Here is a 57,671-nt window from a genome sequence, read left to right as displayed (position 1 = left end):
GCACTGAGTATGATGTTTATAACAGCCTGATTGTGCTGGGCAATAACAGTGAATATCGCTATGGCGATAAAAACCGTTATTACAAACATCATCTGGTGCCGTTCGGGGAATATGTGCCGATGGAAGATTTACTGCGCCCGCTGGCGCCGTTCTTTAATCTGCCGATGTCCTCCTTCAGCCGGGGCGATTATGTCCAGCCGCCGCTGACTGCCGGAAAAATCACACTGACGGCGGAGATCTGCTACGAAATCATTCTTGGCGAGCAGGTACGCCAAAACATGACTGATAAAACCGGTGTCCTGCTGACCGTCTCCAATGACGCCTGGTTCGGACGTTCTTCCGGGCCGTGGCAGCATTTCCAGATGGCGCGTATGCGGGCACTGGAACTGGGGCGTCCGTTGTTACGGGCAACCAATAACGGCATTACAGCAGTGATCGCTCCGGATGGCTCAGTGACCGCGCAACTGCCGCAGTTCACGCAGGGCACACTGAGTGCAACCATCACATCGGCTTCCGGCTTCACACCTTACTACCGCATGGGCTCATGGCCGGTCTGGGGTGCAACTGCACTGTTCCTTGTGCTCGCTTTCGCCAAACGCCGCCGGACAAACGAACGACGTCTGAGCTTCCGCTGATACGTTTCTGATAAAAAAATCCCGCAGATGAGACATCACTGCGGGATTTTTTTATCACTGCTGATTTATTTTATAAAAATCGTCACCGGCAGATTAAAGCGGGCGGCAAGCTTGCGCATGTGATCCAGAGACAATACGCGGTCACCTTTAAGGATCCGGCTGACAAAAGAACGAGAGCCGATTTCATCAGGAAAATCGGTCGTATTAAGATGATATTGATCCATTAAGGTGCGCAGAACCGCAACTGAACTGTCACTTTCATGAAGTTTATCATTGAATTGGCGGAATTCCGGAGCATTGTCTTCATACTCATCAATTTTAGTACACAGTATATCAAGCAGCGAATTGTCAGGATCATGCTCAACAAGGTGCTCCACCAGCTTTACCGCATCTTCATAATCTTTTCGTGAGTGGCTGCCGCCAAGTAACGGGACAATATTGATTAAGTTATTTGCTGCCTGAATAGCATCAATGATAATCATTCTTTTGTTCTCCGGTAATACGCGACTAACTTGTCGTACTCTGCGTGAGCAGAAATGTGCTTAATAAATATTTTTTCGCGCTCAAAATCCGCAAAAAATATCATTCTCAGTGAGTTACCGCCAATATCAATCACCCACCATTTTTTTCTGTACTTCATTCGGTCAAGGCACGGAAATACCTTTTTCAGATCGTCCGGCGTACTATAAGAGCCTGCTTTAATGTTTTATAGATATCTGTTAACGCCTGAGCATGGTCAGGAAACCGGCTTGACGCAAGGACAAAAGGCTCTCTCGATATCACGTGCATCATTTATCTCTTATTTTTGTTTCCTGTTTGGCAACAGTATAGCAGCAAGGTTGAATGTTGCCAAACAGGAAATAAAAATCCCGCAGATGAAACATCACTGCGGGATTTTTTATTTAACAGCTAACACAAATTACAGATATTCTGCCCGCCACAGGCGGAGCAGTAAGCCTGGCTTGCTTGTCCAGCCGCTGGTATAACTGACCATCTCACCCTTATCATAAATCACAAAGGTCGGGGTGACATTCACGCCCCATTGCTGTGAGATTTTACCGTCAGGGTCATTTATCACAGGGAAATCATAGCCTTTTACCGCCATTCCCTTTGCCAGACGGCCATCATCACCCGAGCGGATAGCCACCGATACCACATTGTAACCGGACGCCGACAGCTCACTGACGGACGGCGATGTCAGTTTGCAGATCCCGCACCATGATGCCCAAAAATAGACCAGAAGCGGTTTTTCTGCACTCAGCTGTGCGATTGACACCTGAGTGCCGTCTGTCAGAGTCAGCGTCCCGATGGCCTGTAAGTCCGGGGTATCCGGCTTGCGCCAGTAATCCATCGCCTGTGACGCAATAAATAAAAGTACCGCCAGCAGGAGAAATTCCTTTCCCCATCTGCGCAGTAATTTCATTATTTAACCTTAGCCAGTTCTTCTTTAATGACCGCATCTAACTGCGCATCATCAACCGCGCCCGGCAGCATCACATCGCCAATCAGTGTCGCCGGTGTTCCCTGCACGCCGAGCTGCTCTGCCAGCATCATATTCATACGCATGGTATTCATGCTGTTTTCTGTGATTTTTACATCACTCACGTTGGCGGTTTTCATTGCTTTGTCGATATCATCCTGTGTCAGTGCGGTTTTTTTCTGCATAAAGCGATTATGCAACTGAACAAAGGCTTCCGGTTTGGTTTCCCAGACAGAGAGTGCTGCACGGCTTGAGTTCAGCGAGCTTTCACCTTTAAACGGCAGCAGTTTAAATACCACTGCAATATCCGGGTTATTTTTAACAGCAGCTTCTAACTGCGGATCAAAACGTTTGCAATACGGGCAGTTATAGTCAGTAAAAGAGACAATCGTCAGTTTTGGTGTTTTTGAGCCGATGCGCGGCGTGTATTTATCATTAAACAACGCGTCTGCATTCGCTTTTACCGCATCCTTAACTTGTGCGCTCTGCTTTTCATTCTGTTTTTGCTGTAATGCAGCAATCGCTTCTTCCAGAATTTCAGGATTTTTAACCAGCGTATCACGAACCAATTCACGCACCTGCGCTTCCTGGCCGGCTGTTAACGCCGCGGCGTTTGCTGTGGCGGTAAAAAAGAGCGAGCCGATAATTAAAGCTGCGAGTGTTTTTTTCATGGTTCAATTCCTTGTGACTGATTTAATAAGTGTAAGAGGGTTTCTCTGTCGAGTAATGGTGACAATATTTCGCCGCCGGGTAAAGCAGGACCATAAATCTGATTGAACGGTACAGCCAGATGTCCGCGTTTTTCCAGAAATGCCGTGATCTCCGGAGACGGTTTTGTCCAGTCACCGCGCAGTGCGACAACATCCGGTTTGCTCAATTCATTCTGAACATCTTCACGCAGTAATACATTGTATTTATTGGCTTTGCAGGTCACGCACCATTCGGCGGTGACATCCACAAACACCCGTTTTCCCTGAGCTCGCGCCGTCGTAATAGCTTCTTCGGTTAATGGCTGCCAGTCAACATTGTCTCTGACCAGGCTGTCCTGCGGCGTATCAGTGATATTGATACCCGCCCAGATCCCCCCGGTTACCAGCAGAGCCACCAGCGCCGCCGATCCCCGCTTCAGACCGGCACGGCGGAACGCCAGCAGGACTAACACCAGCAATACCACCGCCACTATCACGGCAGCCGTCAGTGTACCGATGTGCGGAATAAGCAGGCTTATCAGCCACAAAGTGGTGATAAACATCATGCCACCCAGCACCAGGCGCAACCCGTTCATCCAGCGGCCCGGTTTCGGCAGGGCTTTTGCGATCCCCGGAAACGCGGCGATCAGCAGCCACGGCAGGCTCATACCCAGCCCGAGAGCGGTGAAAATCAGCCACAACTGAGAATAAGGTGCGACCAGGGCAAATGCGACTGCCGTACCGAGGAAAGGCGCGGTGCAAGGTGTTGCCAGCAGTGTGGCAAACATGCCTTCCATAAAGTGCCCGCGCATGCCTTTTCCGCCGGCTGTTGCCAACTTCGTAGAGGCGTTACTGCTCAGGCTGATGGAGAACACGCCGAACAAATTGGCACTGAACAATAGCGTGACCAGCACCATAAAACCGAGGAACCACGGATTCTGGAACTGGATCCCCCAACCGACCGCACTTTGTGTCAGTCGCAGTACCGAAACCAGCCCCGCCAGGATCCAGAAGGACACCATAATTCCCGATGAGGAAACCAGAAATTGCGTACGGAGCACCCGGCTACCCCGGTTATCCGCATACAATACAGAGCTGAGTTTCATCGCCAGCACCGGTAACACGCATGGCATCACATTGAGGATCAGCCCGCCGAGCAGGGCAAACAACAGTAGCAGAGCAAAAGAGGTACCGCTGTCTGATACTGCACCCGGGGTATCAGTACCGGCGCCAATAGTTGTCGTCAGTGCCTGCGCGGTTGCACCGTCAGTAACCACGACAGACAGTGGCTGTCCGTTTAAATCCCCCGGGGCTTCTCCCCAGTCGTCCGTTACCTTCACAGATGCTGTCAGATTATCGCCGGACACCTTAAAGGAAGGCGCGCCAAATATGATATCTTCCGCTGCATCAAAGAAAAGCTGCGGTGACTGCCAGCCATCCGGGCGGTGCAGTGACATTGTCAGCGTGCCGCCGTTTATCCGGCTGCCTTCAATGGTGATATTACCTTCCGCCTTTGGTACCTGCTGCAGGGCAATATTATACTGCCGGTCAAAATCAGCCGGTGCAGGCTCTGTGGTATCAAGCGATACCGGATAATCTGTCAGAATACAGACATTACTGCATGTTGATAATGTCAGCGTCCCGTTAAGGTCTGACACAGGCTCAGCCGCCGTCACTTCCAGCGGAAACACCACACTGCCGCCATAGCCCTGGGTGGAAAGCCCGGCGACCTCAAAACGCTGCGGTGCAGGCCAGAACCACTGAGAACGGATATTTTCCGTCTGCCAGATCAGTTCAGGGGCAACGCCACCTTCACCGGGAGACTGCCAGTACGTCTTCCAGCCGGGTTGTAATTCAACCGCCAGCAGCAGACGCAATTTTCCGTCTTTCCATTGGTCTGATGTGACTTTCACCCGGGCATGAGTGTTTTGCGGCATATCTGTCCAGCCGGTATCAGCCGCATGCACGTTTGTTAACGTGAACAGAAACAGCACAAATGCTGTTAATACAGAACGCATAATTTTTTTATCTCCGAATAAGCGAAAAACCAACAATATGAATTGCCGGACGCTAAATCCTCAGGACACAAAAATGGAGATGCCTGCGCAGGCGCATAAGCGGGATGAGTTGCCGCCAGGAACGCGAACGGTAGCGTACAGGGGAAATATTCGCGGTAATGACGAAGAAAAGAAAGGCAAAAAAGAGAGGTTCTGCTGAGAACGGCGGTACCGTACTCAGGGACTTGGCACTGATATCACAGGTACTGCCGGATGAGACGTTTTCTGTCCCGGCGTCACTTATCAGCACTTGTGATATAACATCCGCAGACGGGCTCTGACTGACACGGGTTGCGCCAGACATCCGTTGTGTCACACACAACAAGATAAAGAATAATGTGAAAAACAGCAGCAGATAACCCTGCCTGCGTTGCTTCAGCATAGCCCGCTCCCTGATAGTTAGCGCTTATCTTACACAGCCTGCAATTTCAGACAACTTAATAACCATAACTTTACACATTTTACCGTAATCATCTCTCTTTCGCTCAGAGTTCCGGAAAATTGTCACATCAGCGGAATATCACGTCAAATCATTTATCCATATAAATAATAAACTGGCACGATAGTCAAACACACTACCAGATAAATAAAAAAACCGAAAACAACAGCATATAAGCCTGAAGATAGTGAAAATAACATAATTTAATACGAATGGTTATTTACATTGCAACTTGCATATCTTTATCAGACAGAGTGAGAGGGATATCCCGATTTAAAACAAATTCGCTTTCATTAATTAACAGTTGTGTTTTATTTTTAACAACACGGTCACATAAGCAGTACACATCGTTATACCTCTTCCCAAAAAAGGAGTTGTTTATGCGCAAGTTACTTTTGTCGGTACTTATCACCAGTGCCGCACTCGCCAGTGCCGCCGTTTCTGCCGAAGAGTTAACCGGCACACTAAAAAAAATCAATGATAACGGTGTCATTGTCGTCGGTCACCGGGAATCCTCCGTTCCCTTCTCTTATTATGATAATCAGCAAAATGTGGTCGGGTATTCTCAGGACTACTCCAATAATATTGTTGATGCGGTTAAGAAAACACTGAACAAACCGGATCTTCAGGTAAAACTGATCCCTATCACCTCACAAAACCGGATTCCGTTATTACAAAACGGTACGTTTGATTTTGAGTGCGGCTCTACCACCAACAACCTGGCCCGCCAGCAACAAGCCGCATTCTCCAACACTATTTTTGTCGTCGGTACCCGCCTGCTGACCGGTAAAGACTCCGGTATCAAAGATTTTGCCGATCTCGCCGGTAAAAACGTGGTGGTCACCTCCGGTACAACCTCTGAAATGCTGCTGAATAAGCTCAATGATGAGAAACAGATGAAAATGCGCATTATCAGCGCCAAAGATCACGGGGATGCTTTCCGTACCCTGGAGTCCGGCCGTGCTGTTGCGTTTATGATGGATGATGCTCTGCTCGCCGGTGAGCGTGCCAAAGCGAAAAAATCAGATAACTGGGTGATTGTCGGCACACCGCAGTCCGAAGAAGCTTACGGCTGTATGCTGCGTAAAGATGATCCGCAGTTCAAGGCACTGATCGACAAAACCGTCGCTGATGCCCAGACCTCAGGTAAAGCTGAAAAATCCTATACCCGCTGGTTCAATGAGCCGATCCCGCCTAAAAATCTTAACCTGAAATTTGAATTATCCAATGAAATGAAAGGGCTGTTCAAAGCACCGAACGATAAAGCCTTTGAATAATACGGCGTCCGCGCCGGATATGACGGGCTTGCCCCGTCCGGATTGCAGGATATAACCATACCCGACGTCATTCAGAATGCAGCCAACAAACCTGCGGTTTGAATGAATAAGGATATAAGACCGCTGCGCCCGCATGCCTTACTTGTTGCGGGCGCAGACAATAATACCGCTGTCCGCCGGATGTAAATCCATTGTCACCACAGACTATTTCTCTTGTACAGGGAGTTCGTTCTTTTAACGGGAGCCGCGCTATGTCAGCTAACTGGGATTGGGGGATTTTTTTTCAGCCCGCCCCCTTCGGCAATACCACCTACTTCGGCTGGATCCTGTCCGGTCTGAAAGTCACGGTAATGCTGTCAATTTGTGCCTGGATTATCGCCTTTCTGGTGGGATCTCTGTTCGGCATTCTGCGTACCGTACCGAACCGGTTTCTCTCTTCGCTCGGCACTGTTTATGTGGAAATTTTCCGTAATGTACCTCTGATCGTCCAGTTTTTTACCTGGTATCTGGTTATCCCGGAATTCCTGCCACCGGCTGTCCGTGACTGGTTTAAGATGGATCTCGATCCGAATATCCAGTTCTTTATTTCCTCAATGCTTTGTCTGGGGCTGTTTACCGCTGCCCGTATGACAGAACAGGTGCGCGCCGCTATTCAGTCACTGCCGCGCGGTCAGAAAGCTGCCGGTCTTGCGGTGGGACTAACACTGCCACAGACTTACCGCTATGTCCTGCTGCCGAATGCTTACCGCGTAATTATTCCGCCGATGACATCCGAAATGCTGAATCTGGTGAAAAACTCTGCTATCGCCTCCACAATCGGTCTGGTTGATATGGCAGCACAGGCAGGAAAATTACTCGATTACTCCGCCCGGGCGTATGAATCCTTTACCGCCATCACCCTCGCGTATGTCGGCATTAACATCATTATTATGGTCGCAATGCATTTACTGGAAAAACGGGTACGTCTGCCCGGGACGGGAGGTCACTGATGTACGAATTTGACTGGAGTTCCGTGATGCCGGGTATGCCGTTCCTGTTACAGGGGCTGGCTATCACCGCTAAAATAACCATCACCGCCATTGTTATCGGGATCCTCTGGGGAACCGTGCTGGCGATGATGCGTCTTTCCTCTGTAAAAGCCATCAGATGGATAGCCGCTCTCTATGTGAATGCCTTTCGTTCCGTGCCGCTGGTAATGGTGCTGCTGTGGTTTTATCTGATTGTGCCTAACTTAGTCCAAAATGTTCTTGGCATATCACCAAAAACAGATATCCGTCTGATCTCCGCTATGATAGCGTTCTCTTTGTTTGAAGCCGCCTATTATGCTGAAATTATCCGCGCGGGGATCCAAAGCGTCTCTAAAGGACAAACCTCCGCCTCACTGGCGCTGGGCATGACCAAAATGCAGACCATGCGTCTGGTTATTCTGCCCCAGGCATTCAGGGCCATGATCCCGCTGCTGCTGACCCAGGGCATTGTATTGTTCCAGGATACCTCTCTGGTGTATGTCCTCAGCCTGACGGATTTCTTCCGTACCGCCAGCAATATCGGCGAGCGCGACGGAACACAAATAGAGATGGTGCTGTTTGCCGGTGCTGTGTACTTTATTATCAGTTTTGCGGCGTCAATGCTGGTTAATTATCTCAAGAAAAGGACTGTGTCATGATCTCCCTGAAAAATGTATCCAAATGGTACGGTCAGTTCCGTGTCTTAACCGACTGCTCGACCGACGTCAAAAAAGGGGAAGTGGTTGTCGTGTGCGGTCCGTCCGGATCCGGCAAATCCACACTGATAAAAACGGTTAATGGTCTGGAGCCGGTTCAGGAAGGCGAAATCTTTGTCGACGGCACACAGGTTAATAATAAACGGACTAATCTGGCAAAACTGCGCTCAAAGGTAGGGATGGTCTTCCAGCACTTTGAGTTGTTCCCTCACCTCTCTATTATTGAAAACCTGACTCTGGCGCAGGTTAAAGTGCTGAACCGCGACAAAGCGGCGGCAAAAGAGAAAGCGCTGAAACTGCTGGAGCGCGTAGGGCTGAGCAGCCATGCGGATAAATTCCCGTCACAGCTCTCCGGCGGACAACAGCAGCGTGTGGCAATTGCCCGCGCACTCTGTATGGATCCCGTGGCGATGCTGTTTGATGAACCGACATCGGCTCTTGACCCTGAAATGATCAATGAAGTGCTGGATGTTATGGTCGAACTGGCTCATGAAGGAATGACGATGATGGTTGTCACCCACGAAATGGGATTTGCCCGTAAAGTGGCGGATCGCGTGATTTTTATGGATGAAGGCAAAATCGTCGAAGACAGTAAAAAAGAGGATTTCTTTGTCAATCCGAAATCGGATCGCGCCAAAGAGTTTCTCGCCAAAATCCTGCATTAATGTACATATACCCAACGTCATTCAAGTTGCAGGCAGGCGGTAAGTGAAACCAGACGGGGAGCATAGGTAAACTATGTGACCCGGCTGGTTTCACGCGGCCAACGAACCTGCGGTTTGAATGAATAAGGGTATAAATGTTCAGAACGGCCGGTTCAGTACCGGCCTTTTCCCCCTCTCACCGCACTTCCCCTGCTTTTTTCACCCCTTATCGAGCTTAACTGTTGTTCCCTCAGGGGCATATCGGCTATGCTAACGAGTCTGATATTAATAAAATCCTATATCCCGAGCTGAACGCTGCGGCATTATATGCAGCGCGTCCGGCAGTTACTCACCACAGGAATACCGGTGCCATGCAAGAACAATATCGTCCCGAAGACATAGAGCAACAAGTCCAGAGTCACTGGCAGGAAAAACAAACATTTAAAGTGACTGAAGATAACAGTAAAGAAAAATACTACTGTCTGTCTATGCTACCGTATCCTTCCGGACGACTACACATGGGCCACGTACGTAACTACACCCTGGGTGATGTGATGTCGCGCTACCAGCGGATGCTGGGGAAAAACGTATTACAACCAATCGGCTGGGATGCGTTTGGTCTTCCGGCTGAAGGTGCGGCGGTAAAAAATAATACCGCACCTGCTCCCTGGACTTACGCCAATATTGATTACATGAAAAACCAGTTAAAAAAACTGGGTTTTGCTTACGACTGGGATCGCGAAGTCACCACCTGTACGCCGGAATATTACCGCTGGGAACAGTGGTTCTTCACCAAACTGTTTGAAAAGGGAATGGCGTATAAAAAGACGTCTGCTGTCAACTGGTGCCCGCATGACCTGACAGTCCTTGCAAACGAACAGGTTATCGACGGCTGCTGCTGGCGCTGTGATACCCCGGTTGAGCGCAAAGAGATCCCGCAGTGGTTTATTAAAATCACCGCTTACGCGGAAGAACTGCTCAATGACCTCGATAAACTGGATGAGTGGCCGGAACAGGTCAAAACCATGCAGCGTAACTGGATTGGCCGCTCAGAAGGGGTGGAAATCACCTTTGATGTGGCTGACAGCGACGAAAAACTGAGTGTCTACACCACCCGTCCTGATACCTTTATGGGCGTGACTTACCTGGCTGTCGCCGCAGGTCACCCGCTGGCACAACAGGCTGCGCTGAATAACCCGGCCCTGAAAGATTTCATTGATGAATGCCGTAATACCAAAGTGGCTGAAGCTGAAATGGCCACGATGGAGAAAAAAGGCGTTGCAACCGGCATGTATGCTGTTCATCCGCTGTCCGGTGAAAAAGTACCTGTCTGGGTCGCCAACTTTGTTCTGATGGAATACGGTACGGGTGCGGTAATGGCGGTTCCTGCCCACGATCAGCGCGACTGGGAGTTTGCCCGTAAATACGATTTAACCCTGAAAGCGGTTATCCTCGATGATAACGGCAATGCACCTGATTTAAGTGCCGCTGCCATGACCGGTAAAAATGCCCTGTTTAATTCAGGCGAATTTGATGGTCTGGATAATACCGCCGGGTTCAATGCGGTTGCTGACAAACTGGTTGCCCTGGGTGCCGGTCAGCGCAAAGTAAACTACCGCCTGCGCGACTGGGGGGTTTCCCGTCAGCGTTACTGGGGCGCGCCAATCCCGATGGCAACACTGGAAGACGGAACGGTAGTCCCGGTTCCGGAAGACCAGCTCCCGGTTATTCTGCCGGAAGATGTGGTTATGGATGGCATTACCAGCCCGATTAAAGCTGATCCTGAGTGGGCAAAAACCACTATTAATGGTCAGCCGGCGCTGCGTGAAACCGATACCTTTGATACCTTTATGGAATCCTCCTGGTATTACGCCCGTTACTGCTGCCCGGATTACGACAAAGGTATGCTGGACCCGGCTGCGGCAAACTACTGGCTGCCGGTCGATCAGTATATCGGTGGTATTGAACACGCCATCATGCACCTGATGTATTTCCGCTTCTTCCACAAACTGATGCGCGATGCAGGTCTGGTTAATTCTGATGAACCGGCTAAGCGTCTGTTATGTCAGGGAATGGTACTGGCAGATTCATTCTACTATACCGATACCGATGGTCACCGTGTCTGGGTTTCTCCGGAAGATGCCATTCTTGAGCGTGATGATAAAAACCGGGTTATCAAAGCAACTGATAATGAAGGTCGTGAGCTGGTTTACACCGGTATGAGTAAAATGTCGAAATCGAAAAATAACGGCGTTGACCCTCAGATCATGGTCGAAAAATACGGTGCGGATACTGTCCGCCTGTTTATGATGTTTGCCGCACCACCGGAGCTGACACTGGAATGGCAGGAGTCCGGTGTGGAAGGCGCAAACCGCTTTATCCGCCGTGTCTGGCGCCTGGTGTTCGAGCACACGCAGAAAGGCAAAACCGGTACACTGGATCTGACCACGCTGACTGCAGAGCAGAAAGATCTGCGCCGCGCGCTGCATAAAACCATCGCCAAAGTCAGTGATGATGCAGGCCGCCGTCAACAGTTCAATACGGTTATCGCCGCGATTATGGAACTGATGAACAAATTGCTGCAGGCACCTCAGAAAACGGAGCAGGATCGCGCCCTGATGCAGGAAGCGCTGGATGCTATTATTCTGATGCTGTCCCCGATCATTCCGCACGCCGGTTTCACCCTGTGGAAAGCACTCGGTCATGAAACGGATGTGGATGATGCGCAGTGGCCGGTTGCCAGCGAAGACGCAATGATTGATGATACCAAACTGATTGTTATCCAGATCAACGGTAAAGTCCGCGGTCGTATCACTGTCGCTGCTGATGCGGTGCAGGATGCGGTATTAGCGCAGGCGTCGGAAGAGCAGAATGTCGTGAAATACCTCGAAGGTGTGAGTATTCGCAAAGTCATTTATGTCCCGGGTAAGTTACTGAACCTGGTTGTAGGTTAATTTAAGGAGATATCGTGCGACATCGCATTATGACGCTGTTGCTCGGGTTTGCGGTGCTGGTCACCGCAGGCTGCGGCTTCCAGCTGCGTGGTACCACGCAAATTCCGGCTGAATTACAGAAACTGCAAATCAGCACCGGTGATCCGTACGGCGCACAGACCCGTGCTATCCGCCAGCAATTACGGCTAAATAACGTGCAGATTATTGAGAGCGGTGACGCATCAATCCCTGTGCTGAAAATTGTCAGTTCTTCTGAAGGTTCGGAAGAAACCGTCTCTGTTTTCCAGGATGGTAAAGCCGCTGAAAAAGAACTGGTCTATTTCCTGAATGCCCAGGTCATTATGCCGAACGGCTCAGTGTATCCGCTGAGTGTTCGTGTAGAGCGTTCATTCTTTGATAACCCGCTGGAAGCACTGGCAAAAGATGCGGAAAAAGACATGGTGCGTGACGAAATGCGCGAGCAGGCCGCCGCCCGTCTTATCCGTAAACTTCTGGTTATTCAGCCATCTGAGCAGCAAAAGCAACATGAGAACGCTGAAGCTGCTGAGATTGTCACACCCAAGGCATGATAAAAGTTTCACCTGAGCAACTCATAACGCAGCTCCGTTCGGGGCTGCGTGAACGTTATCTCCTCTGGGGTAACGAACCCTTATTACTTCAGGAATCCCGGGATGCTATCCGCCATGCGGCGCAGGAGCAGGGATTTGATGAACACTACAGCTTCAGCATCGAGCAACATACTGACTGGGATGAAATTTTTTCTGTCTGCCGGTCACTCAGTCTGTTTGCCGGAAGGCAAACGCTGACACTGTATCTGCCGGAAAATGGCGCAAACGCCGCCATGGGCGAACAGCTTCTGAAACTCGCCGGGCTGCTGCACCCTGATTTGCTGCTTATCCTGCGCGGCTACAAACTGACCAAGGCACAGGAAAACAGCGCCTGGTTTAAAGCTATATCGCAGGATGCTGCCTATATTACCTGTATGACACCGGAACTGAGCCGCCTGCCGCAATGGGTAACCGCGCGGGCAGCACTGCTTGAGCTACAGCCGGATGAACAGGCCGTGCGCCTGCTCTGCTATTGTTATGAGGGAAACCTGCTGGCGCTCTCCCAGGCACTCTCGCGTCTGGCACTTATCTACCCGGACGGAAAACTGACACTGCCCCGCGTGGAATCAGCGGTCAATGATGCCGCGCATTTTACGCCGTATCACTGGACTGATGCTCTGCTGGCGGGAAAAAGTAAGCGTGCCTGCCATATCCTGCAACAATTACTGGCGGAAGACAGCGAACCTGTTATTTTGCTGCGCACTGTTCAGCGGGAAGTGATGCAGTTACTGACCTTACAGCGGGAAAGCCGCCACCAGCCGCTGCGTACTTTATTTGATAAGCACCGTGTCTGGCAGAACCGCAGGACACTGCTCAGTGACGCACTGGCACGGCTCTCAGCACAAACTTTGCAGGTTGCGATAACCCTGATAGCCCGTATTGAAATCCGCCTTAAACAGGACTACGGTCAGTCTGTTGGGGATGATTTCCTGACACTGACACTGCTTCTGAGTGGTAAAGCACAGACAGGACAACTCCTCTATGATGAACAACGCGGATAACAGTATTCTCGCGCTTTATGGCGGAACATTTGACCCGGTCCATCAGGCACATATCAATACCGTAAAAGCGATGGCTGCCGTTGCCGGGCTGGAGCAGGTTATTTTACTGCCGAACAATGTCCCGCCGCACCGCCCGCAGCCAAAGGCTGATGCACGTCAGCGTCTGATGATGGCAACACTGGCGGTACAGGGTGATCCGCTGTTCCGGGTGGACGATCGCGAGCTGCGCCGGGATGCACTTTCGTATACTGTCGAAACGCTGCGTCAGTACCGGGCTGAGATTGGCCCGCAACAGTCACTGGCATTTATCATCGGGCAGGATTCTTTACTCAGCATTGATACCTGGCATGAATGGGATAAGATTTTAACCTTATGTCATCTGCTGGTGTGCAAACGCCCGGGTTATTCACTGGATTTTCCGTCGGAAAGGCTGGCTGACTGGTTTGTGGAACATCTGATCACCACGCCGGAAAGCCTGCATCAGTCTCCGTGTGGCTATATTTTTCTGGCTGATACCCCGCTGTTTCCTATTTCAGCCACGAATATCCGTGAGCGGCTGAAAAATGGCGAGGATTGCCGTGATCAGCTCGCCCCCGCCGTTCAGAATTATATCCTTACCCAGGGGCTTTACCGCTGACTATATCAGCTTGCCTGTTTTGTTTTCGCAATCACAATTTCGCGGATACACACATCCTGCGGCTGGTTGTATGCAAATTCAATGCAGTCAGCTATTTTTTCCGGTGCCAGTCCTGACTGAATATCTTTTTTCCAGGTCTGGTAGTTCTGCTTAATTTCTTCATTTGTGGTGTGGCTTAATAATGGTGTTTCAACCACACCCGGTGCAATCGTAATTAAGCGGACATTGGCTGACGCCACTTCTTCACGGATATTTTCTGTAATGGCATGAACCGCAAATTTAGTTCCGCAATAAACTGAATGATTCGGGAATGTTTTTCTTCCGGCAATCGAGCTGATATTAATAATCGTGCCCTCTTCCCGTTGCACCATGTCATGCAATACAACGTTAATACCTGTCAGTACACCGGTAATATTAACATCCACCATTTGCTGCCATTCACTGAAATCCTGGTCATACGGATTATCCAGCAACATGACGCCCGCACAGTTAATTAATAAATCTGTTTTGCCATAAAGCCCTTCCGCTTCATGGATTGCTGCTTTCATTGCATTGAGATCGGTCACATCAACACGTTTGCACAGACTGTCGGGCAGATTAAAGCTCTCCAGAATTTGTTCACGGCGCGCCAATAATAATACCGGATGCCCGGCCTGACTCATGCGTTTTGCAACAGCTTCACCAATACCGGAACTTGCGCCTGTGATAACGACTAATTTTTTCATTGTATTTACCTTGTTTGTATATACCCAACGTCATTCAGAATGCAGGCAGGCGGGCTGAGTACCGCCAACGAACCTGCAATTTGAATGAATAAGGGTATAAATAAAATTTGCACAATTCTATTCCTTACGTTACACATAGCAAGTAGGCAGATTTATTTCACAAAGTTACCTCAAGGTAACCAATGGATAGCCAAATGAATAAAATTGAAGTAGTCAGCGAAATAGAAGTAACGCTCTCCGTTATCGGTGGGAAATATAAACCATTAATTTTAAATTTATTATCTGATAAAACCGTTCAGCGATTCGGTGAAATACGGACTTACATTGCCAATATTTCACAAAAAACTTTAACCAATCAATTACGTGAATTAGAAGCTGACGGATTGGTTACCCGGGAAATATTTGCCGAAGTACCGCCCCGCGTTGAATATACGATTACAGATAAAGGCCGCTCACTGATCCCCATTCTGATGCTGATGTGTGACTGGGGATATAATAATATGGGCGACCGTTACACTCTGCTCAGACCTGAGTGTGACTGACTGACCCATCTGCCGCCACAGGTTGTAACAACGCCTGATCACACAAGTAACGGACGTCGTGAAGCTGCGCATAATGCAAAAGCATCGCTTTTACTGCCTCCGGCGTATCCGTTCCCTGCCGGTAAGCCAGGATCATGTCGGTCATCTGCTGTTTTTCCTGCGTTGTCAGCAAACGCTTAAAATAGCCCTGCATGTGCATCAGTGCATTGGTCATATTGGCACGGGTCGCCGGCTGTGAAAATGCGCTCACTAATGCCTGTGTCCAGGTTTCAGCTGTGTCACACAGCGCTGCCGGTGACAAGGTTCCGGCCTGAGCCAGCAGACGCCCTGTTGTTTTATACAACGCAGGAGAATATGCCATCAGTGCATATTTATAGCGGCTGTGAAGACGGATAAGCACTGCGGCACGGACAGGCGGTTGCAACGCCCGCGCTTCATCGTCCGGCAGTGACCATTTGCCGCCGGGAACGTCCCCGTATGTCATTTGCTCCCTCCTGAGCCTGTAAAATATAATAATAGTACAGAAACGGATGATTTCTGTTTTTCTGTCAGCACCTTTACTCATATTTCTTTAATCTTTACTTCTTTGTATTCCCCCGGTTCGCTGGTATTCTTGCCGTGCCGGTGACAACATCCGGGCGAGCCTCGCAAAATCGTCCCGTGTAACGTAAAATAGTGACTATTCTCCGGCACACAGTAACCCCGTATGCAGTGCATTGTACTGCCGGTAACATTTCCGGGGGGCCGTTTTTGTTATCCATTTATCCAGAATAAGGTGAACCTTTTGCAAGGCACAGAATTACTTGAGTTTATTATAGACAAACTTGAAGACTCCAAAGCACAGGATATTATTACTATTGATGTCCGCGGCCAGTCCAGTGTCACAGATTACATGCTCATTTGCACCGGCACATCAAGCCGTCATCTGGCATCCGTGGCAGATAACCTGGTAACAGACTGCCGTCAGGCCGGTCTGATGCCACTCGGCGTGGAAGGTCAGGGTGTCTCTGACTGGATCGTCGTCGACCTCGGTGAAGTCATCGTGCATGTAATGCAGGAAGAGAGCCGCCGTATGTACGAATTAGAGAAGCTCTGGAGCTAAGTTTTGAAGTTACAGCTCATTGCCGTCGGTACTAAAATGCCCGATTGGGTCGAAACCGGATTTCAGGATTATCTTCATCGTTTTCCGAAAGATATGCCATTTGAATTAACCGAAGTCCCGGCAGGGAAACGGGGTAAGAATGCCGATATCAAACGGATACTTGAAAGAGAAGGTGAATTAATGCTGGCGGCAGTGGGTAAAGGCAACCGGATTGTCACCCTGGATATTCCCGGCGACCGCTGGGATACGCCACAGCTGGCGGGACAACTGGAGCGCTGGAAACAGGACGGGCGTAATATCAGCCTGCTTATCGGCGGGCCTGAAGGATTAGCGCCTGCCTGCAAAACTGCTGCGGAGCAGAGCTGGTCGCTCTCCCCGCTGACACTTCCTCACCCGCTCGTGCGTGTGCTGGTAGCAGAAAGTTTATACCGTGCATGGAGTATTACCGCTAACCATCCGTATCATAGGGAATAACACCGGTGCCCGGTTTTAATTCGCCAGACGGCGATAAGAAAAAACGCAAACAACGGATGGATTTCCGCGATTATTCTGCGGAATCAGCTCTGTTTATCCGCCGCGCCGTTGTGGTGTTTATCGGTATGATCGTTTTAACTGCCGTTCTGATTACTAATCTTTATAATTTACAGATAAACCGCCATGAAGATTATCAGACCCGGTCAAATGATAACCGGATAAAACTCGTGCCTATTCCGCCGAGCCGCGGCCTTATCTATGATCGCAAAGGCACACTGCTTGCCGTCAACCGCACTATTTACCAACTGGAAATTGTGCCGGAGAAAGTGACTGACCTGCCGGCAGTCCTGAATGAATTACGGGATATTGTCGATCTGACAGACGAAGATATCGCCAACTATGAAAAAGAGCGCAAACGCTCACGCCGCTTTACCTCTATTGCACTGAAAACCCCGCTGAACCAGATTGAGGTTGCACGGTTTTCGGTCAATCAGTACCGCTTTCCCGGGCTGGAAATCAAAGGTTATCAGCGCCGCTTTTATCCGTATGGTTCTGCACTGACGCATGTTATTGGTTATGTGGCAAAAATTAATGATAAAGATGTCGAACGTCTGGAAAAGGAAGGCATTTTTCCAAACTATGCTGCGACTCATGATATCGGCAAGCTGGGAATCGAACGCTATTATGAATCCGTGTTACACGGAAAAACCGGCTATGAAGAGGTGGAAGTCAACAGCCGCGGGCGGGTGATCCGTCAGTTGCATGAACAAGCACCGCAAGCCGGGAAAGATATCTATCTCACGGTTGATCTTGAGTTACAGATTTATATTGAAAAGCTGCTGACCACCAGCCGTGCTGCTGTGGTTGTCAGTGATCCGCGTAACGGTGAAATTCTCGCCCTGGTCTCTAATCCGAGCTATGACCCGAATCTGTTTGTGAACGGAATTTCCGGGCCGAATTACCGCGAGTTACTCGGTAACCCGGATCGCCCGCTTATCAACCGCACCACACAGGGCCTTTACCCGCCGGCGTCAACCGTCAAGCCGTTTATCTCTGTCGCGGCACTCAGTGAAAAAGTCATCACCCGTAATACAACTATCTTTGACCCCGGCTGGTGGCAGTTGCCCGGCTCGGAAAAGCGTTACCGCGACTGGAAACGCTATGGTCACGGCAATCTGAATGTGGTGAAAGCCATTGTAGAATCAGCGGATACATTTTTTTATCAGGTAGCGTATGACATGGGCATTGATCGCCTCTCAGCCTGGATGACCCGCTTTGGTTATGGTGAGTATTCCGGTATTGACCTGATGGAAGAGTACAACGGAGTGATGCCGACCCGTGAATGGAAAGAGCGCCGCTATAAGAAACGCTGGTATCAGGGCGATACCATTCCGGTCGGGATTGGACAGGGTTACTGGACATCCACCCCCATTCAGATGGCAAAAGCACTCAATATCCTGATTAATGACGGCGTGGTGAAAACGCCGCATCTGTTACTGGGCACCAAAGAAGGTAACGGCATGCTGCCGTATGAACAAAAAACCAGCCCTGCTATCGCTGATATTCATTCCGGGTACTGGGAACTGGCAAAATCAGGTATGTACGGTGTGGCTAATGCCCCGAACGGCACAGGGCGGAAATTTTTTGCCGGAACGCCGTATAAAGCCGCTGCAAAATCTGGGACCGCGCAGGTATTCAGTTATGAAACCTACAATGCCAGCAAACTTGCCGAGCGGCTTCGTGACCATAAACTGATGATAGCCTACGCGCCTTATGATAACCCGACGGTTGCCGTTACTATCATTCTGGAAAACGGCGGAGCCGGTCCTGCGGTGGGAACATTAATCCGCCAGATTCTGGATCACGTTCTGCTGGGGGATAACAATACTGACTTACCCGATGCGCCGCCTTCGCCGCCCGGCAGTGAAACTGAGTAATGCCCATGACTGAGAATCAACGCAAAGTATCTTTAATGACCCGCATGCACATCGACTTTCCGTTGTTTGTGCTGCTGATGATCCTGCTGGTCTACAGTGCCTTTGTCCTGTGGAGCGCCAGCGGTCTGGATCCGGAAATGATGGAGCGCCGCCTCGGACAGATTTTTACCGGTATTGTCGTCATGCTGATACTGGCGCAAATTCCGCCCCGCGTGTATGAAACCTGGGCGCCGCACCTGTATATCGTCTGTGTTGTCCTGCTGGTGTTTGTGGATGTTTTCGGGCAGATAAGTAAAGGCGCACAGCGCTGGCTGGATCTGGGGATTATCCGTTTTCAGCCGTCAGAGATTGCCAAAATTGCTGTTCCGCTGATGGTCGCACGGTTTATGAACCGTGACCAATGCCCGCCGACACTGAAAAATACCGCCATCGCCCTGCTGCTGGTGATTATCCCGACTTTACTGGTTGCCGCTCAGCCGGATCTGGGAACCTCGATTCTGGTTGCCGCGTCCGGGATTTTTGTGCTGTTTCTGGCGGGGATGAGCTGGCGGCTGATTGGTGTTGCGGTACTCCTGCTGGCGGCCTTTATTCCGCTGCTCTGGTTTTTCCTGATGCACGATTACCAGCGCGGGCGCGTGATGATGCTGCTGGATCCGGAAACTGATCCGCTCGGCGCGGGCTACCATATCATTCAGTCAAAAATCGCTATCGGCTCCGGCGGACTCGCCGGAAAAGGCTGGCTGCTGGGAACGCAATCTCAGTTGGAGTTCCTGCCGGAACGCCACACTGACTTTATTTTTGCCGTACTCGCAGAAGAGCTGGGGCTGATTGGTGTTATATTCCTGCTGGTTATTTATCTTCTGATTATTATGCGCGGGCTCGTTATTGCAGCCCGTGCACAGAACACCTTTGGCCGGGTTATGGTCGGCGGCCTGATGCTTATCTTTTTTGTGTATGTGTTTGTGAATATAGGCATGGTAAGCGGGATCCTGCCGGTGGTGGGCGTACCGCTGCCGATGATGAGTTACGGCGGTTCCGCCTTAATTGTATTAATGGCGGGATTTGGTATTGTCATGTCAATTCATACGCACCGTAAGATGTTATCAAAAAGCTTATAATGAGGTTTTTTATGCGTTTTCAATGGATTTCGGTCACTGTTATGGCCATATTGCTTGCGGGATGTCCGTCAACGCCCCCGCCGATTAAACACACAGCCCCCGCCGGTCCGGCAAAAGAAATTTTAGGCGCAGTACCGATGTTTGAACCACTGCACCCGGGAGCCAATGACGATTATGTCCGCAACGGGCAGCAATATCAGATTGTCCGTGATCCGGAAAACTTTACACAGCAAGGCTATGCGTGGATCTACGGTCAGGCGCAAAACGGGAATCCGACAGCCGGCGGCGAACGGGTTAACAGTGCGGAATTAACCGCATCACACCCGACACTCCCGATCCCAAGCTATGCCCGTGTGACCAATATGGCGAATAACCGGATGATGGTCGTACGCATTAATGATCGCGGACCGTACATGCCAGGCAAACAAGCGGGACTTTCACGCGCGGTCGCTGATCGCCTGAATCTGCTGCCGAATACCCGGATTAAAATTGATCCGATTATTGTTTCACAGGATGGCACTCTGAGCGGTCCCGGGACTGTCGGAACGGTTGTCGCCAAGCAGAGCTATGCCCTGCCGGGCCGTCCTGAGCTCGGAAAAACCAGTGCGATGGGAACACCTGTAATGGAAAGTGCGCCGGCACTACCGGCGAACAGTCGTCCGGTCATGCCGCAGCCACAGCCTGAATCAGCCCTGATACCTGCCGCCATACCTGCCTCCGCAGCGCAGGAAACAGCTGAGACACCGGCAACCACGTCTGATACCCCGTCCGCTCCTGTCACCGCGACACAGCCGGCAACTACCGCGCCTGCCGGCGCCACCGGTTACCGTATCCAGGTGGGAGCGGTGGGTGATGCTGAACGCGCGACACAGTGGCAAAAAGAACTCAGCGAAAAATTAGGGGTACCCGGCATGACAGAAGCCTTCGGTGATGTTTACCGGGTTCAGTTAGGGCCGTTCACCAGCCGCGAACGGGCAACAGAGATTCAGGGACGGTTACGTCAGCAACTGAATATGAATTCGTTTATCCTGGCGCCATAATCTGATTTTTATGCGCCCGGTGTTGTATAAAAACCAAGGGTATATACCCAACGTCATTCAAGATGCAGGAAGGCGGCAAGGGAAGACCGACGGGGAGCATACATTAGTATGTGACCCGGCTGGCTGAGTGCGGCCAACGAACCTGCAGTTTGAATGAATAAGGGTATAAAACTTACGTAAAATAACGCGCGTTCACAGCACTTTTGCTATGATAGCGTTTCTTTTCCACCGGCATCATCAATATTGTTTTAACACTCATGAAATACGCAACTACTTATTGTTACCGTGCCACCCGTCTGGCTGCTTTCGGCTTTGCACTGGCGCTTAGCGCCGCCGCTTCGGCCGCTGATATCCCGAACCAAAATACCGTCATACCCGCCGTACCGGATATTGAAGCAGAATCCTATATTCTGATGGATTACCATTCCGGCAAAATTCTTGCGCAAAAAAATGCCGATGTCCGCCGTGATCCTGCCAGTCTGACGAAAATGATGACCAGCTACGTCATCGGTCAGGCAATGCAGGCCGGGAAATTCACACCGCAAAGCATGGTGACTGTCGGGGAAAATGCCTGGGCGACCGGCAACCCTGTATTCCGTGGTTCTTCCCTGATGTTCCTAAAGCCCGGAGATCGCGTCAGCGTGGCGGATCTCACCCGTGGGATCAACCTGCAATCCGGTAATGATGCCTGTGTTGCAATGGCAGAATTTGTCTCCGGTGATCAGACTACATTTGTCAGCCAGATGAACAATTATGTCGCACAACTGGGACTGCAAAACACGCATTTTAAAACAGTTCACGGACTGGATGCGGAAGGCCAGTACAGTACCGCGCGGGATATGGCGCTGATCGGGCAGGCAATGATCCGTGATGTGCCGAATGAATACGCTATCTATAAAGAGCGTTCATTCACCTATAATAATATTACCCAGCAGAACCGTAATGACCTGCTCGGCGATAAAAGCCTGAATGCAGACGGAATAAAAACCGGGCACACCAGCGGCGCGGGCTACAACCTGGTCGCTTCTGCAACAGAAGGCGATATGCGCCTGATCTCTGTTGTTATGGGAACCAAATCCGCCTCTGCCCGTAACGCGGAAAGTAAAAAATTACTGACATGGGGATTCCGTTTCTTTGAAACCGTGAAACCGATGCAGAAAGATAACCCGCTGGCCTCTGAAATTGTCTGGTTCGGTGATACTGATAAAGTGCAGTTAGGTGTGGAAAATGATGTCTATCTCACCATTCCCCGTGGTCGTCTGAAAGATTTGAAAGCCGCATTTGTCCTGAATAACACGGAATTACATGCACCGCTGGCACAAAACCAGGTCGTCGGTACAATTAATTTCCAGCTGGATAACCAGATTATTGAAAGCCGTCCGCTGGTTGTGGCACAGGCCGTACCGGAAGGTAATTTCTTCAGCCGCCTGATAGACTATATCCGCCTGCTGTTTCACCGCTGGTTCGGCTGAGACTTGAAATCAGATGGATAACCCCCATATTTAGTTCATCTGAGATTTGCTTTATTAAGGAGCACCCATGAAAACCAATTTGAATGAACTGTTAGAGTTCCCCTGCTCATTTACTTACAAAGTGATGGGTGCTGCTGAACCTGAGTTACTGGAAGATGTTCTGGAAGTAATTCAGCGCCATGCGCCGGGTGATTACAGCCCGTCAGTCAAGCCGAGCAGCAAAGGAACGTATCATTCTGTTTCTGTCACAATTGACGCGACCCACATCGACCAGATTGAAAGTCTGTACGAAGAACTGGGCGCATTAGAACGCGTAAGAATGGTTCTGTAATAAGATGATTAAGACCGCCTGAACAAGCGGTCTTTTTTTTATGCTTCTGAACATTCCATACCCAACGTCATTCGAGATGCAGGAAGGCGGCAAGCTCCAATTGCCGGGGAGCATACATAAGTATGTGACGCGGCGGGTGGAGTGCGGCCAACGAACCTGCAGTTTGAATGAATAAGGGTATGTGCACATTGCTGGTGCGCTTTTGTAACGCGCGCTATACTGCGGGTTCGGCATACCGGATTGAAGATATGATTTTGCAAAATAACACCATCACATTACATCAGCTGGGTCTGCGCCCCTATTCTCCTGTCTCTGACGCCATGCATCAATTTACTGAACAACGCGACACACAAACCGGCAATGAAATCTGGCTGGTTGAACATGAACGCGTCTTCACACAGGGTCAGGCGGGCAAAGCAGAGCATGTTCTCGCTCCCGGTGATATCCCTGTTATTCAGTCAGACCGCGGCGGACAGGTGACCTATCATGGTCCGGGACAACAGGTTATGTATGTGATGATTGATCTGAAACGCGACAAAATCGGTGTGCGTGAGCTGGTGTCAGCGCTGGAAAATACCGTTGTTGAGACACTGAAACAGTGGAATATTGATGCTTATCCGCGCCCGGATGCCCCCGGCGTGTATGTAGGCGGTAACAAAATTTGCTCTCTCGGGCTGCGTATCCGCAACGGGCGCTCTTTTCACGGATTGGCGCTCAATATTAATATGGATCTTGAACCTTTTCACCGGATTAATCCCTGTGCTACGCCGGGCTGGCAATGACTCAAATGGCTGATTTTGTTCCCGGTATTACATTAGCAGATGTTCAGCCTGTACTGACCGCACAATTTTGCCGACAATTAGGATTCCAACTCGCAACAGAATAGTGTTATAATTTTTTAACATATTTAAAATATTTTTTAAAAGATTGATGATTCCGTTACATTCAGCAGGCACTCATCAATCATTATCCGATGAATCTAACCGGAAACAGCATAAACATGAGCAAACCTATTCAGATGGAGCGCGGCATTAAATATCGTGATGCCGATAAAATGGCGCTTATCCCGGTCAAAAACCTGGTATCAGAAACGACCGAGCGGCTGCGTAAGCCCGGATGGATGAAAATCAAACTTCCGGCAGATACCCATAAAATCAAGGGAATAAAAGATGCAATGCGCCGCAACGGCCTGCATTCTGTGTGCGAAGAAGCATCCTGCCCGAACTTAAGCGAATGTTTTAACCACGGCACCGCCACCTTTATGATCCTCGGTGCTATCTGTACCCGCCGCTGTCCGTTCTGTGATGTTGCCCACGGACGCCCGAATGCACCGGATGCCAATGAGCCGCAAAAACTGGGCCAGACCATTAAAGATATGGGACTGCGCTATGTGGTGATAACGTCTGTTGACCGTGATGACCTGCGTGACGGTGGTGCTCAGCACTTTGCTGACTGTATTACGGCTATCCGTGAACACAGCCCGGCCATTAAAATTGAAACCCTGGTGCCGGATTTCCGCGGACGCATGGATAAAGCTCTTGATATCCTGATCGCCACACCGCCGGATGTCTTTAACCACAATCTGGAAAACGTACCACGCGTTTACCGCCAGGTGCGCCCGGGTGCGAACTATGACTGGTCACTGCAACTGCTTGAGCGCTTTAAAGAAGCGCATCCTGAGATCCCGACCAAATCGGGACTGATGGTCGGTTTAGGTGAAACCAATGCAGAAATTCTGGATGTTATGCGTGATTTGCGCCGTCACGGTGTCACTATGCTGACCCTGGGGCAATATCTGCAACCGAGCCGCCATCATCTGCCGGTTCAGCGTTATGTCAGCCCGGAAGATTTCGACGAAATGAAAGCCGAAGCACTGGCAATGGGCTTTACCCATGCAGCCTGCGGCCCGTTTGTCCGCTCGTCTTATCATGCTGATTTACAGGCAAAAGGCGAAGAAGTTAAGTAATCAGACCGCTATACAGAGTCTGTACAGTTCTGTCTTTACAATACCGCTGTTTGAAAAAACGGCGGTTTTTTTTGTAACACCAGCGCCAACGCGGGTAACAGGCAAAATGAAAAGACGCTGTGAACACATCCTTGTGCGCTCGGATCGCGCCATCCATGGCGCTTACGCTTTTCCTTTCTCTGCCTGTCACCTGCGTTTTACCTGACCATCAAACTGATCAAATTTATTGTATTGTTCTTTTTTTATCCCGGGTCTATACCCAACGTCATTCAAGATGCGGACAACGAGCCTGCAGTTTGAATGAATAAGGGGATATGTCTTTTGTGCTCTACCCTGCCATTCATTATTCCCACCTGCTCTGATGCGGATTATCATGTGCGCTATAACACATTATTGATGAGTAAATTATGCAACGTGGTGGTGTTTTACTTCTGACTGCTCTCGCTCCGGCTGTCTGGGGCAGTACGTATCTGGTGACAACCGAGATGTTACCGGCGGGTTATCCGATGACCGTTGCGATGCTGCGTGCCTTACCTGCGGGATTATTACTGATGCTGTTTATCCGGCAACTACCTAAAGGAATATGGTGGGGGCGTATTTTAGTATTGGGTGCACTGAATTTTGCCGTATTCTGGTGGCTTCTGTTTGTCTCAGCGTATCGCCTGCCGGGTGGGGTGGCAGCAACAGTCGGTGCTGTTCAGCCACTGATCGTGCTATTACTTTCACGGATGGTGCTGGGAAATGTCCTCAAACCACTGGCGGTGATTGCGGCCTTGTGCGGGATAGGCGGGGTCGCGCTGCTGTTACTGACACCACAGGCAAAACCCGATACCTTAGGGATTATCGCAGGGCTTGCCGGGGCATTTTCAATGGCCGCCGGTACTGTTCTGAGCCGCCGCTGGCAGCCGGATGTTTCTCCCCTGACATTTACCACCTGGCAACTGACAGCAGGCGGGCTGCTGCTGCTGCCGGTTTCCCTGTTACTGGAACCGGCTCTGCCGCCGCTGACCATGCTGAATATTACCGGGCTGGTTTATCTGGGATTGATTGGTGCGGCACTGACGTATCTGCTCTGGTTTCGCGGGCTGGCCATTCTGGGGCCGAATTCGGTCGCGTCTCTTGGCTTTCTCAGCCCTCTGACGGCGGTATTACTGGGCTGGTTCATCCTGGATCAGCAACTGAGCCTGCTACAATGCACCGGTGTTCTGGTGGTTGTCGGCAGTGTATGGTTAAGCCAGGTGGCTAACCGCCGCTGATATACCCGTATTCATTCAAACTGCAGGTGCGTTGGCGGAACGAGGACAGCCGGGTCACATACTAATGTATGCTCCCGTCTGTCTTCAATTGCCGCCTTCCTGCAACTTGAATGACGTTGGGTATATATATAATTCAGGCATAAAAAAACCCGTTACCATGGTGAGTAACGGGTTTTCGTCACGGTAATGTCGAATTAAAATAACGGCTACGGTATAGCAAATTGCAAACTACAACTTAAATTGAGACAACGTTTGCGGCAGACGGGCCTTTGGCACCATCAACGATTTCAAATTCCACTTTCTGACCTTCAGCCAGTGTTTTGAAACCATCATTGAGGATCGCAGAGAAATGAACGAACACATCTTTGCTGCCGTCTTCCGGAGTGATAAAACCGAAACCTTTCGCTTCGTTAAACCACTTCACGTTACCTTTGCGCTTTGACATTCAAAAAAACCCTTTAAACAAGTGATTGTACTCATTAGTACCTGGTCAGTCTTCAGCAGACTGTATTGATCCTTACGGGTAATCTGTCCGGATATCCGAATTACCCGTCGGATAATGGTATTGTGTGAGATATTCCACTGACACGCCAGAGGATTTATCTTACTTATTTTAACTATATTCAACTATATAGCAGGAACATCTCATGCCCGGTTACATAATTCCTTCATGACGCAGCAGCCAGTGTTTGATATCCAGCCCGCCGCTGTACCCGCCCATTGAGCCGTCATGAGCAATAACCCGGTGACACGGAATAATCAGACAGATTGGATTACGTCCGTTAGCCATGCCGACTGCCCGGCAGTAGTTTGCCGATCCCAGTTTTAATGACAAATCTTTATACGACCATGTGACTGCAAACGGAATAGTCGACAATTGTGACCAGACGCGGGTTTGAAACTCCGTTCCGTGCGGATTCAGTTTCACGCTGAAATCCTGCCTTTTACCGGAAAAATATTCATCCAACTCTGTAATACACTGAACAATATACGGATTATCCGGATCAATCTGTTCTGTGGTGCTATCGCTGAATCCCAGTTCAGTAACACCCTGCAAATCTGCACTGATAGTGATATAACGACGGGGAAATCCGGTTGGTGCCTTAATATATGTTGTCGCCATTAGTTTGCCCTTTGTTCTGATTTTCTATAGATTTCTACAGAAGAACCTAATTCTGATAAAGAGACAAACATCATTTACGTTATTCATCTCACAACAGAGAAAATAACGAGGCAAATGATTTCATGCAAGTCAATTCACCGGAGAAAAATCCCCCGGTAGATTGTTATGTAAAATATGATGAGCAACGTCAGATGATTATTTGAGCCAGTCGGCAACCGCTTCATACGTGCCGCAAAAAAGTATCCGGTCTGCTTTTTTGCTCAGTTGATAGCGGTACATCGGGTCATAATATTCTGCCAGTAACGGACATAACCAGGAGAAATGCGCATCGGTCGCACCAGTGCGTAATTGTTCTGCCAGCGCAGTGTCCAGCAGTGCAGTAAGATCAGCAGCCCGCTGTGCACCAAGCCGTTTGCGGATAGCTGACAGCCCGTGATGCAGATACTCACTGTATGCCAGCCAGCCCTGCTCTTCACCGTATGCCGTGGTAAAATCCCGGTACATGCGATCAAAATACTCTTCTTTCAGCCTTTCCAGGCGCCGCTCAAGCGGATCGTCAACCACCACCAGAGATGCCTTCTCCATCTGCGCCCGCAGACAGTCCGGCAGACCATTGACACCGATAGCGCGGCCTTCATCTTCCAGAACCCAGCGCGTCCGCCCGGCTTCTTTTTTTACCATTGCGGCGGCGAGATGGTTCTCAAAGGTCGCCTGCGCAAACTGGGCTTCCAGGGTTCGTCCGAATGAAGAACCACGGTGATGGGCCAGCCCTTCCAGATCAATACCGTCTGCCAGTTCACCCACCAGCGTGGTTTTACCGTTACCGGTACAGCCGCCGATTAAGATAACCGGGCGCTGTACCAGCTCAGTTGTCAGTTGAATCACCGCTTGACGCAGGGCTTTATAACCGCCGGTAATCAGCGGGTATTCCATTCCCGATTCATGCAGCCATTGCTGCACAATATGAGAACGCTGACCGCCACGGGCACAACACAGGTAGCCTTGCGGATTACGGGTACAAGCGTCCTGCCAGTCCGCCAGACGGCGGGTACGGCTCTCACCGCTGACCAGGTGATAACCCAGCGCAAGTGCTTTTTCAGAGCCCTGCTGCTTATAACAGGTACCGACAGCCGCCCGCTCATCATCATTCATCAGCGGCAGATTAAGCGCACCGGGCATCGCGCCCTGGTTAAATTCCACCGGTGCACGGACATCGATCAACGGTACTTCAGCGGCAAGGAGAGTTCGGATTGTTTGGGGAGACGGGGATAATTCCATAATAAAAACTGTGATTTCAACTCAGATGTCGGTGAAAAGACCCGCCGGTAACAGCAGATCAACTTTTTTTTATTGTACGCCTGACAACAAAATTTGTCGCTGCGGATTTTAGCTCTGCCGCTGTATATACCCAACATCATTCAAGATGCAGGCAGGCGGCAAGTGAAGATAAACGGGGAGCATACATCAGTATGTGGCCCGGTTAGCTGAGCGTAGCCAACACACCTGCAGTTTGAATGAATAAGGGTATAGCAGACCGGGTGAATGATCATGATGTAACTCAGATACAGACATTTAATAATAATAATCATTCAAATTAGATAAACACTATATATAGTGTGGTTGATATATTCAATATCTACATATAGTATCTCAAATACAGTTGACCCACGATATCTGTGTATCACCCACAGATATAATCAAGAGACATTATCATGACAGTGATTATCTACAGCAAACCCGACTGCGTGCAATGCAACGCGACTTACCAGATGCTCGGACGCAAGAACATTCCGTTCAGTGTCATTGATATCACACAGGATGAGCAGGCGTATCAGCATGTCCGCTCCCTGGGTTATCAGCAGGTGCCGGTAGTGGTTGCCGGTCAGGAGAGCTGGGCCGGATTCCGTCCTGACAAACTCGCCGCGCTCGGCTGAGAAACCGGCAGGAGGCTTTATGACAACAACACAGGCGCTGATTTACTTCTCCACCCGCTCAGAAACCTGTCACCGCTTTGTCGGCAAGCTGGGAATACCAGCGACGCGGCTGCCGGAAGACGGCAGCCCGCTTTGCGCCACGCAGCCTTATGTGCTGCTGGTGCCGACCTACGGCGGTGGTCATCACAACGGCGCGGTGCCGCGTCCGGTGATCCGCTTTCTTAATCAGCCGGAGAACAGATCATTACTGCGCGGTGTCATTGCTGCCGGTAATACCAATTTCGGTGCCGCCTATGGTATTGCGGGCGATATTATTGCCGCCAAATGCGGTGTTCCTTTTTTATACCGTTTTGAATTGCTCGGCACACAACATGATGTCGGACGTGTCCGCGACGGCCTGCACCGCTTCTGGCAGCAACAGGCGCTGACACCCGCACTCAACTGACTTCTGAGACAGACTATGACGACTGAACACACGGATTACCACGCCCTGAATGCGATGCTCAACCTGTATGACGCACACGGCAACATACAGTTTGATAAAGATGTGACGGCGGCCCATCACTACTTTCGCAGCCATGTTAATCAGAACACCGTGTTTTTCCACAATCTGCGGGAAAAACTCGATTTTCTGGTTAACGAAAACTATTACGAAACACAGGTGCTTGAACAGTATGATTTCGGGTTTATCAAATCCCTGTTCAAACAGGCTTACAGCAAAAAATTCCGCTTTCAGACTTTCCTCGGTGCACTGAAATATTACACCGGGTATACCCTGAAAACCTTTGACGGGCAGCGTTATCTGGAGCGCTTTGAAGACCGCGTCTGTATGGTGGCACTGACTCTGGCACAAGGCGATACTGAATTGGCAGAGCATCTGCTGGAAGAAATTATCAGCGGGCGTTTCCAGCCTGCCACCCCTACGTTTCTCAACTGCGGCAAAAAACAGCGCGGAGAATTTGTTTCCTGCTTCCTGCTGCGGATTGAAGACAATATGGAGTCCATCGGGCGCAGTGTGAATTCGGCGCTGCAACTATCGAAACGCGGTGGTGGTGTGGCGTTTCTGCTGACCAATCTGCGTGAAACCGGTGCGCCGATTAAGCTGATTGAAAACCAGTCCAGCGGCGTGGTGCCGGTCATGAAGATGCTGGAAGATGCATTTTCCTATGCCAACCAACTGGGCGCGCGTCAGGGCGCGGGAGCAGTCTATCTTCATGCTCATCACCCGGATATCCTGACATTTCTGGACACCAAGCGGGAAAATGCAGATGAAAAAATCCGTATCAAAACATTATCCCTCGGCGTGGTTATCCCGGATATTACCTTTGAATTAGCCAAAAATAATGAGCCGATGTATCTTTTCTCGCCTTATGATGTGGCGCGGATTTACGGCAAACCCATGTCTGAGCTGAGTATCAGCGAACATTACGCGGATATGGTGAATAACAAAGCTATCCGCAAACGTAAAATTAATGCCCGCGAATTTTTCCGCATCCTCGCTGAAATCCAGTTCGAGTCCGGCTATCCCTATATTATGTTTGAAGATAATGTTAACCGGGCAAACCCCATCGCCGGTTACATTAATATGAGCAACCTGTGCTCAGAGATTTTGCAGGTCAACAGCGCCAGCGAATATGAGGACGACCTCAGCTACCGCCATACCGGGCGGGATATCAGCTGTAATCTCGGCTCCCTGAATATCGCAAACATGATGGATTCCCCGGATTTTGCCCGCTCCGTAGATATTGCAGTGCGCGGGCTGACTGCGGTCTCAGATATGAGCCACATCAGCAGTGTGCCGTCCATTGACCACGGCAATCAAGGCTCACACGCTATCGGGCTCGGGCAGATGAACCTGCACGGTTATCTGGCACGGGAGCGTATTCATTATGGTTCAGAAGAAGGTATTGATTTCACAAATATCTATTTTATGACCATTGCCTATTATGCACTGAAAGCCTCAAACCGGCTGGCGACCGAGCGCAGGCAGACATTCTTTAACTTTGCACAATCCACCTATGCAAGTGGTGAATACTTTACCAAATACATCACGCAGAAATGGGAACCGGTAACAGAAAAGGTGCGCGCCCTGTTTACCGATGCCGGGATAGCGCTTCCCTCACAGGCAGACTGGCAGCAATTAAAAGAAAACGTGATGCAGCACGGACTGTATAACCAGAATTTACAGGCGGTTGCGCCAACGGGATCTATCTCTTACATCAATCACGCAACCTCATCTATTCACCCGATTGTTGCCCGCATTGAGATCCGCAAAGAGGGTAAGCTCGGACGTGTTTATTATCCGGCCGCTTACATGACTAATGATAATCAGGAATATTATCGCGATGCGTACGAAATCGGCCCTGAAAAAATAATTGATACCTACGCCACCGCCACACAGCACGTCGATCAGGGGCTGTCTCTCACCCTCTTTTTCAGTGATGAGGCATCCACGCGGGACATTAACCGCGCACAAATTTACGCCTGGCGAAAAGGCATAAAAACGCTTTATTACGTGCGGCTGCGCCAGTCGGCACTGGAAGGCACGGAAGTTGCCGGTTGTGTCTCCTGCGCCGTATAAACAGATTAAAATCAGGATATTACCATGACAACATTAAGCCGCGTTTCTGCGATAAACTGGAACCGCATAGAAGATGACAAAGACCTGGAAGTGTGGAACCGCCTGACCAGCAACTTCTGGCTGCCGGAAAAAATTCCGCTGTCGAATGACATTCCGTCCTGGCAGACACTGACGCCGGATGAAAAACAACTGACCATCCGGGTATTCACCGGGCTGACGTTGCTGGATACCATTCAGAATACGGTCGGCGCACCGGCACTGATCCCGGATGCCCAGACCCCGCATGAAGAAGCGGTACTCTCCAATATCAGCTTTATGGAAGCGGTCCATGCCCGCTCTTACAGTTCGGTTTTTTCCACGCTCTGCTCCACACAGGAAATTGATGACGCCTACCGCTGGAGTGAAGAAGAACCCACATTGCAAAATAAAGCGGATATCATTCTCGGTTATTACCGCGACCCGCATCCGCTTAAAAAGAAAGTGGCCAGTGTCTTTCTGGAATCCTTCTTATTCTATTCCGGATTCTATTTGCCGATGTACTGGTCAAGCCGCGCGAGGCTGACAAATACCGCCGATCTGATCCGGCTGATTATCCGTGATGAAGCCGTGCATGGTTATTATATCGGATATAAATTTCAGCGGGCATTGCTTAATTATGATGAGCAAACCCGGCAGGAAATAAAAGAATTCACATTCAGTCTGTTATTGGATTTATATGAGAATGAAATTAATTACACCAGAAAATTATATGATGTTGTCGGCTTGTCTGAAGATGTGATTAAATTTTTGCATTACAATGCAAATAAATCCCTGATGAATTTAGGTTATGAAGCCTTATTTCCGGACAGTGTAACCGATGTCAGTCCGGCCATATTATCGGCATTATCACCGGATGCGAATGAGAACCACGATTTCTTCTCCGGCTCGGGGTCGTCTTATGTCATAGGAAAGGCCATTAACACGGAAGATGAAGACTGGGACTTTTAAATCAGTAATTTTTTCTAACCTGTAATGGCATTACCACCTATCTTATCAATGCACTGATATTTAAGATTATTTATATCAGTGCTTTTTTAGCTTAAAAAACAGCCTGAATAATCAATTTTTAGTACCACTAACATTGTTGATTACGATATTTTTACCGAGTTATTTTAAAACTTAACTGCAATATGTCCATCCGGACAGATAGTAACCAAACGTAATCATTAAATTATATTGAATCCGTGTGATTTTTTTACCTGTTTTTTCCTTCTCTTTTATATCCTGATAAAATCCGGTTATTATCCCCCAATTATTGTTTTCTTCCCGCTAACGGTACATCCGGTAAATAATGGTTAAAACAAAGAGCTGCTTAACGTTTATCGCTATTTATGCTGCCTTACCCACCACATCATTAATATATTAACAAAAAAGACAAATAACTAAATTCATACCATCCTCTGATGCAAATACCGGGAAGGATTTTGATTAATTCTCATAATCAAGGGGTTGTCAGCATTATCTCGTGTGTTAGGGTAAATAACGTTTTTTTTTCAGGGAAGAGAGCATATTCACGAATCTGACATCCACATTAATTCTGAATGGATATAATGCATGGCGATAAAACTCGAAGTTAAAAATCTTTATAAAATATTTGGTGAGCATCCTAAGCTTGCCTTTGAATTATTAAATCAGGGTCTGAGTAAAGATCAGATATTTGAAAAAACCGGTGCCACTATCGGGGTACAGGATGCAAATCTGGCCATTGAAGAAGGCGAAATATTCGTCATTATGGGACTGAGCGGTTCAGGGAAATCTACCTTAGTTCGTCTTCTCAATCGCCTGATTGAACCGACACGCGGCCAGGTGCTGATAGATGGCGAAGATATCGCGGTTATCTCAGACCAGGCACTGCGCGAAGTCCGGCGTAAAAAAATCAGTATGGTATTCCAGTCCTTTGCTCTGATGCCGCATATGTCGGTTATCGAAAATACCGCATTCGGCCTTGAACTTGCCGGAATGGACAAAGCCGAACGCCATACGCGGGCGCTCGATTCCCTGAAACAGGTCAATCTGGAGCAATGGGCAAATTCGTATCCGGATGAGCTTTCCGGCGGAATGCGTCAGCGTATCGGCCTTGCCCGCGCGCTGGCAAATGACCCGGATATTCTGCTGATGGATGAAGCCTTCTCCGCACTCGACCCGCTGATCCGCACAGAAATGCAGGATGAGTTACTCAGCCTCCAGGGTGATAAGCAGCGCACCATTGTCTTTATCTCCCATGATCTCGATGAAGCCATGCGTATCGGTGACCGTATCGCCATTATGCAGGGCGGGGTTGTCGTGCAAATCGGTACACCGGATGAAATTCTCAATAATCCGGCGAATGATTATGTCCGCACCTTCTTTCGCGGCGTGGATATCAGTCACGTATTCAGTGCCAAAGATATCGCCCGCCGCCGTGCCGATGCCCTGCTGCATGTGGCTCCCGGTTTCGGACCGCGCTCTGCGCTGAAAGTACTGAATGATGATGACCGTGAATACGGCTATCTGATTGAGCGTGGACAGAAATTTGCCGGCATTGTTTCTGTCGCCTCACTTGAAGCGGCGCTGAAAGCGAAAAAAACCATTACGGATGCCATCCTGAATGAACCGCAGGCAGTCGGTGCCGACACGCCGCTCAATGAGCTGCTGAGTGTTGTCGGGCAATCTTCCTGTGCGGTACCGGTTACCGGTGAAAACAACCGCTATATCGGCGTCATCTCGAAGGGGATGTTGCTTCAGGCTTTAGATAAGGAGACGCCGAATGAACCCGAATAATCAGACAGATACAGAGCAGGATCCGTGGGCTGATACCACAAATACCGGCAGCGCAGATGCCGACCCGTGGGGTGGAGATGTTCCGGACAGCGGCACAGACTGGCTTGATACCGGCGCTGCCGGTGACGCTGCGGGTCCCGCCTTTGACTGGGCACATCCGTTTGACCACACGCTTCTTCCGTTTGACAGTTGGGTAACCGATATCATCAACTGGGTTGTTCTGCACTTCCGCCCGGTATTTCAGGGGATCCGTGTTCCGATTGATTTTGTTCTCAGCAGCTTTGAGCAGGGTCTGACCGCCATACCGGCACCTATCGCTATTGTGATTTTTGCCCTGATAGCCTGGCAGATGAGCGGCAAAGGCCTCGGTATTACCAGCCTGATATCACTGACATTTATTGGTGCAATCGGGGCATGGTCTGAAGCAATGGTAACACTGTCTCTGGTACTGACCGCCCTGATGTTCTGTATTCTTATCGGGCTGCCGACAGGTATTGCACTGGCGCGCCATGAACGCGCGGCAAAAATAATCCGTCCGCTGCTTGATGCCATGCAGACCACTCCGGCCTTCGTTTATCTGGTGCCGATTGTCATGCTTTTTGGTATCGGTAATGTGCCGGGCGTTGTGGTGACTATTATCTTTGCATTGCCACCGGTTATCCGCCTGACCATTCTGGGGATAAAACAGGTGCCCGCTGATCTGATTGAAGCGGCTGAATCATTTGGTGCCAATCCGCGCCAGATGTTATTCAAAGTGCAGTTACCACTGGCGATGCCAACCATCATGGCAGGGATCAACCAGACACTGATGCTGGCGTTGTCGATGGTGGTTATCGCCTCGATGATAGCCGTCGGCGGTCTGGGACAGATGGTTCTGCGCGGTATTGGTCGTCTGGATATGGGGCTGGCCTCTGTCGGTGGTGCGGGAATTGTTATCCTTGCCATCATTCTTGACCGCCTGACCCAGTCGCTCGGGAAAGACTCCCGCGCCAAAGCCGGACGCCGCTGGTATCACACCGGCCCCGCCGGTCTTATCACCCGTCCGTTCCGCCGCACACCGTAATACACACCATGCCCGGGAGCCCGGCTCCCGGCAAATTATCACCCTGCTGCACATCACCCCGGTCTGCGGCAGGCACAACAAGAGGGAAAACGATGCGTAAGACAGCAATTATGGCAATCGCCTTATCGGCACTCATTGGTACTCAGGCGCTTGCAGATACTGCAAAGCCCGGCAAAGGGATCAAAGTGCTGCCTGTACAAAGCACCATTACTGAAGAGACATTTCAGACCCTTATCGTCAATAAAGCCCTGGAAGAGCTCGGTTACGATGTACAGCCGATTCAGGAAGTGGATTACAACGTCGCATATGCGTCTATCGCCAACGGCGATGCCACATTTATGGCTGTAAGCTGGGTACCGCTGCATAATTCACAGTACAAAGCCGCCGGTGGTGACGACAAATTCTACCGCAAAGGAGATTATGTCGTGAATGCCGCACAGGGCTATCTTATTGATAAGAAAACCGCTGAAAAATATAACATTACCAATATTGAGCAGTTGAAAGACCCTGAAATCGCCAAACTGTTTGATACCAACGGCAACGGCAAAGCTGACCTGACCGGCTGTAATCCGGGCTGGGGCTGCGAGGCCGCCATTAACAATCACCTGAAAGCATACAAACTGAATAATACGGTTGAACATAATCAGGGGAACTATGCCGCAATGATGGCTGATACCATCACGCGCTATAAAGAAGGCAAGCCTATCCTGTATTACACCTGGACCCCTTACTGGATAAGTGATGAGCTTAAACCGGGTCGTGATGTGGTCTGGTTACAGGTGCCGTTTTCCTCAATGCCGGACGGTGAAAAAATCGATACAAAATTACCCAATGGTAAAAATTACGGTTTCCCGCCAAGCACTATGCACATTGCTGCAAACAAAGCCTGGGCTGATAAAAACCCTGCGGCAGCTGAACTGTTTGCCATCATGAAACTGCCGGTTGCGGCGATCAATGCCCAGAACCTGCGTATGCATGACGGACAAAATTCACAGGCGGATATTGAGCGACATGCAAATGCCTGGATTAAAGCGAATCAGTCCACGTTTGACGGATGGATAAAGCTGGCGCGCCAGGCAGCTGAAAAGTAATCATTTTTTAGTTTTCATACACCACGGTCATGCATTGCATGGCCGTTTTTTTGCTCAATTAAATGTGATTTAACTCACAAAATTAATACTCCTTCCTGCCTGGTTTCTATATAGTAGCGCCCCGAATACCCTTATCACTGTAATCCGGACATAATGAAAAAAAAGACACCTGATGCCGTCCTGACCCCGGGACTTATCTGCCTGATGGCAGTTGCCACCGGTTTATTAGTGGCAAGCAATTACTATTCACAGCCGTTACTCGATACTATCGCCACACAATTCGGCGTCACTGCCGGTATGGCGGGCTTTATTGTCACCGCAGCACAGCTCAGTTATGCCGCCGGTCTGATGTTTATTGTTCCGCTCGGCGATAAATTTGAGCGCCGCAACCTGATTGTCACCCTGACACTGCTTTCAGCAATCGGGCTGCTTATCTCGGCACTGTCACAGACACTCTGGCAATTACTGCTGGGAACGGCACTCGCCGGAATGTTCTCTGTTGTGGCACAAGTGCTTATCCCGCTTGCCGCAACCCTGGCAAAACCGCAGCATCGCGGTAAAGCGTCGGCATTATTATGAGCGGATTGCTGCTCGGGATCCTTCTGGCACGCACAGTCGCCGGTGTTCTGGCAGAATTTGGCGGCTGGCGGACAATTTATTGGGTCGCATCCGGGCTGCTCGTCCTGCTGGCCCTGATCCTCTGGTTCCGTCTGCCGCAATACAAACAGGTGTCTTCCCTGAAATACAGACAGCTGCTGGTATCCATTGTTGTGCTATTTGTCCGCACACCGGTATTGCGGGTTCGTGCGGCGCTCGGGGCAATCGCGTTTGCGGCATTTGGTCTGCTCTGGACCTCTATGGCATTTCTGCTGTCATCTGACCCGTTTAATTACTCAGAAAGTACGATCGGCCTGTTCGGTCTGGCGGGTGCGGCAGGCGCACTGATGGCAGGACAGGCAGGACGCTTTGTGGATAAAGGCAAAGGCCGTCAGACCACCAGCGCGGGTCTGTTACTGCTTCTGCTCTCGTGGATCCCGATTGCCTTTGCCGGGTATTCGGTCGCGGCATTTATTGCCGGTGTGGTTATTCTTGATCTTGCCGTACAGGCAATTCATGTCACCAATCAGAGTACCCTCTACAGAATGATGCCGGAAGCGCGCAGCCGCCTGACCGCCGGTTATATGACCTGTTATTTTTTAGGCGGCGCACTCGGTTCACTACTGTCAGGCTATGCTTACAGTCACTACGGCTGGATGGGGGTCTGTTACAGCGGCGGTGCAGTCAGTGTGACAGGTCTGGTTGTCTGGCTCGCCGGAAAAAAACATGATATTGCTCAGATAACTGACACAGCATGCAGGCAACACACCGCCGACAACTCTTCCCTCTGAAAAAAACACCTTCGGGTGTTTTTTCCACTCAAAAATTGAACGAATATCGAATAATAACCTACCGCATATAGATTATCCCTTCATAAAAAGTTACAAATAACACAGTTAATCAAAGAAAATAATTTTCGACCACGTAAAATAGATACTACAGCGATAATCACTACCATAACGGCAATGTCAGCCATTACATCTTATTCAGTACGATAAAGTGCTAATAAAAATTGACGCCATTTATATCGCGGAAATTACGCATAATTGAGGTTAGTCACTCTGTAGCCACAATGTAAGTGATTTGCTAAAAAATACGTATTTTTTGTAACTGACATTCACAAAATTTATGAATCAGTTATCATTATCAAACGAAACATAGTGATATTAACCTGCTATAATTGTTAAATTAATCTTTTAGCTGACCATTCAGCCGGGTGATAGCTAAGTTATCGTACCAACAGAAACTAATAAGGTATCTCAATAATGGAAAGTTCATTTACACCGACAGAAGAGTTGCTCAACAGCCGTATAGCACAGCAGAAAAGCCTTGGCGCAGACTTACCGTATCAGGAAATTTTACTGACCCGGCTCTCCATGCACGTTCAGAGTAAATTATTAGAAAAACGTAACAGTATGCTGAAATCTCAGGGCATAAACGAAACGTTATTCATGGCGCTGATGATCCTTGATACTAAAGAATCACACAGCATTCAGCCATCCGAACTGAGTGCCGCACTCGGATCTTCCCGTACAAACGCAACCCGTATTGCTGATGAGCTGGAAAAAAATGGCTGGATTGAACGCAAAGAGAGCCACAATGACCGCCGTTGCCTGCACCTGCATCTGACGGAGAAAGGAACCGATTTTCTGCACAGCCTGCTGCCGCCTCAGCATGATGCATTGCGCCATATCTGGTCAGCTCTGGAAGAAGATGAGCAGAAAAGTCTGGAGAAACTGATGCGCAAGTTACTCATCCAGTTGGATAAGAACGATAACTAAATAACCTTTTATTGTTTAAGGTTAATGAATACGAGCTTTTCTCAACACGGATGTGCAAAAAATCCTTTCCTGTTGGCCCGGATCCTTTATTCTTCACAGGCTGACATTTCTGACATCAATTGATGTACCGCCATCAGGGCTTGCGGTTGTCGTATACAACAGTTACGACAACCGCAAGCCTGTTCCTGTTACCGGCTCAATTACCGGATCAGTTACCTGAAATGCCGTAAAAAACACCTTAAAAAAAGAAACATATCCGGAGAAAACTGATGAGTGTCAGTGAGGAAACTCAGGCTACACAACCCCTGGTCCGTAACAAAAAACGACAACGCCGTAATACCCTGATGTTACTGACGTTACTCTTTGTCCTGCTTGGTGCGGCGTATACCGCATATTGGTTTACCGTACTCCGTCATCACGAATCTACCGATAATGCGTATATCACCGGTAATCAGGTGATTGTTATGTCTCAGGTTTCCGGCAGCGTCACCACCGTGAGCGCCGATAATACAGACTATGTCACCGCAGGCTCCCTTCTGGTTCAGCTGGATAAGCGGGATGCAGAACTGGCGCTGGATAAAGCACAAATCGGCCTGGCAAACAGTGTCCGTCAAACCCGCCAGCAGATGGTTAACAGCCGTCAGCTGCAGGCCGGGATTGATGTTCGCCGCTCAGAACTTTCCCGCTTACAAAACGATCTGAAGCGCCGTGAAGTCCTCGGTGCGCAGAATGTAATAGGCAAGGAAGAGCTGCAACACGCCCGTGAATCCGTCGTCAGCGCCAAAGCACAGCTGGATGTCGCCACTGAACTGTTTAATGCCAACAAAGCCTTTATTCTGGACACACCGCTGAATGAACAACCGGCGGTAAAACAGGCAGCCACAGAAGTACGCAATGCCTGGCTGGCACTGGCGCGAACCGATATCCGCAGCCCGGTAGATGGCTATGTTTCCCGCCGCAGTGTGCAGGTCGGTGCGCAAATCAGCCCGTCCACCCCGCTGATGGCTGTTGTTCCGGCAAAAGGAATGTGGATTGATGCCAACTTTAAAGAAACACAGCTCAGTGCCATGCGTATCGGGCAACCGGTAAAAGTAATAACCGATTTCTATGGTGACGATGTTGTCTTTCACGGCACCGTCACCGGGCTGGATATGGGAACCGGCAGCGCCTTTTCACTGCTCCCCGCACAAAATGCCAGCGGTAACTGGATAAAAGTGGTTCAGCGTCTGCCGGTCCGTATTTCACTGGACCCGGCAGAACTGGAGCAATATCCGCTGCGTATCGGACTTTCCGGTGAAGTGACGGTCGACACACAAAATACGCAAGGCCCGGTACTGTCGAAAAATGTACGCACAACACCGGCGTATCATACCAATGCACTGAGCATTGATATGCAGCCTGCGGATCAGATGATCGCTGACATTATTAAACACAATGCCGGTCAGTAAGGAGTCAGGGCTATGCAACTGCCACTGAGCGGAGCAAAACTGGCCTGGATGACGATTGCCCTGTCGCTGGCAACCTTTATGCAGGTACTCGACTCCACCATTGCCAATGTGGCGATCCCGACCATTGCCGGCAACCTGGGTTCATCAAACTCACAGGGCACCTGGGTGATTACCTCTTTTGGTGTAGCAAACGCCATTTCCATTCCTGTCACCGGCTGGCTGGCAAAACGGTTCGGGGAAGTGCGGCTGTTTATGTGGTCGACTGCCCTGTTTGCCATTTCATCCTGGCTGTGCGGGATCTCCAACAGCTTAGGGATGCTGATTTTTTTCCGCGTGATCCAGGGGCTGGTGGCCGGTCCGCTGATCCCGCTGTCGCAAAGTCTGCTGCTGAATAACTATCCCCCGGCAAAACGCACGATGGCGCTGGCTCTCTGGTCAATGACCATTGTGGTCGCGCCTATCTGCGGACCTATTCTCGGTGGCTATATCAGTGACAACTATCACTGGGGCTGGATTTTCTTTATCAACGTGCCCTTTGGTATTGTGATAATGATGCTGACGTCAAAAACACTCAAAGGACGGGAAACAAAAACAGAGATCCGTCCGATTGATACCGTCGGACTGATTTTGCTGGTTCTCGGTATCGGCTGCCTGCAGATTATGCTCGACCAGGGCAAGGAGCTGGATTGGTTTAACTCCACAGAGATTATCGTCCTGACCGTTATTGCCGTTATCGCCATCACCTTCCTGATTGTCTGGGAGCTGACCGATGACCACCCGGTCGTGGATCTGTCACTGTTTAAGAGCCGGAATTTTACCATCGGCTGCCTCAGTCTGAGCCTTGCATACATGCTCTATTTCGGGACAATTGTCCTGTTACCGCAACTATTGCAGGGCGTATTCGGTTATACCGCGACCCAGGCCGGGCTGGCTTCGGCGCCAATCGGGATCCTGCCGTTGCTGATAACCCCGATTATCGGTAAATATGCCCATAAAATTGATTACCGGATCATTGTGACATTCAGCTTTATTATGTATACCGTCTGCTTCTACTGGCGGGCTTATACATTTGAGCCGGGGATGGATTTTGCTGCTGCGGCCTGGCCGCAATTTTTCCAGGGGCTGGCGATTGCCTGTTTCTTTATGCCGCTGACCACCATCACACTTTCCGGGCTGCCGCCGGAAAAAATGGCGTCCGCATCCAGCCTGTCAAACTTCCTGAGAACACTGGCCGGTGCTATCGGAACCTCGATAACCACCACTATGTGGACTCAGCGGGAATCCATGCATCACGCCAATTTTGCAGAGCATATCAACCCGTTTAACCCTGATTCACAGCAGATGTATCACACACTGGGTGAAATGGGGATGACGCAACAGCAATCGTCGGCGTATATCGCAAAAGTCATCACCGACCAGGGGCTGATCATATCGGCTAATGAAATCTTTTGGTTATCCGCCGGAGTATTCCTGGTACTGATGCTGCTGGTCTGGTTCGCCAGGCCGCCTTTCACCGCCGGTGGCGGCGGTGGCGGTGCGCATTAATAACATCTGGTTTAATTACACTTTATAAATAAGGCACTTCGGTGCCTTTTTTATTGTGCATAAAAAACCCGGCCATAGTGACCGGGCTGATAATCCGTAATATACCCTTATTCATTCAAACCGCAGGTTCGTTGGCCGCACTCCGATTGCCGCCTTCCTGCATCTTGAATGACGTTGGGTATATGACATTAACGGACTTTATTTTGCTGCCACCAGCGCGCCAGAATAATACCGGTCGCAACAGAGACGTTCAGGCTTTCCACATTGCCTGTGCCGCCGACAGACAGGCGCATATCGCCGCCTTCCCAGACTGAATCACTCAGACCGTCACTCTCTTCACCCAGAACCAGTACCATTTTTGCAGGCAGGTCGGCTTTCGCCAGATCCGTGCTGCCTTTATGACTGGAAGTGGTAATGATGGCGTATCCGTGCTTGCGGAACGTGTCCAGTGTGCCGGTTAAACCATCCGCATCAATCCCGACCAGATGCTCAGCACCGCCTTCAGCAGTACGGACAGCCGCACCGGACTCCAGCAGTGAAGGATCCTGTAAAATCACACCATTAACACCGAAATGCGCACAGCTGCGCATGATCCCGCCGAGATTATGCGGGTTAGCGACATTTTCCAGCGCCAGAACGCAATCCTGTTCACCCGCGGTTTGCAGATAGGTTTCTGCACTCACACCGCCACGTTTTTTAATCAGGAAGCAAACACCGCCATGGTGTTCAGTGCCGGATGCTTTCGCCAGTTCATCTTCTTCTACCACATGATAGGCTTTACGGTTTGCCGCCATCCATATCAGTGCATCGCGGAAACGCGGTGTAACAGATTGCTCAAACCAGGCACGGACAATGCGCTCAGGACGGCTGCGGAACATCGCCTGGCAGGCATTTTCACCGTAGATACGGGTCTCTTCCTGACGCTGGCGACGCAGCTGAGCCGGGTCTATCTGGCTTTTACCACTGATGCCGCCGTGATCCGGAACCAGTCCCTCTTCACCCTCTTTAGGCTGACGGGAAACCGTTTTCCACGGTGAGCGTTCATCTTCAGAATAGGCGCTCTGCCCTCTGCGATCACCACGATCATTGCGGTCGCCGCGATCATTACGGTCATTGCGATCATTACGCTGACCCCGGTTATTACGATCGCCGCGGTCAGATCCTCTGCCGCCACGCCCGTCAGATTTTTTCTGATTATCCGGTTTGTCCTCACTGCGGACATACATCACTTTAACTTTGCCGTTTTTACCACTATAAGAATCGTTCATGTGCTCTCTCCCACGCCATTCCGGGGGCGAAGATTACCCGATGTCAGCCGGACTTACCAGTTATCATAACCGGCCGCCCCCGCCGGAGGCGCTGAACTCAGGCACCTCCGCGAAAAATCATGCTATTGTGCAGCGATAACAGTACAATGCATACTGTTTTTTGTGAAGACCAGCCGATAAAGATGAAGACCAATTCAGTTCACCAGTTACGTCAGCGCCGCCTGATGCAATCCACCCGCCCGTTCCGCGCCCGGGGATGTCGTGTAACACGTTGTAATGATTGCCTGTTACCGGAAAAAAACTGTTTGTGTGACAGTATAAAAATACAGCCGGCACGCAGTCAGTTCTGTCTGCTGATGTATGATACCGAGCCGCTCAAACCCAGCAATACCGGAAAACTTATTGCCGATATATTGCCCGATACTCAGGCCTTTATGTGGTCACGAACCGAGCCTGATGAGGCGCTGCTGACACTTCTGCGTGACCCGTCCCGCCAGCCGTACCTGATTTTCCCGCAGGCGTATGCCACACCACCGCGCAAGGTATTCACCGGTGTGCCGGAAAATACCAGACCGCCGCTGTTTATTCTGCTCGATGGCACCTGGCCCGAGGCGCGCAAAATGTTCCGCAAAAGTCCGTATCTTAATGATATCCCGCTGTTGTCGATCAATGACATTGCGCAAAAAGATTATCTGCTGCGGGTCGCAGCGCGGGAAGATCAGCACTGTACTGCCGAAGTGGCGGCAGCCGCATTAATGATGGCGGGCGATAGTGCTGCCGGAAAACAGCTGCTGGATCACTTTATCTACTTCCGTTATCAGTATTTGAAGGGCAAGTCACATCTTCCGGTGGCACAAATTGCAGCACAGGAAGATTTTTTAGGCTAAATTAAAGCTCACGGGAACCTGACTGAGGGAAATACCATGAGCCAGCGCGGCCTTGAAGCATTACTCCGGCCTGAATCAATTGCCGTTATCGGCGCGTCTGAAAAACCTCACCGCGCCGGTTCCAGGATGATGAGTAACCTGCTGAAAGGTGGTTTTGCCGGCCCGATCATGCCGGTTACACCATCCCGCGGATCGGTTCAGGGCGTACTTGCGTATGCCTGTGTGTCTGATTTGCCTCTGGTGCCGGATCTGGCGGTTATCTGTACTCATCCCAAACGCAATATTGCCCTGCTCCATGATTTAGGCGCACTGGGGTGCAGTACCGTGATAATTCTCTCCGCTCCTGCCGCACAGACAGAAGAACTGAAACAGACCTGTCAGCATTATAATATCCGCCTGTTAGGGCCGAACAGCCTCGGTGTCCTCGCGCCATGGCAGGGACTGAATGCCAGTTTTTCACCCGTTCCGGTGCTGAAAGGAAAGCTGGCTTTTATCTCACAATCTGCCGCTGTATCAAACACTATTCTGGACTGGGCACAGCAGCGGGCTATCGGCTTTTCTTACTTTATTGCACTCGGGAGCAGTGCAGACATCGATATCGACGATATCCTTGATTTTCTGGCCCGTGACAGCAAAACCAGCGCTATCCTGCTTTATCTTGAACACATTCATGATGCCCGGCGCTTTATGTCTGCCGCCCGCAGTGCATCGCGCAATAAGCCGATACTGGTGGTTAAAAGCGGACGGACACAACGCGCGCAGTTGCTGACAGGTGAAATCCCGAGCCTCGATATTGCTTATGATGCCGCTATTCAGCGCGCAGGTCTGCTGCGGGTGCAGGATACCCACGAGATGTTTTCAGCCGTGGAAACACTCACCTTTATGAAGCCGCTGCGCGGCGAACGCCTGGCAATGATAAGTAACGGCGCCGCCCCTGCAGCCATGGCGCTTGATGAGTTATTCCGCCGTCAGGGGAAAATTGCCGAACTCAGTGATGAAACCCGTAGCGCGCTGACTGCTGTGCTGCCTGATGATTTCGTGATAAACAATCCGTTGGATCTGCGTGATGATGCCACGGTTGATCGCTACATCTCCTCGCTTAACGCCCTGCTTGACAGTCATGATCATGATGCTCTGCTGATCATCCACTCTCCGGCGGCAACCGCGCCGGGTCAGGAGACGGCAGCACGGATTATCAGTGCTATCCGTGAGCACCCGCGCAGCCGCTGGCTGACAATCTTCACTAACTGGTGCGGCGAATTTTCCTCACAAGATGCCCGCCGTCTGTTCAGTGAGGCCGGGATCCCGACCTACCGGACGCCGGAAGGTGCGGTAACCGCCTTTATGCACATGGTGGAGTTCCGCCGCAACCAGAAACAGTTAACAGAAACCCCGGCGCTCTCAGAAGGGCTGATGACCAACCGGCAACAGATACACCTCTGTATTGATAACGCCCTGCGCCAGCAGAAAACGGTACTGGACACTTATGAGGTGGAGCCGCTGCTGAAAGCCTGCGGACTGAATATTCTGCCGACCCGGATTGCCCGTTCACCGGAAGATGCCGTTACCGTTGCCGATACTCTCGGTTACCCTGTTGCGCTGAAACTGCGCTCGCCGGATATTGCGCATAAATCCGAAATTCAGGGCGTGATGCTCTACCTGCGCGATAAACAGGAAGTTGCCGTTTCAGCTGCCGCGATCATTAACCGTGTCACGCAAAATTTCCCTGATGCACAGATAGGCGGGCTGATTGTGCAATCCATGGCAAACCGTGCCGGCGCACAAGAGTTACGGGTCGCCGTTGTACAGGATGCCGTATTCGGTCCGGTGATCATGTTGGGTGATGCCAGCCGGGAGTGGAGTGATGAATCTCCTGCCGCCGCCGCACTGCCGCCGCTGAATATGGCACTGGCGCGCTATCTGGTTATTCAGGCAATCAAAACCCGCAAACTGGCAGGCGGAAGTTCACTCAGCCCGTTGGATATCACAGGGCTGAGCCGCGTTCTGGTTCAGGTTTCCAATCTGATTATTGATTGCCCGCAGATAACAGCGCTGGATCTTCATCCGTTACTGGCATCCGGTCCGGAATTTACCATTCTGGACGCCACCATGACCTTAGCACCCTTTGCCGGTGATGGTGAGCAGCGTCTGGCTATCCGCCCCTATCCGGCCCCGCTGGAAGAGACACTTAAATTAAAAGATGGTGCTGCGGTACTCGTCCGCCCTATTCTGCCGGAAGATGAACCTCTGCTGAAAGCCTTTATTGACCGGGTGACCAAAGAAGATCTTTATTATCGTTATTTCAGTGAAATCAGTGAGTTCACACATGATGATCTCGCTAAAATGACCCAGATCGATTATGACCGCGAGATGGCATTTGTCGCCATCAATACCGGCGGCGATATTATTGGTGTCACCCGCGCGATGTCTGACCCGGATAACAGGGAAGCGGAATTTGCTGTTCTGGTGCGCTCTGATCTGAAAGGGAATACGCTGGGATATCAGTTGATGCGTAAACTGCTCCGCTACACAAAAGCACGCGGGATCCTCCGCCTGACCGCCATCACCATGCCGGAAAACCGGAACATGATCCAACTGGCAAAAAAACTGGGATTTACTGTGGAAACGCAGTTTGAAGACGGAATAGTTAACCTGACCCTGCATCTGACATCCGAAAATACCTGAAATATATACCCGACATCATTCAGGATGCAGGCTTCTCTGCGCCAACAAACCTAAAGTTTTCATGGATAAGCGTATATACCCAACGTCATTCAAGATGCAGGCAGGCGGCAAGAGAAGGTAAACGGGGAGCATACATCAGTATGTGACCCGGTTAGCTGAGCGTAGCCAACGCACCTGCAGTTTGAATGAATAAGGGTATAAAGCCGGACAACGTGATGTGCGGCACAGACTTAGGTATCACTTAAGCGGAAAGTGAATTGCTGCGCACAATCAGACAAACTGATGTTATAATCTTCTGATCTTTCATCTTTTCATTACCGGCACGGCGCAGAGTATTTAGTAACCGCCGCCTATAACTAAAGAGATTATTCGCACTGTGATGTTGTCAAAATTCAAATCCGCGAAACACCAACAGCACCTTGCTCTACTGCCGAAGTTGCCACAGTCAGTGGCTGATGTTGAAACCCTGTTTCACACAAGCGACTTCAGAGGGCGTCTGTTAAAAGAAATCGCCGGTGCAAAGAAATCCATCTATATCCCTGCGTTATACGTCGAACATGATGATGCGGGCCGGGATTTTCTTGATGCACTTTATGCCGCCAAACAGGCTAATCCGGACTTAGATATTAAGGTGTTTGTTGACTGGCACCGCGCACAGCGCGGGCGTATTGGTGCGGCTGCAAATGCCACTAATGCCGACTGGTATCACTCACTGGCAAAAACACACCCTGACCTCCCGGTCCCGATTTTTGGTGTTCCGGTTAATACCCGCGAAGCCCTGGGTGTACTGCATCTGAAAGGCTTTATTATTGATGACACCGTGATTTACAGCGGTGCCAGTGTTAATGACGTTTATCTGTACCGTCATGATAAGTACCGCTATGACCGCTATCACTTCCTGCGCAACCCGGCGCTGGCGGCGACCATGAAGCAGTTTATAGATGAAACACTGCTCCCTGACGCAGCAGTACAAAAGCTGGATACTGAAACCCGTGTGCGGACACCGGAAATTAAAAATCAGATCCGTGAATTCCGTCTGGGACTGCGCCATGCCGCATACCGGCTGACCGCTCCTGCTGCCGGTGCGGAACAACTTGCTGTCACACCGCTGATTGGTCTGGGCAAGAAAAATATGCTCAATAACACCATTGAACATCTGATGTGTGCGACACAGGAAAAATTGGTTATCTGCACACCTTATTTTAATCTGCCGTCAACGCTGGTACGTATTATCAGCCGCCTGTTGCGCGACGGGAAACAGGTCGAAATTATTATCGGTGATAAAACGGCAAACGATTTCTATATCCCGCCGGAAGAGCCGTTTAAAATTATCGGCGGGCTGCCTTACCTGTATGAAATAAATCTGCGCCGCTTTATGCAGCGGTTACAACGGTTTGTTGACAGTCAGCAGCTGACTGTCCGCCTGTGGAAAGACAGCGATAATACTTATCACCTGAAAGGAATGTGGGTGGATAATAACTGGCAACTGATAACCGGAAACAACCTGAACCCGAGAGCCTGGGGATTAGATCTGGAAAATGCGATTTTGATTCATGATCCTAAACAGGAACTGAAATCTCAGCGTCAGGAAGAGCTAACTAATATCCGCACTAACACCATGGTTATCAACAATTTCCGTGATCTCGACAATATCAGTGACTATCCGGTTAAGATCAAAAAACTGTTACGGCGCCTGCGTCGCATCCGGTTGGATCGCCTGATCAGCCGAATTTTATAATATCGTCCAAATCCCGGCGCTGTCCGGGATTTTTTTTGCGGGTATTACAGGGATTTTATCATGCCGCTCAAACGTACTGTCCATACACTCCTCACAGCCGTGCTGTTACTCTCAGGCGGTTGCACCATGCATCTTGCAAATGACAGCTGGACCGGGCGGGATAAAGCGCAGCATTTTGCCTTTTCCGCGGCAGCTGCCATCGCCGGTAATGCTTATGGCGACCATCAGAATTGGTCACACCGGCAAAGTGCGCAATTCGGTATCGGATTCTCTGTGGCATTAGGCGCCGCAAAAGAATTTTATGACAGCCGCCCTGCCGGCACCGGCTGGAGTGTAAAAGATTTTGCATATGATGTTGCCGGCGCTGTGGCCGGTTACAGTTTGTACCAATCGCTGAAATAAAAATCTGATGCACGGGGATAGTTACTTAGCAGGGATACCCGGTCAATTACGAGAACATAATATTTTCATATTAACTTATTTTGTTACACATTAATATCCAATTACACATAAAAATTAAACATTAAAAAAACATATCCATATCGCTATTAAATATCAAAAATAAACAAATCACCCATCCAATATAAATAAAATAAGCCACTCTCATTTAAAAACAAAATAATAATGAGTAAATTATTTTCATTTCCAGTTAAAAATAAAACCTGCATCTATCATCATATTTGTATTAAATGAAAATATAATGTCTAGTTGCAAATACCTAAATTAAAAATAAAAAAGGAAAACTTTCATACCATTACCGGTGGACAATAGGAACTTACTTATTTAGAGAGTAGTAAATAATCCATAATCTCATGATAATAATAAATATTATATTTTCTTCCCTCTCTTTTAAACTTGATTCCGGATATAGGTCAAAATATGAAATTCAAACTATCACCAATTACCGTATTGGTCGTGAGTGCTCTTTCTGTATCTGCTTCTGTGGCAGCAACAAATATTGTTGTTGTCGGTAATAAAATTAATAGCGGAACAGGACCTGTTCAGACTGAATTCAGAGGTGATGAATACAGAAATAATACTGTTGAATATACCGGTTCAATAAAAAACAGCCCGACCACAACCACTTTCACCGGAAAAGAATCTGAAACAGAAAGTGGAAAATATATTACTTACGGAAAAGATAATTTAAATAATAATATCGCTATAGGTGTTAATTACGACTATAAATATTTTTACTCATCAGTCGACGTAAAAGGCCTGGCAATCACTGATTCAAGCGTCCGTATCAATGGCAAGGCTGATAATTTAGCTGTCAGCGGTGACTCTGTTGTCGTTATCACCGGAACGGATGCTTACGACCAATATCGCGGTGCAGACTACGAGAATCCGTCAAATCCTCAATCATCGTTACATCTGACCCGCCATGACTATGAAAATAACCGGAAAGACGTCGCTACAATCAGCACAGCAAACGGAACGTATAACGATGCATCCAAACAGTATCTTGATGGTTCTCACATCGGTGATGTAAAAACAAACAACACAAATGGTTCAGCGCTGACAATTCAGGGAACTGACGTTCAGGATACCCGTTTAGACCCGGCTGATCGCGGTGAATACCTGGTCTCAACCAATGATTCGTTTAACAACCAGGCCAAACAAATTGTTGGCGAAAAGTCACTTTCTCAGAGTGCCGGATTCAGCGGCGGAAGTGAGCAAATACTGAATGGAACAGAAAATCGCAAAGCCATCGCCCTGGATGCGACATTTGCCGGCAACGAAGCAACAAAACAGCGCGCGAAACAAACCATTGGTGACAACGGACTGGCGATTGACTCCACATTTGATTATGCAGAGCAACATATAAACAGCGGCGGTGTTGCCAAAGGCAATACATTCACCAATAAATCCGGCCAATATGTTGCCGGTACCGCAGAAAAAAATACATTAAGCGGTGGTTCAAACCAGTATATCAGCGGTACAGCAACGACCAATAACCTGACTGATTCAAATCAGCACATTGATATTAGCGGTAAAGCTGAAGATAACATCATCAAAAATGGCTATCAGAATGTCAAAGGAACCGCAGTTAATAATAACATCACCAATGGCAGCCAATTTGTCAGCGGTACAGCAACAACAAATACCATTAATAACAAAGACGGCAAACATGGCGTTCAGTTAATCAGTGGTACTGCCATGACCAACACACTGACCAATACGGATCAAAAAGTGACAAAAACCGGCATTGCCGGTATCAAAAACAACATCACTGATGGTAATCAATATGTTGATGGTTTTGCTGAAAATAACACAATTAATAACAGAGCCACTAAACGCGGTGAGCAGATAATCAGTGGTACAGCGAAAAATAACATACTGACCAATACGGATCAGACAGTGACAAAAACAGGCGTTGCCGATGTCAAAAATGACATCACTGATGGTAATCAGTATGTTGATGGTTTTGCTGAAAATAACACAATTAATAATACTGATGCCGCTAAACCGGGTAAGCAAATCATCAATGGCACTGCAACCACTAATATTCTGACCAATGTGAAGCAAGTCATCAAAAATGGCGGGATCGCGACAGATAATACCTTGTCAGGTAATTCACATTTAACCGTTGAAAATGGCGGTGAAGCTAAAAATAATACCCTGAATGACAGTATTGATATGATTGTTGAGGCTAACGGCAAAGCAACCGGTAAAACACAGTTTAACGGTAAAAATAACCTGGATCTGTACGCGGCAACAGTAAATGGTGCATATGTGGAAGATCTCGTGCTGAGCCAGACCAAAGGCAAAAGTACCATTGATATCTTTGAAGGTACAAAAGAGCATGATGCTGTGACAGTCGGCACCTTAAACGGGAAAGGCGGTGTTGCATTTGTACATGCTAAAAACCCTGCCGGTCACACTCAGATGAATATCGATACTCTCGGTAATAATGATCCGACTCAGTATGGCAATACCACCTTAGATTTCACCATGAACAGCAATATTCTCAATGGTAATTCTGATTATATTAATATGGATAATGCGTATGGTCAGCATTATGTCACCATCATAGAGCGGGATACCGGTAAAGAAGCGGTTCTGATGCGCCCTCAGTCCGCTGACTTTGCCTATGTAAATAACTCAGCCGGAAACAGTAATGCTGTTTTTGGCATGAAAGATGCTGATGGCAAAATTCTTGATCTGATGGATGCGGGTACTTATATTCATAATATTCAGACCCGTCAGGGTAACCACAATGACACCACATGGTCATTCACCGCAACAGATCGTCTGACACCAAGTGCGCGTGCAGTTCTTGCATTATCCGGCGCACCACAACTGATGTTTAATAATGAAGTTGATCATATGCGTGCCCGTCTGCAAATGCTGCGCACCAATGATGCTATTCAGAATAGTCTGTGGATGCAGGGTGTCGGCAGCAATACCAAGGTCGATAAAGATCAGATCCGATACAAACTCACTCATGCAGGGCTGGAACTCGGTGCAGATTACCAGTTAGCCTTAAACAGCGACAGCAAACTGGTGCTGGGCGGCTTTACCGGCTTTGATAAAGGGAATGTAAAAAATGATTGGGCCGGCACCAGTGATTTAGACAGCTATACTTTCGGTGCTTATACCACTTATATCAATACCAATGGCTGGTATGCTGACGGCTTACTGAAATATAACCATTTCGACAACAAGCTGCATACCACATCTACCAACGGCTATGACGTGAGCAGTGATAATTACTCCACCTCTGTCTGGGGAATGGCGCTGGAAACAGGCTATACCTTCAGCTTCAGTAACAAAGCATTTATCACACCATACGGCCAGTTAGCCTATAACACCATGGGCAGCAAAAATATCACCCTGAGCAATGAAATGGATGCCGAAATCAAAAATCAGCGTTCATTCACCAGTGAGTTAGGGGTTAACGTCGGTAAAGATTTTGCTTTCAATAACGGGCTGCAATTCTCCCCTTACCTGAAAGCGGCATGGAACCATCAGTATGAAAACGGCAATGAAGTAGAATTCAACCGCTTTAATACTATCGATATGGACTTATCCGGCAGCACAGGTAAATTCGGACTGGGCTTCAATGCACTGTATAACAACGTCAATCTGTATATGGAAGTACAACACATTGCCGGTGATGCGGTTTATTCACCAATTAATGGTCAGGTTGGTATCCGTTATAATTTCTGATAATAAATGATTATCTCTGAAAGCTGCCTTCCGGCAGCTTTTTTTTATGGGCAGAAAAAATATCTGCCTCTGGTGAGAATTTACATTTAAATACGCTGCACATGCTACCCTCCTGCTGAGAATGTCTTTTTACATCATTTTTGTTAAGGATCCGTATGAAATACCTTCGTACCGTTATTATCTCTGGTTTCATCGGCTTAGGTTTTACGTTTTCAGCCGCCTCTGTAGCCGGTGAAAAAACAACAAACCCGCTGGAACAATGCTATGAGTCTATTGGCGATGCCCCGAGGACAGAACTTGCCGGTTGCTTAACAGCAAAATTCAATACTGCAGACACTCAGTTGAAAAGTGTGGTGAAGCAGGAAAAAGATAAATTAGCATCATTGAAATCAGCAGGAAGTAAAAAAGCGATTAATTCACTGAATTCATCACAAACAGCCTTTACCACATTCCGTGATACAGAATGTCAGCGCCGGTATGATGCAGCTCTTGGTGGCAGTGGTGCCGGTGATTTCATGAAAGCGTGTCAGATTGAACTGACCGAATGGCGAATTCAGCAGCTTCAGATTGAATAAATCTTACATCGGGTGAACCGGATATAATTATTCGGTTCACCCTTATTATTTATTGTAACCGTTATCGTATACCCCTACTCCGGTTTATCTCAACACTCTCTGATTTAATCATCTCATTACAGAACATCCGAAATAAAATAAATATAATTAACCATTATGTGATATTTATTTCTGTTTCATAATTTTTAAACATACTCCAGATAAAATAAACATAACCTTTATATATCCAGCTAAGTGAATTTACTTTATGGTATATAATTAACTCATTATAAGTGTAGCCAGAAGTCTCTTTAGTGCTTTTTAAATTCTATCCACCTTTCTTGTATGGATTTATGGACAGCCATAAATATTGGAGAATACCGGTATGAAGAATTTTATTCTAAGACATAGTTTCCTTTCCGCATCTATCATTATTGGATTAGGTATATCAACTCAGACGCATGCTGGCGTCACTGGCATATTTGATGGATTTAATAATATGTTCAGCGGAATGGCACTTGAAGCAAATGGTATTGCCAGCGGCCATGAGCTGTGGGTCGTCAACGACGAACGAAGTGCAGTTGATGAAAATTACGGTTTATTTATCAGTGACAATGGCGGAATCAATCTGGGTGATAACGGTAACCGGGAAGATAAGATCCACTATAATAATATTTTCGCATTCGCATCAAACAACAGTGATACAGCCTCAGTTATATTAGGCTCAGGCAGTAGTACAGCCAGCCCTTATTTTAATGCGGACAGTGTCGGTGTTTATTCAAATCAGCATGGCATACAGGTTAATAACGGAAATCTCACACTAAAAAACAGTCATATTTCCGCACTGGAAAGCGCAATTGTAATAGATAATTCTGCCGGTGGTCAAAGTAAGGTCGACCTTTCCGATATCACTATCAAATATACCCCCGAAGATTTCGATTATATCTTAAAGGAATACGGTTATGATGCACCGCCTGCCGGAGGAACAGAAGGTCGTATTGGTCTTGATATTATCGGAAACAGCAGTGCCGATAAAACAAAACAAACAACTGTTACCGGAAAAAATATAACCATCGACAGCCGCTATCTTGCTTTAGTTATAGGTAAAGGCGCACAAGGTAATTTTGATAATTTAAATATCACCACAACAAAGACGGATCAGCCGACTATCGAAGCATCCGGTGAAAATACAACACTGACAATCTCAGACAGTACTATTAATTCGTCATCAACGGGTGTTGAAGCCATCGGTACCGGTGATTCCGCTAAACAATCCGCAAAAGTAGAACTTAATCATTCAGTGATTAACCGTAATAGCAGCCGGTTTGGTTTACTGGCACGCAAAGGCGGAATAATAGAAGCGAATGATGTCGATATCAATTTAAAAGGCGGACCCAACGGAACGACAGGGTTTAGCTCCAGCGCCGTTGCCGTTCGTGGAGATGGCTCACTTGCTGAACTTAATAATGTCAGAATTAATGATTTCCTTAATAATTCGCCATCCGGGATGATTGGTATTTATGCTGATGGTGGCGCAAAAATCAATGCAGATAATGTTAAATTAACCAGTAATTCAGCCGGGGGCGAAGGGATCAGGCTATATGAAGCAAACACTGTCGTTAATTTAAAAAATAGCCAGTTTGATGTGACTGGTGATAAAGCCTCTGCGGTTGGTATGTTATCAGGTACGCTAAATATTGATAATACCCTCATCAACGCCACTGATTACGTCATCAGTATCGGTAATGCTGAAAATGCTCCCGCGAATAATATCAATATTAAAAATTCAACCCTTGCCACCGATAATATGCTGCTGCGCGGAGGCCCGAATGTGGAAGTAAATTTCACCGCCGATAACAGCCAATTATCCGGACGGATACAATCACAAGGTGGATTTCCGGGCAGCGGTCATTCAAAGATTACACTGACAAATAATACAACCTGGTCATTCGGGGCACTTTCCGCTATGAACGAACTGCACCTCGATAACAGTCTGGTCAGGATGCTGAAACCTGTTAATGATACATTTAACCGGCTGGAAGTTGATTCACTTACCTCAAAAAACGGGGTGATTGAATTATGGACAGTCTTTGCCGGGGATGATTCAAAATCTGATCAGGTATTAGTCAATGAATCAGCTACTGGCCAGACAGGACTACGTTTCCGTAAAGCCGGTGGCGAAGGCGCATTAACAAAAAATGGGATCCTGATTGTTGATGCTGCCGACAACAGCGGTTTCGGCGGTCCGAAAGCAACAACCACAACAGATGCTTTCCATATCGATGGTGGCTCAGATGGCTATCGTCAGGGCTACGGTACTATTGTATCGGGTGCATATGAATACAAATTAACCCGCGGTGCCGATATAAGTAAAAATGAAAGCAATTGGTATCTGACTTCTCTCAAGAAGAAAGATGAAATTGTACCTCCGATTATCCCGCCGAAAGTCATACGTCCGCCGGAGATCAGCATGTACTTTGCCAACGCACAGGCAGCACGGGACATGCAACGCCATAAATGGCAGGACAGAGCAGGCTCCCGTATTAATGCCGATGATACTGATGGTTCACCGGCAGCCTGGGCGCGGATTGTTGCAGATACCAGTTCGTTTAAAGATGAATTCGGGGACAAACGTAAAACAAATACACAGGTGCTGCATTTAGGCAGTGATGTTTACCGCCACAACTTCAGCAATAACAGCCGCATCACATTAGGTGCGATGGCACTCATCGGGAAGGCTTCCAGTAAAATAACCGTAAGCTCACAGGATGCAAAAGGGAACGTCTCCACACGCAACGGAAACGGTGATGTAAACAGTTATAATATAGGAACGTATGCAACCTGGCAGCAATCACCGCAAAGTACGGCCGGTGCGTACGTCGATACCTGGTTACTTCAGGGATGGAACCGTAACGAAGTCAGCGGTAGCGGTCAGGACAAAGATAAATACAATTCCGGCAATCTCTCATTATCTATCGAAGCCGGTTACAGCCAGCCGATTTATGAAGCAGAAAATGTTCGCTGGACAGTGCAGCCGCAAGCTCAGGTTATCTGGTCTAAATCCTCGACCAGCGACTATACCCGTAACGCAAATAAGGACAAAGTGGTCTGGGATGATGAATCACAGTTTACTACCCGGATTGGTGCGCGTCTGGCCGGGGATATCAAAGCTGAATCCGGTGTGATATTCCGTCCATTCACAGAGCTTAATTATCTGCGCTACCCAGACAGCCAGACAATACAGTTTGGCGCTGATCGCGCTAAAGATAAAATGCCGAAATCGGCGGTCGGAATGAGCTTAGGTTTACAGGCAAATATGAATGATAATATTTTAATCCGCGCTGAAATTCAGGGCGAAAAAGGAAATATGGATTACAGTCATGTCGGTGGCCAGCTCGGGATCACCTATAAATGGTAATATGATTACATAATAATATGGCACCTCGGTGCCATATTTTTTATCTTCTCCGCTCAAACATGCAAAGACAGACATATATTTATCCGCATTAAAATACAATCCCCCAGACATTAATAACTGAATATTATGCTTATCCATTAATAAGTTATCTGTTTTTATATCTGTCATTACCCCGTAGATATTTAATTTACTGTCAGTGACATCAAACAGAAACCGTTGTTTTATTTATGGATAGTATCGGGATTTAATACATCAGGTAAGGAAGAGAATAACCGGGAGATATCAGGGATGTGGTGCTTTCTGACACGAATATTTAATTTACCGTCAGAGCCACAAAACAGAAACCGTTGTTTCATTCACGGAAATTTATTCATAAAAGTATCGGGATTTACTGCAACAAGTCAGGATGAGGATAACCGGGAAATATCAGGACGGGTGAAAAATAGTGATAGTGTTGTTTATTCAGGGGTTTTTATAACATTCAGGCGGAGTGTGGATTATTTTTTCGCCCAAACGCAAAAAAGCCACCCAACGGGTGGCTTCTCGGCTTAAATAATAACCTGGCGGTTCCCTACTCTCACATGGGGAGACCCCACACTACCATCGGCGCTACGGCGTTTCACTTCTGAGTTCGGCATGGGGTCAGGTGGGACCACCGCGCTAGTGCCGCCAGGCAAATTCTGTTATCCAAAACAAGCTGTTAATAACCGGTCTTCGCATTTCTGCTCATCACCCGTTATCTGAAAAATTGATTTCTTTAGTCTCTCAACTCAAAACACCTTCGGTGTTGTCAGGTTAAGCCTCTCGGTTCATTAGTACTGGTTAGCTCAATGCATCGCTGCACTTACACACCCAGCCTATCAACGTCTTAGTCTCAAA

The 57,671-nt window shown here is 48.9% G+C and carries 47 protein-coding genes, 2 rRNA genes and 3 pseudogenes (1 of these 52 running past the window's edge); 38 read left to right on the top strand and 14 right to left on the bottom strand.

What is annotated here, in order from left to right; genetic code table 11:
- Positions 1 to 635: the 3' portion of an apolipoprotein N-acyltransferase gene (gene lnt / locus AYY17_RS08755; protein WP_067423029.1), read on the top strand. The gene continues 919 nt to the left of window position 1, outside the view; the window shows 635 of its 1,554 coding nt (coding positions 920-1,554); its start codon lies off the left edge, out of view; it ends in the stop codon at positions 633 to 635.
- Between the two features lie 65 nt (positions 636 to 700).
- On the opposite strand, the gene AYY17_RS08750 is transcribed toward lnt, so the two are convergent.
- The 6 genes and pseudogenes from AYY17_RS08750 to AYY17_RS08725 all read right to left on the bottom strand — a co-directional run bounded on the left by AYY17_RS08750 (position 701) and on the right by AYY17_RS08725 (position 5,243).
- Positions 701 to 1,117, bottom strand: coding sequence for a helix-turn-helix domain-containing protein (locus AYY17_RS08750; protein ID WP_067423025.1), 417 nt, complete (start codon positions 1,115 to 1,117; stop codon positions 701 to 703).
- A pseudogene (locus tag AYY17_RS08745) lies at positions 1,114 to 1,424 on the bottom strand (type II toxin-antitoxin system HigB family toxin). Before AYY17_RS08745 ends, AYY17_RS08750 begins: the two are co-directional and overlap by 4 nt.
- 130 nt (positions 1,425 to 1,554) lie before the next feature.
- Complete coding sequence (locus AYY17_RS08740; protein WP_067423022.1) at positions 1,555 to 2,058, bottom strand: protein disulfide oxidoreductase; 504 nt, start codon at positions 2,056 to 2,058, stop codon at positions 1,555 to 1,557.
- Positions 2,058 to 2,786: a DsbA family protein gene (locus tag AYY17_RS08735; protein WP_067423020.1), complete on the bottom strand. Its 729-nt coding sequence runs from the start codon at positions 2,784 to 2,786 to the stop codon at positions 2,058 to 2,060. The genes AYY17_RS08740 and AYY17_RS08735 overlap by 1 nt, the downstream gene beginning before the upstream one ends.
- Positions 2,783 to 4,822, bottom strand: a complete 2,040-nt coding sequence (locus AYY17_RS08730; RefSeq protein WP_067423519.1) for a protein-disulfide reductase DsbD family protein — start codon at positions 4,820 to 4,822, stop codon at positions 2,783 to 2,785. Before AYY17_RS08730 ends, AYY17_RS08735 begins: the two co-directional genes overlap by 4 nt.
- A 52-nt stretch (positions 4,823 to 4,874) precedes the next feature.
- Positions 4,875 to 5,243: a copper-binding protein gene (locus tag AYY17_RS08725; protein WP_067400193.1), complete on the bottom strand. Its 369-nt coding sequence runs from the start codon at positions 5,241 to 5,243 to the stop codon at positions 4,875 to 4,877.
- 437 nt (positions 5,244 to 5,680) lie between these two features.
- Here AYY17_RS08725 and AYY17_RS08720 point away from each other — a divergent pair, with 437 nt between their 5' ends.
- The 8 genes from AYY17_RS08720 to nadD all read left to right on the top strand — a co-directional run bounded on the left by AYY17_RS08720 (position 5,681) and on the right by nadD (position 14,144).
- Positions 5,681 to 6,577 (top strand): glutamate/aspartate ABC transporter substrate-binding protein, encoded by an 897-nt coding sequence (locus AYY17_RS08720; RefSeq protein WP_202906397.1) that lies wholly within the window; start codon positions 5,681 to 5,683, stop codon positions 6,575 to 6,577.
- Positions 6,578 to 6,828: 251 nt separating this feature from the next.
- Entirely contained in the window at positions 6,829 to 7,566 is a 738-nt protein-coding gene (locus AYY17_RS08715) for an amino acid ABC transporter permease (RefSeq protein WP_067423018.1), read from the top strand.
- Positions 7,566 to 8,243: a glutamate/aspartate ABC transporter permease GltK gene (gene gltK / locus AYY17_RS08710; RefSeq protein ID WP_067423017.1), complete on the top strand. Its 678-nt coding sequence runs from the start codon at positions 7,566 to 7,568 to the stop codon at positions 8,241 to 8,243. The genes AYY17_RS08715 and gltK overlap by 1 nt, the downstream gene beginning before the upstream one ends.
- Complete coding sequence (locus AYY17_RS08705; RefSeq protein WP_067423016.1) at positions 8,240 to 8,965, top strand: amino acid ABC transporter ATP-binding protein; 726 nt, start codon at positions 8,240 to 8,242, stop codon at positions 8,963 to 8,965. The genes gltK and AYY17_RS08705 overlap by 4 nt, the downstream gene beginning before the upstream one ends.
- A 350-nt stretch (positions 8,966 to 9,315) precedes the next feature.
- Entirely contained in the window at positions 9,316 to 11,898 is a 2,583-nt protein-coding gene (gene leuS / locus AYY17_RS08700; protein ID WP_067423015.1) for a leucine--tRNA ligase, read from the top strand.
- 14 nt (positions 11,899 to 11,912) lie between these two features.
- Positions 11,913 to 12,467: an LPS assembly lipoprotein LptE gene (gene lptE, locus AYY17_RS08695; protein ID WP_202906396.1), complete on the top strand. Its 555-nt coding sequence runs from the start codon at positions 11,913 to 11,915 to the stop codon at positions 12,465 to 12,467.
- Positions 12,464 to 13,507, top strand: a complete 1,044-nt coding sequence (holA, locus tag AYY17_RS08690; protein ID WP_067423011.1) for a DNA polymerase III subunit delta — start codon at positions 12,464 to 12,466, stop codon at positions 13,505 to 13,507. The genes lptE and holA overlap by 4 nt, the downstream gene beginning before the upstream one ends.
- Complete coding sequence (gene nadD / locus AYY17_RS08685) at positions 13,488 to 14,144, top strand: nicotinate-nucleotide adenylyltransferase (RefSeq protein WP_067423009.1); 657 nt, start codon at positions 13,488 to 13,490, stop codon at positions 14,142 to 14,144. The genes holA and nadD overlap by 20 nt, the downstream gene beginning before the upstream one ends.
- A 5-nt stretch (positions 14,145 to 14,149) precedes the next feature.
- Here the strand turns inward: nadD and AYY17_RS08680 are convergent, their stop codons facing one another.
- Positions 14,150 to 14,869, bottom strand: coding sequence for an SDR family oxidoreductase (locus AYY17_RS08680; RefSeq protein ID WP_067400168.1), 720 nt, complete (start codon positions 14,867 to 14,869; stop codon positions 14,150 to 14,152).
- Between the two features lie 194 nt (positions 14,870 to 15,063).
- On the opposite strand from AYY17_RS08680, the gene AYY17_RS08675 reads away from it, so the two are divergent.
- Entirely contained in the window at positions 15,064 to 15,411 is a 348-nt protein-coding gene (locus AYY17_RS08675; RefSeq protein WP_067423007.1) for a winged helix-turn-helix transcriptional regulator, read from the top strand.
- Here the strand turns inward: AYY17_RS08675 and AYY17_RS08670 are convergent.
- Positions 15,392 to 15,895 (bottom strand): DUF1722 domain-containing protein, encoded by a 504-nt coding sequence (locus AYY17_RS08670; protein ID WP_067423005.1) that lies wholly within the window; start codon positions 15,893 to 15,895, stop codon positions 15,392 to 15,394. The genes AYY17_RS08675 and AYY17_RS08670 overlap by 20 nt on opposite strands.
- Positions 15,896 to 16,186: 291 nt before the next feature.
- Between AYY17_RS08670 and rsfS the strand changes: the two genes are divergently transcribed.
- From rsfS to AYY17_RS08620, 10 genes and pseudogenes are all read left to right on the top strand, one after another.
- Positions 16,187 to 16,513 carry a ribosome silencing factor gene (gene rsfS, locus AYY17_RS08665; RefSeq protein ID WP_082970817.1) on the top strand — a complete coding sequence of 109 codons (327 nt, stop codon included), beginning with the start codon at positions 16,187 to 16,189 and terminating at the stop codon, positions 16,511 to 16,513.
- Between the two features lie 3 nt (positions 16,514 to 16,516).
- Positions 16,517 to 16,987: a 23S rRNA (pseudouridine(1915)-N(3))-methyltransferase RlmH gene (gene rlmH / locus AYY17_RS08660; protein WP_067370152.1), complete on the top strand. Its 471-nt coding sequence runs from the start codon at positions 16,517 to 16,519 to the stop codon at positions 16,985 to 16,987.
- Positions 16,988 to 17,043: 56 nt separating this feature from the next.
- Complete coding sequence (gene mrdA / locus AYY17_RS08655) at positions 17,044 to 18,924, top strand: peptidoglycan DD-transpeptidase MrdA (protein ID WP_067423003.1); 1,881 nt, start codon at positions 17,044 to 17,046, stop codon at positions 18,922 to 18,924.
- Positions 18,925 to 18,929: 5 nt separating this feature from the next.
- Positions 18,930 to 20,042, top strand: coding sequence for a peptidoglycan glycosyltransferase MrdB (mrdB, locus tag AYY17_RS08650; RefSeq protein WP_067370348.1), 1,113 nt, complete (start codon positions 18,930 to 18,932; stop codon positions 20,040 to 20,042).
- A gap of 11 nt (positions 20,043 to 20,053) precedes the next feature.
- On the top strand, positions 20,054 to 21,082 hold the full coding sequence (gene rlpA, locus AYY17_RS08645; protein ID WP_067423001.1) for an endolytic peptidoglycan transglycosylase RlpA: 1,029 nt from the start codon (positions 20,054 to 20,056) through the stop codon (positions 21,080 to 21,082).
- Between the two features lie 257 nt (positions 21,083 to 21,339).
- Entirely contained in the window at positions 21,340 to 22,554 is a 1,215-nt protein-coding gene (gene dacA / locus AYY17_RS08640; RefSeq protein ID WP_067422999.1) for a D-alanyl-D-alanine carboxypeptidase DacA, read from the top strand.
- A gap of 67 nt (positions 22,555 to 22,621) precedes the next feature.
- On the top strand, positions 22,622 to 22,885 hold the full coding sequence (ybeD, locus tag AYY17_RS08635; RefSeq protein WP_067370139.1) for a DUF493 family protein YbeD: 264 nt from the start codon (positions 22,622 to 22,624) through the stop codon (positions 22,883 to 22,885).
- Positions 22,886 to 23,133: 248 nt separating this feature from the next.
- Positions 23,134 to 23,771: pseudogene (lipB, locus tag AYY17_RS08630) on the top strand (lipoyl(octanoyl) transferase LipB).
- A gap of 114 nt (positions 23,772 to 23,885) precedes the next feature.
- Positions 23,886 to 24,851 carry a lipoyl synthase gene (lipA, locus tag AYY17_RS08625; protein WP_067422997.1) on the top strand — a complete coding sequence of 322 codons (966 nt, stop codon included), beginning with the start codon at positions 23,886 to 23,888 and terminating at the stop codon, positions 24,849 to 24,851.
- Between the two features lie 407 nt (positions 24,852 to 25,258).
- Positions 25,259 to 26,107, top strand: a complete 849-nt coding sequence (locus AYY17_RS08620) for an EamA family transporter (protein WP_067422995.1) — start codon at positions 25,259 to 25,261, stop codon at positions 26,105 to 26,107.
- Positions 26,108 to 26,342: 235 nt separating this feature from the next.
- Here AYY17_RS08620 and cspE read toward each other — a convergent pair whose 3' ends face one another.
- From cspE to mnmH, 3 genes are all read right to left on the bottom strand, one after another.
- Positions 26,343 to 26,552, bottom strand: coding sequence for a transcription antiterminator/RNA stability regulator CspE (cspE, locus tag AYY17_RS08615; protein WP_004235583.1), 210 nt, complete (start codon positions 26,550 to 26,552; stop codon positions 26,343 to 26,345).
- Between the two features lie 210 nt (positions 26,553 to 26,762).
- The gene (locus AYY17_RS08610; protein WP_067422993.1) at positions 26,763 to 27,230 is read right to left on the bottom strand and encodes a methylated-DNA--[protein]-cysteine S-methyltransferase; all 468 of its coding nucleotides are present in this window, start codon (positions 27,228 to 27,230) and stop codon (positions 26,763 to 26,765) included.
- 195 nt (positions 27,231 to 27,425) lie between these two features.
- A complete protein-coding gene (mnmH, locus tag AYY17_RS08605; protein WP_067422991.1) occupies positions 27,426 to 28,508 on the bottom strand; it encodes a tRNA 2-selenouridine(34) synthase MnmH in 1,083 nt (360 codons plus the stop codon).
- 434 nt (positions 28,509 to 28,942) lie between these two features.
- Here mnmH and nrdH point away from each other — a divergent pair, with 434 nt between their 5' ends.
- The 11 genes and pseudogenes from nrdH to emrB all read left to right on the top strand — a co-directional run bounded on the left by nrdH (position 28,943) and on the right by emrB (position 42,069).
- The gene (gene nrdH / locus AYY17_RS08600; RefSeq protein ID WP_067422990.1) at positions 28,943 to 29,164 is read left to right on the top strand and encodes a glutaredoxin-like protein NrdH; all 222 of its coding nucleotides are present in this window, start codon (positions 28,943 to 28,945) and stop codon (positions 29,162 to 29,164) included.
- A 19-nt stretch (positions 29,165 to 29,183) separates the two neighbouring features.
- Positions 29,184 to 29,609, top strand: coding sequence for a class Ib ribonucleoside-diphosphate reductase assembly flavoprotein NrdI (gene nrdI / locus AYY17_RS08595; RefSeq protein WP_067422988.1), 426 nt, complete (start codon positions 29,184 to 29,186; stop codon positions 29,607 to 29,609).
- Between the two features lie 15 nt (positions 29,610 to 29,624).
- Positions 29,625 to 31,745 (top strand): class 1b ribonucleoside-diphosphate reductase subunit alpha, encoded by a 2,121-nt coding sequence (gene nrdE / locus AYY17_RS08590; protein WP_067422986.1) that lies wholly within the window; start codon positions 29,625 to 29,627, stop codon positions 31,743 to 31,745.
- Between the two features lie 24 nt (positions 31,746 to 31,769).
- A complete protein-coding gene (nrdF, locus tag AYY17_RS08585) occupies positions 31,770 to 32,732 on the top strand; it encodes a class 1b ribonucleoside-diphosphate reductase subunit beta (RefSeq protein WP_067422983.1) in 963 nt (320 codons plus the stop codon).
- 606 nt (positions 32,733 to 33,338) lie between these two features.
- Complete coding sequence (gene proV, locus AYY17_RS08580) at positions 33,339 to 34,544, top strand: glycine betaine/L-proline ABC transporter ATP-binding protein ProV (protein WP_067422981.1); 1,206 nt, start codon at positions 33,339 to 33,341, stop codon at positions 34,542 to 34,544.
- A complete protein-coding gene (gene proW / locus AYY17_RS08575; protein WP_067422979.1) occupies positions 34,531 to 35,607 on the top strand; it encodes a glycine betaine/L-proline ABC transporter permease ProW in 1,077 nt (358 codons plus the stop codon). The genes proV and proW overlap by 14 nt, the downstream gene beginning before the upstream one ends.
- A gap of 92 nt (positions 35,608 to 35,699) precedes the next feature.
- Positions 35,700 to 36,698: a glycine betaine/L-proline ABC transporter substrate-binding protein ProX gene (gene proX / locus AYY17_RS08570; protein WP_067422976.1), complete on the top strand. Its 999-nt coding sequence runs from the start codon at positions 35,700 to 35,702 to the stop codon at positions 36,696 to 36,698.
- Between the two features lie 153 nt (positions 36,699 to 36,851).
- Positions 36,852 to 38,086: pseudogene (locus AYY17_RS08565) on the top strand (MFS transporter).
- A gap of 474 nt (positions 38,087 to 38,560) precedes the next feature.
- Positions 38,561 to 39,076 (top strand): transcriptional repressor MprA, encoded by a 516-nt coding sequence (gene mprA, locus AYY17_RS08560; protein ID WP_067422974.1) that lies wholly within the window; start codon positions 38,561 to 38,563, stop codon positions 39,074 to 39,076.
- Between the two features lie 269 nt (positions 39,077 to 39,345).
- Positions 39,346 to 40,524 (top strand): multidrug efflux MFS transporter periplasmic adaptor subunit EmrA, encoded by a 1,179-nt coding sequence (gene emrA, locus AYY17_RS08555; RefSeq protein ID WP_067422972.1) that lies wholly within the window; start codon positions 39,346 to 39,348, stop codon positions 40,522 to 40,524.
- A 12-nt stretch (positions 40,525 to 40,536) separates the two neighbouring features.
- Positions 40,537 to 42,069: a multidrug efflux MFS transporter permease subunit EmrB gene (gene emrB, locus AYY17_RS08550; RefSeq protein ID WP_067422971.1), complete on the top strand. Its 1,533-nt coding sequence runs from the start codon at positions 40,537 to 40,539 to the stop codon at positions 42,067 to 42,069.
- 188 nt (positions 42,070 to 42,257) lie between these two features.
- On the opposite strand, the gene AYY17_RS08545 is transcribed toward emrB, so the two are convergent.
- Positions 42,258 to 43,337 carry a tRNA/rRNA methyltransferase gene (locus tag AYY17_RS08545; RefSeq protein ID WP_067400113.1) on the bottom strand — a complete coding sequence of 360 codons (1,080 nt, stop codon included), beginning with the start codon at positions 43,335 to 43,337 and terminating at the stop codon, positions 42,258 to 42,260.
- Positions 43,338 to 43,519: 182 nt separating this feature from the next.
- On the opposite strand from AYY17_RS08545, the gene AYY17_RS08540 reads away from it, so the two are divergent.
- From AYY17_RS08540 to AYY17_RS08510, 7 genes are all read left to right on the top strand, one after another.
- Entirely contained in the window at positions 43,520 to 44,224 is a 705-nt protein-coding gene (locus tag AYY17_RS08540; protein WP_067422969.1) for a tRNA-uridine aminocarboxypropyltransferase, read from the top strand.
- A gap of 36 nt (positions 44,225 to 44,260) precedes the next feature.
- Positions 44,261 to 46,909, top strand: coding sequence for a bifunctional acetate--CoA ligase family protein/GNAT family N-acetyltransferase (locus tag AYY17_RS08535; RefSeq protein ID WP_067422968.1), 2,649 nt, complete (start codon positions 44,261 to 44,263; stop codon positions 46,907 to 46,909).
- 379 nt (positions 46,910 to 47,288) lie between these two features.
- Complete coding sequence (pssA, locus tag AYY17_RS08530) at positions 47,289 to 48,647, top strand: CDP-diacylglycerol--serine O-phosphatidyltransferase (protein ID WP_067422967.1); 1,359 nt, start codon at positions 47,289 to 47,291, stop codon at positions 48,645 to 48,647.
- Between the two features lie 60 nt (positions 48,648 to 48,707).
- Positions 48,708 to 49,049 (top strand): YfiM family lipoprotein, encoded by a 342-nt coding sequence (locus AYY17_RS08525; RefSeq protein ID WP_067422965.1) that lies wholly within the window; start codon positions 48,708 to 48,710, stop codon positions 49,047 to 49,049.
- A gap of 477 nt (positions 49,050 to 49,526) precedes the next feature.
- The gene (locus AYY17_RS08520; protein WP_067422963.1) at positions 49,527 to 52,820 is read left to right on the top strand and encodes an autotransporter outer membrane beta-barrel domain-containing protein; all 3,294 of its coding nucleotides are present in this window, start codon (positions 49,527 to 49,529) and stop codon (positions 52,818 to 52,820) included.
- Between the two features lie 155 nt (positions 52,821 to 52,975).
- A complete protein-coding gene (gene umoC / locus AYY17_RS08515; RefSeq protein WP_067422961.1) occupies positions 52,976 to 53,395 on the top strand; it encodes a lysozyme inhibitor LprI family protein in 420 nt (139 codons plus the stop codon).
- Positions 53,396 to 53,873: 478 nt separating this feature from the next.
- Positions 53,874 to 56,792, top strand: coding sequence for an autotransporter family protein (locus AYY17_RS08510; RefSeq protein ID WP_067422960.1), 2,919 nt, complete (start codon positions 53,874 to 53,876; stop codon positions 56,790 to 56,792).
- A gap of 558 nt (positions 56,793 to 57,350) precedes the next feature.
- Here the strand turns inward: AYY17_RS08510 and rrf are convergent.
- Positions 57,351 to 57,466: ribosomal RNA gene (gene rrf / locus AYY17_RS08505) — 5S ribosomal RNA — on the bottom strand.
- Between the two features lie 117 nt (positions 57,467 to 57,583).
- Positions 57,584 to 57,671 (bottom strand): 23S ribosomal RNA (locus AYY17_RS08500); the annotation flags it as partial.

It is taken from the genome of Morganella psychrotolerans (assembly GCF_001676055.1).
GTDB classification, from domain to species: Bacteria; Pseudomonadota; Gammaproteobacteria; order Enterobacterales; family Enterobacteriaceae; genus Morganella; species Morganella psychrotolerans_B.
Note: the sequence above shows the minus strand (reverse complement) of the source record. Positions and strands in the feature narration are given on the sequence as shown.

Coding starts and splice junctions, on each gene's coding strand:
- AYY17_RS08750 (WP_067423025.1), bottom strand. CDS start 1,117: ATGATTATCATTGATGCTATTCAGGCAGCAAATAACTTAATCAATATT.
- AYY17_RS08740 (WP_067423022.1), bottom strand. CDS start 2,058: ATGAAATTACTGCGCAGATGGGGAAAGGAATTTCTCCTGCTGGCGGTA.
- AYY17_RS08735 (WP_067423020.1), bottom strand. CDS start 2,786: ATGAAAAAAACACTCGCAGCTTTAATTATCGGCTCGCTCTTTTTTACC.
- AYY17_RS08730 (WP_067423519.1), bottom strand. CDS start 4,822: ATGCGTTCTGTATTAACAGCATTTGTGCTGTTTCTGTTCACGTTAACA.
- AYY17_RS08725 (WP_067400193.1), bottom strand. CDS start 5,243: ATGCTGAAGCAACGCAGGCAGGGTTATCTGCTGCTGTTTTTCACATTA.
- AYY17_RS08720 (WP_202906397.1), top strand. CDS start 5,681: ATGCGCAAGTTACTTTTGTCGGTACTTATCACCAGTGCCGCACTCGCC.
- AYY17_RS08715 (WP_067423018.1), top strand. CDS start 6,829: ATGTCAGCTAACTGGGATTGGGGGATTTTTTTTCAGCCCGCCCCCTTC.
- gltK (WP_067423017.1), top strand. CDS start 7,566: ATGTACGAATTTGACTGGAGTTCCGTGATGCCGGGTATGCCGTTCCTG.
- AYY17_RS08705 (WP_067423016.1), top strand. CDS start 8,240: ATGATCTCCCTGAAAAATGTATCCAAATGGTACGGTCAGTTCCGTGTC.
- leuS (WP_067423015.1), top strand. CDS start 9,316: ATGCAAGAACAATATCGTCCCGAAGACATAGAGCAACAAGTCCAGAGT.
- holA (WP_067423011.1), top strand. CDS start 12,464: ATGATAAAAGTTTCACCTGAGCAACTCATAACGCAGCTCCGTTCGGGG.
- nadD (WP_067423009.1), top strand. CDS start 13,488: ATGATGAACAACGCGGATAACAGTATTCTCGCGCTTTATGGCGGAACA.
- AYY17_RS08680 (WP_067400168.1), bottom strand. CDS start 14,869: ATGAAAAAATTAGTCGTTATCACAGGCGCAAGTTCCGGTATTGGTGAA.
- AYY17_RS08675 (WP_067423007.1), top strand. CDS start 15,064: ATGAATAAAATTGAAGTAGTCAGCGAAATAGAAGTAACGCTCTCCGTT.
- AYY17_RS08670 (WP_067423005.1), bottom strand. CDS start 15,895: ATGACATACGGGGACGTTCCCGGCGGCAAATGGTCACTGCCGGACGAT.
- mrdA (WP_067423003.1), top strand. CDS start 17,044: ATGGATTTCCGCGATTATTCTGCGGAATCAGCTCTGTTTATCCGCCGC.
- mrdB (WP_067370348.1), top strand. CDS start 18,930: ATGACTGAGAATCAACGCAAAGTATCTTTAATGACCCGCATGCACATC.
- rlpA (WP_067423001.1), top strand. CDS start 20,054: ATGCGTTTTCAATGGATTTCGGTCACTGTTATGGCCATATTGCTTGCG.
- dacA (WP_067422999.1), top strand. CDS start 21,340: ATGAAATACGCAACTACTTATTGTTACCGTGCCACCCGTCTGGCTGCT.
- ybeD (WP_067370139.1), top strand. CDS start 22,622: ATGAAAACCAATTTGAATGAACTGTTAGAGTTCCCCTGCTCATTTACT.
- lipA (WP_067422997.1), top strand. CDS start 23,886: ATGAGCAAACCTATTCAGATGGAGCGCGGCATTAAATATCGTGATGCC.
- AYY17_RS08620 (WP_067422995.1), top strand. CDS start 25,259: ATGCAACGTGGTGGTGTTTTACTTCTGACTGCTCTCGCTCCGGCTGTC.
- cspE (WP_004235583.1), bottom strand. CDS start 26,552: ATGTCAAAGCGCAAAGGTAACGTGAAGTGGTTTAACGAAGCGAAAGGT.
- AYY17_RS08610 (WP_067422993.1), bottom strand. CDS start 27,230: ATGGCGACAACATATATTAAGGCACCAACCGGATTTCCCCGTCGTTAT.
- mnmH (WP_067422991.1), bottom strand. CDS start 28,508: ATGGAATTATCCCCGTCTCCCCAAACAATCCGAACTCTCCTTGCCGCT.
- nrdH (WP_067422990.1), top strand. CDS start 28,943: ATGACAGTGATTATCTACAGCAAACCCGACTGCGTGCAATGCAACGCG.
- nrdI (WP_067422988.1), top strand. CDS start 29,184: ATGACAACAACACAGGCGCTGATTTACTTCTCCACCCGCTCAGAAACC.
- nrdE (WP_067422986.1), top strand. CDS start 29,625: ATGACGACTGAACACACGGATTACCACGCCCTGAATGCGATGCTCAAC.
- nrdF (WP_067422983.1), top strand. CDS start 31,770: ATGACAACATTAAGCCGCGTTTCTGCGATAAACTGGAACCGCATAGAA.
- proV (WP_067422981.1), top strand. CDS start 33,339: ATGGCGATAAAACTCGAAGTTAAAAATCTTTATAAAATATTTGGTGAG.
- proW (WP_067422979.1), top strand. CDS start 34,531: ATGAACCCGAATAATCAGACAGATACAGAGCAGGATCCGTGGGCTGAT.
- proX (WP_067422976.1), top strand. CDS start 35,700: ATGCGTAAGACAGCAATTATGGCAATCGCCTTATCGGCACTCATTGGT.
- mprA (WP_067422974.1), top strand. CDS start 38,561: ATGGAAAGTTCATTTACACCGACAGAAGAGTTGCTCAACAGCCGTATA.
- emrA (WP_067422972.1), top strand. CDS start 39,346: ATGAGTGTCAGTGAGGAAACTCAGGCTACACAACCCCTGGTCCGTAAC.
- emrB (WP_067422971.1), top strand. CDS start 40,537: ATGCAACTGCCACTGAGCGGAGCAAAACTGGCCTGGATGACGATTGCC.
- AYY17_RS08545 (WP_067400113.1), bottom strand. CDS start 43,337: ATGAACGATTCTTATAGTGGTAAAAACGGCAAAGTTAAAGTGATGTAT.
- AYY17_RS08540 (WP_067422969.1), top strand. CDS start 43,520: ATGAAGACCAATTCAGTTCACCAGTTACGTCAGCGCCGCCTGATGCAA.
- AYY17_RS08535 (WP_067422968.1), top strand. CDS start 44,261: ATGAGCCAGCGCGGCCTTGAAGCATTACTCCGGCCTGAATCAATTGCC.
- pssA (WP_067422967.1), top strand. CDS start 47,289: ATGTTGTCAAAATTCAAATCCGCGAAACACCAACAGCACCTTGCTCTA.
- AYY17_RS08525 (WP_067422965.1), top strand. CDS start 48,708: ATGCCGCTCAAACGTACTGTCCATACACTCCTCACAGCCGTGCTGTTA.
- AYY17_RS08520 (WP_067422963.1), top strand. CDS start 49,527: ATGAAATTCAAACTATCACCAATTACCGTATTGGTCGTGAGTGCTCTT.
- umoC (WP_067422961.1), top strand. CDS start 52,976: ATGAAATACCTTCGTACCGTTATTATCTCTGGTTTCATCGGCTTAGGT.
- AYY17_RS08510 (WP_067422960.1), top strand. CDS start 53,874: ATGTTCAGCGGAATGGCACTTGAAGCAAATGGTATTGCCAGCGGCCAT.